The organism is Subtercola boreus (assembly GCF_003399625.1).
In the GTDB taxonomy this organism is placed as follows: Bacteria; Actinomycetota; Actinomycetes; order Actinomycetales; family Microbacteriaceae; genus Subtercola; species Subtercola boreus_C.
The window spans coordinates 1-55,971 of sequence record NZ_NBXA01000034.1 but is presented as its reverse complement, the minus strand read 5'-3'; the positions used below and the strand labels follow the sequence as shown (position 1 = coordinate 55,971).

The following is a 55,971-nucleotide window of genomic DNA, read 5'->3' as shown; positions in this document are numbered from 1 at the left end:
CTTCTGGCTCGGTGCGGTCGGCGACCACTACAGCGCCGCGCCGCTCTTCGAGTACTCCGACAGCTCCTTCGTCACCGCCGCGGCGCTCGGGCCCACAATCGACCCGCTCTGGGGGTCGCAGTTCGAGAGCCGGTACGGCTTCACCCCGGGAAGCGATCCGCTGGCCGCGGCCGTCGTGCACAACCAGTCCCGCTTCGGCGACAGGCTCACGACCCTCCTCTCCCAGACCACGCTCGACCGCACGCTCGCCGGCTACTCCGCTGGGCTCGACGACGGCTACTACACGCCGCAGGCGGGCGCCGACTGGAACTACGCGATGAAGTCGACGTTCCGCTCGCTCGTCCCGGTCGGGGTCGGCGCGTACGTCTACGTCACCGATACAGGTGCCGACTCGAACGGGGAGACGCGGCACGTTCTCTCGACCGTGGATGCCTTCCAGACCGACCGGCAGAACGGCATCACCGTGGAGGAGTGGCTGTCTGCCGCGGTGCAGGGCGGTCATCCGGAATCTGTGGGCGAAGAGCTCCTGCGCCAGTAGGGCGGCGGGCGATGTCATCGGCCAGGTGGTTGACTGGACGAATGGATGCCGCCCCCGAACCCTCCGGACACGCCGACCCCTCCGGATACATCGACGACTTCGCCCGCTTCATCAGCGCGTCGCCCTCGTCATACCACGCCGCGGCGGAGGCCGGCCGGCAGCTCGAACGGGCCGGATTCACCCGCCTGGTCGAGACGGAGCCGTGGTTCGGCGACCAGGACGGTTCGGCGGGCCGCTTCTTCGTGATCCGCGACGGAGCGATCGTGGCGTGGTTCACGCCAGAGGGGGCCGGGCCGTCGAGCCCGTTCCGCATCCTCGGCGCCCATACCGACTCGCCCGGTTTCAAGCTGAAGCCCAAGCCGACGACCGCCTCGAATGGCTGGCTGCAGGCGGGAGTCGAGATCTATGGTGGCCCGCTGCTGAACTCGTGGCTCGACCGCGAGCTCGAGCTCGCGGGCCGGCTGGTGACCCGGGATGGCCGGGAGCACCTGGTGCGCACCGGGCCGTTCCTGCGCATCCCGCAGCTGGCCATCCACCTCGACCGGGACGCGAACTCGGGGCTGACGCTTGACCGTCAGCGGCACACCAACCCGGTCTTCGGGGTGGGCGACCTCAGCCGGGCCGACCTGGTCGGCCACCTCGCCGCCCTGGCCGGGGAGGGCCTCGCCGGCGACGACGTGCTCGGTTACGACATCCTGACGGCCGACACGGCGGCTCCCGCACGGTTCGGGCTGGGCGGTGAACTCTTCGCGGCCGGGCGCATGGACAACCTGAGCTCGGTGTACGCCGGGCTCCGCGCGCTGCTGGATGTCGCGGCCACCGGGCCCGACGCGCCAGCAGGCCGGGGCAGCGCTTCTTCCGCCACGCACACCAGCGTGCTCGCCGCCTTCGACCACGAGGAGCTCGGCTCGGAGTCGCGGTCGGGGGCGAGCGGTCCGCTGCTCGACGACATCCTCACGCGCATCTCTGTCGCCCTCGGGGGCACCGGCGAGCAGCGCCTGCGCGCCTACGCCGGCTCGTGGTGCCTCTCGGCCGATGCCGGGCACTCCGTGCATCCGAACTACCCGGAGAAGCACGACCCCGTGAACCGGCCGGTCGCTGGCCGCGGCCCCCTCCTGAAGATCAACGGCAACCAGCGGTACGCGACCGATGCCCACGGCGCCGCGCTCTGGACGAACGCCTGTGCCGAGGCCGGTGTGGCCTATCAGGAGTTCGTCTCGAACAACACCGTGCCGTGCGGTTCGACCATCGGCCCGCTCACCGCGACGCGCCTCGGCATCCGGGTGGTGGATGTCGGCGTGCCCCTGCTCTCGATGCACTCGGCCCGCGAACTCGCCCACGTCGACGACCTGGCGGCCCTCTCCCGGGCGGTCACCGCCTTCTTCGCACCCGCCTCGGCTGTCACTCCCGCTCCTGCGGCCGAGAGCCTGAAGGTCTAGGCTGCCGCCATGGGTTCGGCGAAGGCGTCCCGGGTGCTGGTGAACGTGCTCACCGCTCTCAACGTCGGGTTCGCGGTCGCGGTCATCATCGCAGGAATCGTCCAACTCGTGCAGGGCAACAGCATCGGGTGGCTGCTCATCCTGTTCGCGCCCGTTGTCCTGCTGCTGGGGTATGTGCGCGTGTCGCAGTTGCGCGAGAGGCAGGAGCGGCGCTCGAGGTCGGAGTAGCGACGGTCAGTCCCCCCCTTTCGGCCGATTGCTTCCGCTGGCCGGGGTGAGTACGTATGGTGGGACCGGCGCCGTCGGGGAGACGGCGCTGTGGTCACGGGGGAGCGCATCATGGGGAACAGTTCGGTTCGACGCGGCGCTCGGGGAGTTGTCGGCAGGATGCTGCTGGGCGGAGCGGTGACAGCGAGCGTTGTCCTCGGGCTCGCGGGCTGCGGTGCCGGTTCCTCCCCGGTCGGCGAGTCGCAGGTCGCTGCAGGCATCGGGTCGGTCGGAGTGACACCCGGCCCGACTGCGGCATCCCCGTCCTCTGCTCCAGCTGCTCCGCCCTCGGCGGCGGTGATCCCGAAGGTCACGCACCAGAGCATCGAGACGGCGGCCGGGATATCGTTCGACGCGACGACGACCGATGATCCCGACCGGCCGGTCGGCGAGACTGCGGTGGTCACGGCGGGGAGCAACGGAACCAAGACGTCGACGTGGGATGTTATCTTCTCCGACGGGGTCAAGACCGGTCGCACGCTGGTCTCGGAGGTCACGACCACAGCGCCCGTCACCGAGGTGACCGCGGTGGGCTCGAAGCAGCCGGAAGCGCCTGCCGCAGCACCGGCCCCAGAGGCGGCTACTGCCGGCTCGGGTTGCGACCCGAACTACGAGGGCGCCTGCGTGCCGATCGACAGCGACGTCGACTGCGCCGGTGGGAGCGGGAACGGCCCGTCTTACGTGCGCGGACCGGTCACCGTGGTGGGCGACGACATCTATGGCCTCGACCGAGACGGCGACGGGGTCGGCTGCGAATAGCCGTCACAACGGGGAAGTGCCCCGGGACCTGGGTCCTGGGGCACTTCTCGACGACCTGCAGAGGGGAAGCGGGGCAGATCAGCCCTTGAAGACGTCCTTGACGTTCTCGCCGGCCTTCTTCGCGCTGGCCGAGGCCTGGTCGGCCTTGCCCTCGGCGACCTTGGAGTCGTCGTTCGTGATGTTGCCGACCGCTTCCTTCGCCTTGCCGGCGAGGTCCTGGGCGGCGTTCTGGATCTTGTCTGATGCACTCATGGGAGTCATCCTTTCCTGTTGGTGTTTCTGAGGGGACGAGGGTCAGCGGGGCTCAGGCGAGCCGCGTCGCCCCCGCCGTTCGGACCCGGAACCCGCCGCTGATCTGGATCAGCGTGGGAACGGAGGTTCCGAGCAGGGCGTCGAGGGCAAGGAGCTGCTCCTCGACGAGGTCTTTCGCATCGGCGGGGGAGACTCCGCGTCGGCAGGACACCGAGACCTTCAGCACCGACGTGCCTTTCACGGCGTAGGTCGAGACGTGCGAGCCCACAAGTTCGGGCCGGGAGCTGAGGGCGTCCTGCAGGAGCTGCTCCGCCACGGAGGAGTCGACCACCGTTCGGCCGTGCTCGGTGGGCGCCTGGGCCAGAAGTTCGCGGGTGTGACCGCGCCCCTGCCGGACGATGAAGACGACGAAGAGCACGATGAAGACGGCGGCAATGGCCGCGGCCGCGATCCAGAGCCAGCTGTGGCCGGTTGCGGCCAGCGGCGTCGCCTTGAGAGCGTCGGTGACCGTTCCGAGAACGCCGGGAGCCTGGTCGGCGAAGCCCGTGCGCACGGTGGGTAGTGCCCCCACCGCGAGACCGGCGAGACCGACGGCGAGCAGCAGCAGGCCGGCAAGCAGGATGACCGCGCGGTTGGCCCCGCGATTGGTGCTGTTCATGCTCCGACCTTCCCGTTCGTCTCGATCACGACGCGTGACCGGATGGCCGGCTGAAGCGCATACGCCGCGAGCTGTTCCTCCACCGCACCGGTCACCGCTGCCTTGTCGACAGTGCTCCCGGAGGCGGGCGTGACGCGCACGAGAGCCGTTCGATGGGTGACGGTGACACTGGTGTTGTCGGGGCTGGTGTTGGCGGCACGGGCGGCGTGGCGGGCGAGCGCCGACGCGATCACTTCGTTGTCGATGACGGTCGCCGACCGCTCCGACGTGAGGGTGTGCCGTGCCCGGCGTGCACCCGAGAAGGCGGTGATCACGAGGATCAGCCCGACCAGGGCGACGAGGATGCCGCCGGCGATGAGGGTCCAGGCCGGGTAGCTGGGCGCATCCGTCACGCCCTGTGCAAGGCTGGCCGGAGCCGCGAGGAGCGGTGCGGCTCCGAGCAGGCGCAGAACAGACTCGACTCCGAGATACGCCAACACGAGGATCGCGATGACCGCGAGCACGATGGCGAGACCGGACAGCGGGGAGTGCGTCTCCCGCCGGTTCAGCCGACGATAGAGCGACGCGGTGCTCATGAGGTGCGCCCCTCCGGCTGGATGTCGATACCCGTGAGCCGCACGGTGACGGTGGAGATGTCCGAACCGGAGAGCGATGCTCCGAGCGACCGGATCCGCTGCTGGGCGGCAGTCGCTCGGTCGAGGAGTGTTCCGCCGGTGCGGGCGACGATCCCCGGCTCCCGGGTGACCTGAGCGAGCGAGACCACGCGGAGCGGCGAGCGGACGGTCACGGCGAGTCTCCCCGCGTCATCCGCCAGATCGACGGAGACCGAGCGGGCCGCTACTCCGAGCGCTTCGGCCGCGACCGCCTCCATGAGACGGTTGAGAGCCCGCGCGGTGATGCGGGTGTGCCCTGCAGCGCTGTGCCCCAGAGTGCCTGAGGCGGACGTCGACGCGTGCCCGGAGGTTGTCGGGCGAACACCGGCATCCGGCTTCGGGGCCACGGGCCGCGACGGCGTCACCGTACTCATGACGACGAGCGCTTCCCTTGGAACGCGCCGATCACGGCCGAGAGGTCGAGCTTGCCCTCGATGACCCGGCCGATGATCGCACCGATCGCCATGGCGACAGCCACGAAGACGAAGGCCCAGAACCCGAACGCGATCCCGGTGAGCGCGAGAACAGCACCGATGACGATGCCCGCGCGCGTTGCTGAGGAGGACATGACTACTGGACCCGGGCTTCGGCTTCGGAAGCGTTGTCGTCAGCCGACGGGATGAAGACATCGTCGACCGTCACGTTGACCTCGGTGACCTGAAGGCCCACGAGGTTCTCGATGGCGTCGATGATCGACGAACGGACGTCGTTGGCGACATCCTGCAGCGCAACCGGGTACTCGGCGACGATGATCACGTCGACGGCGACCTGGGTCTCGCCGACCTCGACGCTGATGCCCTGCGAGAGGTCGGTGTTGTTGACCGCGTTGCGGATGGAACCGATGACGCGGGCGGCTCCGCCGCCGAGGGCGTGCACTCCGCTGACCTCGCGGGCGGCGATTCCGGCCACCTTGGCAACGACGCTGTCGTTGATGGTGGTCTTGCCGATGGCGGTCTCGGCAATGGGCATGGTGTTCGACCGAGCGACCGAACCGACGGTTGCCGGGGCGACGGGCGTTGCGGGGGTGGTGGTGTTGGCCATGGAATGCTCCTGTGGTGTGTGCAGACCCCCGGGGTTCCGGAGGTGGTGTGAGATAGTCACTACTAGGACGGTGGCAGTGACAGAATCGTCACGCCACCACTTGAACTTTTTTTCCGATGTGTGCAAGTGGTCGGATGGTGGATGCTCGTGAGTGGAGGCGTAATCGGATGGAAGCACGATCCGTGCCCTCGCTCACCGACGCCGACGACCGCACCCTCGCGGGCCGCGCGGCCGACGGTGACGTGCGGGCGTTCGAGGTGCTGGTGCGCCGGTACAGCCCGCTGATGCGGGCCTACGCGACCCGGGTGCTCGGTTCGAACGACGAGACCGACGATGTGGTGCAGGAATCCTTCATCACGGCCTGGCAGCAGCTGTCGACGCTCACCGACCCGAGCGTTGTGAAGAGCTGGCTGATGCGGATCGTGAGCCGCAAGAGCATCGACCGCATCCGTGTGCGCAAGCTCCACGTCGACATCGACGACCACGAGCAGGAGGCGCCGCACTCGAGCACGCCGCCGCAGGTCGCTGAGGCCCACTCCCGGGAGGCGGCCCTCAGCCGCGCCCTGAATGACATGCCGGCCGAGCAGCGCCAGTGCTGGGTCCTCAAGGAGATCGCCGGGTACAGTTACGACGACATCGCCCGGGAACTCGACCTGCCCGTCTCGACTGTTCGTGGCGTGCTGGCGCGGGCCCGCAAGAACCTGATCCGAGAGATGGAGGCGTGGCGATGACCGACGACATCGAACTCGAAGGCTTCGAACCGGCCGACCTCGACGGCCACACCATCGACGAGCTGAGCGACTACCTCGCGGCAGGCCGCCAGCCCCTCGACCCCAGCATCGAGTCGTCGCCCGGCTGCCAGATCGCGCTGGCTGCCATGCTGCGGCTCCGCACCATCTCGCTGGCGCTGCTGGAATCGGATGTCGCGGAGCAACCGGCAACAGACGAGAGCTTCATCGCGGGCATCCTGAACAGCATCGGCTTCGAGGCGCAGGCCGGGCGGAGCATCCCCGTGCAGCATCCGTCGGCCCAGGCCTCGCTCATTCTCACGGAGGGAGCCGTTCGCGGGCTCATCCGGGCGGCTGGCGACACGGTCTCGGGCGTGCTGATCGGCCGCTGCACCCTGCAGGGCGAAGTGGGAGTGCCGGGCGAGCCCGTCTCGGTGCTCGTCGACGCCAGCGTCTTCTGGGGAGAGTCGATCCCGCTGGCTGCGGCGCGCATCCGCGAGGCGATCTATGCGGAACTGCTGAAGCACACGGAGCTGAACATCGTGGCGATCGACGTGACGGTGCACGATGTGCATCTGTCGCGGAGCCTCGGTGAGGCGTCTGTCGAAGAGATCGAGTGAGAGGCCCGAGATGGATGACCGAACCGCTGTGACCCTCGCGCTGACCGAGACGGTGCGGAACGTGCCCGGAGTCACCGAGGTCTACTCGTCGGCGCCGGTGGTCGTCGCCACGGCGTCGAAGGTGACGCAGCTCGTCACCCGCGGAGTCGTGGAGCCCGACCTGGTGGCGGTGTCGGAGGTGGACGGCGAGCTCGTCGTCGCCGTGACGATCGGTGTGAGCGAAGCGGTGCCCGCCACGCAGGTGTGCCGCGACGTCTACGACGCGATCGCCGAACAGCTCGCTCCGGCCCTCACCGATCCTCTGCAGCAGCTCAGCATCGCGGTGAAGGTCGCCCGCATCGGCTGAGGCGCGGTGGGGGGCCGGCCCTCCGACCGCCCCCCTCCCACCGCCCACCGCAACGCGCTATGACACCGAGGCGAACTGCGGGTAGAGCGCGCCGATCGGCCCGGCGAGCCCGGCCTTGACGCTGGCGCTCAGCTCGTCGGCGAGCACTTCGAGTTCGCCGGCCTCGAGTCCGTCGTAGGCTGCCCGCACGACGTCGGCCGGATCGTTCATCGGGGCATCGATCCCGGCTGTCATCGGCGTGTCTGTGTAGCCGAGGTGGAGGCCGACGACCTGGGTGCCCTGCGGGGCGAGTTCGATGCGAAGGGAGTTCGTCGCCGACCAGAACGCCGCCTTCGATGCGCTGTACGTTCCGGCGAGACCGATCCAGCTGAGCACGGAATGCACGTCGAGGAGGGCTCCGCCGCCGTTCCGGGCGAGCACGGGCGCGAACTTCTGCGCCACGGCGAGGGCGCCGAAGAAGTTGGTGTCGAAGACCCTGCGGACCTCGGCCAGGCTTTCTGTCACCAGCGCCCCGCTTCCCGGGATGCCCGCGTTGTTGACCACGATCGTGACGTCGCCGGCGAGCTCGGCTGCGGCGGCGACGGATGCCTCGTCGGTCACGTCGAGCGCGAGCGGCACGACGCGGGGGTCGTCCCAGAGGCGCGGCGTGCGCGCGCTGGCGTACACCTTCGCAGCTCCTCGGGCGAGGGCCTGCGTGACGAACTGCACGCCGAGGCCTCCGTTCGCTCCGGTGATCAGAACGGTTGATCCGCTGAGGGATGTCGACATGGTGTGCTCCTGGTCCGAGGGACGGTCGTCGCTCGACGACCGGTCTCTACGCCAACGCAGAACTGGGTTGGTAATTCCCATTCAGCAGATCTGCGTCAGCCGGCCTCTCATTGCGGCCGCGGATTCCGCTGGGAGCGTCAGGCGGCTGGGGGGCAGTAGAGCTGCGTGCGCTCGCCGGAGCGATCGATCTCGTGGTCGGACATCAGGTTCCCGCAGAGCGGGCACGACCCCGCTTGCGCCCGGGCGGCCTTCGACTCGGCGGATTCGGTGTCGATCGGACCGAGGGGCGGCGGCCCGAGGTAGGGGAAGAGGCGTGCGTTCAGCCAGTTGCCCAGCCCGCCGGCCTCCTTCAGCGTCGGCTTGTGCGGATCGTTCGTTCCCATATCATTAGTGTACTAACTGATTGGACGGGAAATGCCACATTCGACGACATCGACCGAGGATCCACTCGCCCTCGAGAACCAGGTCTGTTACGCCCTGGCCGTCGCGGCCCGGAATGTGATCGGGCTCTACCGGCCGATCCTCGACCCCCTCGGGCTCACCCACCCGCAGTACCTCGTGATGCTCGCGCTCTGGGAGCAGAGCCCGCGCTCCCTCCGGGGCCTCGCCTCGGCGCTCAGCCTCGAACCCGCGACCCTCTCGCCGCTGCTGCGGAGGCTCGAGGCGGCCGGGCACCTCCGCCGCGAGCGGAACGCTGCAGACGAACGGATGCTCGACATCACCCTCACCGAGACCGGCCAGGCCCTCCGGGCCGCGGCTGAGACGATCCCGCCACGGGTCGCAGCGGCGCTGGACATGTCGGTCGCCGAACTCGAGGAGCTCCGCGAAGTGCTCCACCGCGTGATCTCGGCCTCGGCCCGCTCGAGCTCAGTCGGTTCGACCTCGAGCAGCTCCGCCTCGGTTTCGGAGCCGGCGGTGCGGTAGCTTCGGGAGGTGATCTGGCTGCCACGGTTCCGCACCGCGATGATTCCCGCGGGCATCCTGCTCCTCTACCTCACCGCCGCGCTCACCACCCTGCTCGCGTGGCAGAACGCCGGCTTCACCCTCACCGGGGATGAACCGCACTACCTGGTGATCGCCCGGGGCATCCTCGTCGACCACACGCTCGAGCAGACCGTTCCCTACCGGGAGGCATTCGAGCAGGGGCTGTTCTTCGGGGGGACCATCGCCGAAGCGCCGACACCGGCCAACACCCACGCCTACCTCGGCCCGCACGGTCTCTTCAACATCCACAGCTTCGGGCTTCCCCTCCTGATCGCCGTGCCGTACGCCCTTCAGGGGGTGCTCGGCGTCAAGGTGTTCCTGGTTCTGGTGGGAGGCGCCGCGCTCCTGCTGTTCTGGAAGATCAGCGGCGTCTTCATGGCGTCGACGACGGTTCGCGCGGTCTCGGTCGCGGCCGTCGGCCTCGGCATGCCCCTGCTGCCGGGGGCGAACCAGATCTTTCCCGACATCCCCGCGGGCGTGCTGTGTCTCGTGGGTCTCTACTGGCTGCTGACGGCGACCCGGAGCCGGCCGGTCTGGCGCGAGGCGCTGATGGGTGTGGCGGTGGGCTACCTACCGCTGCTGCAGATCAAGTTCGCTCTGCCGGCCCTCATTCTCGCGGCCGCGCTCGCCGTGGCGATCGTTCGGCGCGAACACGTGACCCGAGGCTCCGGGCGCTCTCGCCGCTGGGGTCGCGCCGCTGTCATCGTGATGCCCGTCGCCCTGCTGCTCGGCCTCCTGTTCGCCGTCAACCTGTACGCGTTCTCGAACCTCACGGGGCCCTATGAGCCGGGGGCCTTCGACGTGGGGCCTGCCGCACTGATGGCTTTCGCCGGGCTGGCGATCGATCAGAACCAGGGCATCGTGTTCCAGAGTCCGATCGCCTTCGCCGGCCTCGTCGGAGTGGGCCTCCTCGTTGCGGCGAGGAGGCGCTTCGCGCTCGTCTGGGCGCTGGTTCTCCTCGCCCTGATCGTGCCCAACGCCCTCCTGGCGAATGAGTACGGCGGGTACTCGCTGAACGGTCGGTTCCAGTACGCGGGTGCGCTGGTGTTCGGTATCGCAACCCTGTTCGCCCTCGGCCTCCTCGCCGAACGACGCCGGGTGGTCTGGATGATCGTCTGCGCCATCGGCGTCGCCCTCTCTGCGGCGTTCTGGGCCGTGCTGACCTTCTCACCGACGTTCCTCGAGTTCGGGGGACGACTTCTCTACCGGCAGGATCCCCTGCCGTGGCTCCTGAATTACAGCGTGTTCTTCTTTCCCCTGCAGAACGCCCTGCCGGCCCTCTACGACGAATCGTGGGCCTCCGCCTTCCTGCCGAACTACGTCTGGGCGGCCGTGGTGCTCATGCTGCTCCTCACCGGATTCGCGGCAGGCCGGGGGCGTCTGGGGCGCCTGGCGCGCCCTGCGGTCTGGATGCCCGTTGCTGCCGGCCTCTCTGCCGCAGTGCTGCTCGCGGGCCTCACCGCCGACAGCCCGGCTCCGACGCGGCACTACCGGGCCTCCGAGCTCGTCGTGCTCCAGGGCGAGGCGGAGCCCGGCGGGGTCTCGGCCTCGGCGGCCACTGGCCAGACGGCCGGCCCCTTCACGGAGGGGCCGATCACCCTGATGCGGGCCGGCAGCTACACGCTCACCCTCACCTACACGAGCACGGCTCCGACCTCGGTCGTCGTCGGGAGCTGGCAGCCTGTGCCGGCGCATGCCACGGCTCCGCCGGAGGAGGCGCTGACAGGTACCGCCGGGGCCGAGGTGACGGTGAGCCGCGTCGTCGAGCTGGAGAACATCGTGCCGGCCACGCTGCAACTCCGCACGAACTGGAACGGAACCGGCCAGCTCACGGTGCAGGGCGCGACCTACGCGGTGAACGCCGACGGGTGACGGGGGAGCGCGGCCGCGAGGGGAGAGATCAGGCCAGGCGCGCGCAGGTGATGCAGAGCGCGGCCGAGGGCCGGGCATCCAGACGCCCGAAGCCGATCTGCCGCCCGCACCGGATGCACGTTCCGAAGGTGCCCGCCGCGAGGCGTTCGAGCGCGGCGCCGGTCGCGGCCACCGAACGTTCGAGTTCATCTGTCACGCCGGCGATGCGCGACCACTCCGACGAGAGCGTCGGGCCCTCCGGGTCGTGCTCGTCGTCGGCCGAGGCGTCGCTCCGAGCCTCGCGCACGTCGGCGAGCGACCCCGTCATGCGCCGGAGCTCCGTGCGGAGAGCGCTCTGTTGCCGGTGCAGTTCGTGTCGGAGGTGGTCGAGCTGGGCATCCGTCAGCGGCAGCGCGTCTGCACCCGCCGCCCCGCCGCCCGGCTCGTTCACCTCGCCACCGGCGCCCCTACTCGGCCGACTTCGCGGCCCGGAGCTCCGGGATCAGCTTCCCGAGGTAGGCGGCCGTGTCGTGCCAGCCCTCGACGGCCACGCACTCGACGCCCAGAACCTTCACCGGGTAGTCGTTGCCGCTCTCGTCGAGCCGGTCGCCCACGAACAGCATGTCGTCGAGGGGGATGCCCGTGAGATCCGCGAGCTTCGTCATGCCGTAGGCCTTGTCGATGCCCCGGCGGGTGATGTCGACGCTCGTCGATCCGCCGGCCCGCACCTCGAGGTCGGGGAGCTCGGCCTGCGCCGCTTCGCGGAGGGTGTTCTTCTTCTCACCCGTCGGGTCCCACGCCGTCTTCGCGGCAACGGGCGCTGCCTGGCCGAGCGCCGAGAACGTGATCTGCGACCCCCTGTCCTCGAGGATCGGGCCCCACGTCTCCGTCTCCCAATAGCCGAGCTTCCGGGCGACGCGTTCGACGGCGTCGAGGGCGCGCGCCTTCTCGTCGTCGGTCAGGTTCTGGGCGTAGATCTGGTTCCACTCGCCGTTCTGGTGCAGGTAGTACTGCGTGCCGCAGGTCGGCATCAGGTGCAGGTGCTCGAGTTGCGTGTCGCTGGCGCTGGTGAGGTTGTCGATGACCTGCATCCGGAACTGGGCGATCTGGCCACCTGAGATGATGCACACCTCGGTGACGTCGAGCAGCTCGATCAGCAGTGCCGCCATCGCCGGGTCGAGCGGCGATTTCGAGGGGGCGAGAGTGTCGTCGAGGTCGAATGCCACCAGCCGGGGGAGTGTCGTCACGTGTGTTTCCTTCTGCGTCGGTGCGCGCCGAGCAGGATCGGAGCGCCGCGTCAATGGTACGGGTTCCGCCGGCTTCCCCGTTTGTGCCGCCTTCTCGCGGTCTTCGTGCGCAGACGGGAAAGCGATCGGGTGCGCGGGTCGTCAGCGCGCTGACGCTTTGGCAGAGTGGGGTGCATGGACGAGAAAGAGACCCTGCACGGCTACCTCCGCATCCGCCGGGCCGACCTGCTCGGCACGCTCGACGGGCTGAGCGAGTACGACATGCGGCGCCCGCTGACACCCTCCGGAACCAACCTGCTCGGCCTCGTGAAGCATGTGGCGAGCGTGCAGCTCGGCTACTTCGGCGAGGTCTTCGAGCGCCCCGCGACGCATCCCGTGGCGGAGCAGATCACGGCTCTGGATGCCGCTGGCGCGGCGGCGGCCACCGCTCCGGCGGAAGGCGAGCCAGCCCCGCCGCCCGCGGATGCTGAATCACTCGCTGACGCCTTCGAAGACGCCGACCTCTGGGTTCCCGCCACTCAGTCGAGCGCCGACATCCTCGACTTCCACCACTTCTCGGCCGCTCACGCCGACGCCACCATCGAGGTGCTCGACCTCGCTTCCACGGGGTCGGTCCCGTGGTGGCAGCCGGAGCGCCGAACCGTGACCCTCCACCAGATCCTCGTGCACATGATCGCCGAGACGGCCCGTCACGCCGGCCACGCCGACATCGTGCGGGAGCTGATCGACGGGCGGCTCGGCAACGGCCCCGCCGATCCGAACATCCCCACTCGGAGCGCCGCCTCGTGGGCCGCCTACCGGTCGCGCATCGAGGAGGCCGCTCGCGCCGCTTCCTCGGACTGACAGGCAGCGGAACGGACACGGAGATCCGGGCATCCTTGCCCACGGCCCCGACCCGAGACCCGGGCGCTCACGGGCGGTTGGTTCGCAGCATCCGGGCCAGCCGTTCGCTGAGCGACGACTTCGGGGGAGCCCCAGGCTCTGGCAGAGCGACGCACTCGAAGATCGTGGCCGCGCAGGCGGCGCAGGGCTTTTCGGGGCTGCGTGCGATGGTGCCGCAGCGCAGGCACTGCCAGCCGAATGGTGCCCCGTCGCCCCTCGCCACACTGCCTCCTTGAGAGGACTCTGATGGTGCATGGTACTGATGGAGCGGATGACGGGAATCGAACCCGCGCTATCAGCTTGGGAAGCTGAAGTTCTGCCACTGAACTACATCCGCAAGTGGCGCCCGACCAGAATAGCAGTGTGGTCGGGCGCTGCGCGTGAAGGCTTGATGTAGCGCGCGTTCATCACTGAGGCTGACGAGTATCCCAGCTGTTCGCATTCTTGCTGGTCCGAAGTGCATGACGGATGACATCGACTTCGCCGCCCTCGGCCGCGTGGCGGAGGCAGTCGAGCGCTCTCCAGGGACGCGATTGATTCTCTTGTCCGTTCTGCCTGAAGCGTGGCGTGAGCGATCACTGAGTGACGACGAGGAACACTACTTTGCAGTCAAGAAGAGAGCGGAAGTGCGCCTGGCCCGTCAGCATATCGACTGGGTGATCCTCCGTCCCTCCCTCTTGACGGATGACTCCGGATCGGATCTGGTCTCGCTGGGGCCCGCCGAAGAACACGGTCGAATATCTCGTGATGACGTGGCCGCTGTCCTCGAGGCGGTGTTGCTCGAAGCATCCATCAGCCAGCAGATCCTGGAGCTGAATGAGGGGCAGACAGGGATCACGGAAGCTGTCCGCGCGCTCGGGCGCGACATGCCGAGAGCCCACCGCCCGTCTTGCTGCTAGCGCAAGCCGACGAGGTCGGCTCCCCCGCCCCGACTAACGCGTAGAGGTGACGGTTGACCCCTGCTGCGGATCGTCCTCGGAGTGACGCCGACGAACGCCACCCTCGCCGGGAGTTACACGACAGTCTTGGCTGTCTAATGCCTGTGAGGGCTGCCGTGGACCTGCCTCGCGGGATTCTCGGACAACCACTGCACGACCTCGGAAACGTGTTCTTCGACGGGAAAGACAGGAAAGAACGTGTGCGTGATGTGGCCTCTGTCAATGCATCGAGGTTGTCCCGGAAGCTGCAGGCCTCCGCGGTGCATCCCTTCGCCCCGGGAATCTCCGACCAGTTGTCGGGCTCGGCCTGTCCCGGCACGCCCGTGCGGGGGTAGACGAAGAGAACCCACCGCCCCTCCTCGTAGGACCGCAACCGGACGTCGCGGCCGTCCGTCGCGGCCAAGGAGGCGTCCGGGAGTCGTCTGCCCGCCAGATGCGAGGCGCCTGCGTCTTTCCGTGGTGGCAACATCAGGTTCAGCTCCGTGCCCGGCGTGCGTGCGTGCGTGCCTTCATCCTGTTGCCGCAGGCTGCCATGGAGCACCACTTCGCGGTGCCGGGGCGACTGTGATCGACGAGAAACAGGCGGCATTCATCATTGGCGCAAGCGCGGAGGCGACCCGGGAACTCGGCGATCACGCTCGACCACGCCAGCACAGCCCCTGCTGCGAGCCGGTGGTCGTCGGGAATGAGAAGTTCCCAGACCACGCCATCCGGGGTCACGCGTGGCGTGCGCACGGCGGTGTCGAGGATGCCCGCGAGCTCTGCGACCGTTCCTCGATCACCCTCGCGGACGATGGTCTGGAGTGCCTGCCGCGCACGTCGGATGCGCACGAGTTCGTCCGCGGATCCTGTCCCGCCCCAGCTGCGCGCAACGTCTCGCCCGGCCGCTCCCTCGAGACCGTCCGTCGCCACGCCCTCGACGACAGGCGCACTGTTCAACAGGGCCAGCAGCAGCTCCTCATCCTGAAGCATCGTTCTCCGTTCTCTCGTCATTCGGGCGATGGGTCCATGCTACCGTCGTGCTAACCAGTAAATCAAACTTAAGAGGTTAGTAATGACGACCGTCCACCACCGCACCGTCTCTGTCGACGGGCTCGATGTCTTCTACCGCGAAGCCGGCCCTGCCGACGCCCCGGTGCTCCTGCTCCTGCACGGGTACCCGACCAGCTCCCACATGTTCCGGCACCTCATCCCGGCGCTGGCCGACCACTACCGCGTCATCGCCCCGGACCACATCGGCTTCGGGCGCTCCTCCGCCCCCTCGGTCGACGATTTCGAGTACACCTTCGAAGCTCTTGCCCGCGTGACCGCACAGTTCCTCAGGGCCATCGGGGTGGCAAAGTACACGATCTACGTCCAGGACTACGGCGCTCCAATCGGTTGGCGCCTCGCCCTCGGCGACCCCGCCGCCATCGTGGGGGTCATCTCCCAGAACGGCAACGCCTACGAAGAGGGCTTCGTACCGAGCTTCTGGAACCCGATCTGGGCCGACGCCGCCGAACGCACCACCGAGACGCGTGACGCGCTCCGACCAGCCCTTGGCCGGGAAGCGGTCGAATGGCAGTACACCCACGGCGTCCCAGACCCGACGACTGTCGACCCCGACGCCTGGGAGCACGACCTCGCGCTCCTCGCGCGAGCCGGACAGAACGATGTGCAGCTTGCGCTGTTCCGCGACTACACCACGAACCGGGACCTCTACCCGGCAGTGCACGCCTGGCTCCGCACCTCCCACGTACCGGTCCTTGCGATCTGGGGACGCAACGACGAGATCTTCGACGCTGCCGGCGCACGGGCGTTCACCCGTGACGCCCCCGACGCTCGCATCGAGCTCATCGACGGCGGACACTTCCTGCTCGAATCCGACCTCGGCCTCGTGGCCGCCACGATCAGGGACTGGCTCGGGTAGCGATGAAGGCGTCGGCCTGCAGCTCGGCAGGGCGGTCGGCGTCAGGTGCCATGGCGTCTGGCTGACACCGCTTTGCACTACCTGGGGTTCGCGGCCGATCGAAGGCTTTCGACGGTCTCGGCCGCGAGGCGCCGTCCGACGCGGATGGCGCCGTCGACGTGCTGGTAACCTGCTGCCGCCACGTCGCTCGAACCGAAGCGGAGGGGGCCGACGGGTTCGAGCTGGAGAGCTCCGTACCGGGCGAGTCCGCCGAGGTCGAAGCTCGTCGCGTAGGCGCCCTGGGTCCATTCCTCGGCCGCCCAGTCGCTCTCGAAGTAGACGACGGGGTCAAGGGCTTTCGGGCCGTAGTAGCGTGCGAGCGATTCGAGGATGGCGCGCTTTCGTTCGTCGGCCGGGAGGGTGAGAACGGCGTCGGCCTTCTCGCTGGCGATGAATCCGACGAGGGTGCCCCGGGTCTCGCCGAAGTTGGAGTTGTCGTAGGCCTCGTGCACGAGCTGGTAGGGGCTGAACGCTGTCGCCGAGAGTCCGTCTTCGCGCCAGAAGGGTGACTCGTAGCTCGCATGGACCTTGATCACGAGGCCCATGGACTGGTGCTGGTTCGACTGTTGGCGAAGGCGGGGGAGGTTGGGTGCGTACTCGATCCGGTTCTGGAGTGTGGGCGGCAGAGCCACAATCACCCTGCGTGCCCGAACGACGAGATCATCCGTGCTCACTTCGACCACTTCGTCTGCGTCAGCGTCAGCCGGCAGGGCAGCTGCAGACCAGCGGATGCGCCGGACGGGCTGCTCCAGGCGGAGATCGTCGGGCGACAGCTCGGCCGCGAATGCCAGCGGCACCTGCTGCAACCCGCCGACCACGCGCTTGTCGAGGATGAAGTCGGCGTCGACCAGATTGCTGAAGCTGCCCGCGCTCGACGCCATCAGGAGTGCCTGCAGGAGGGAGAATGCGTGCGCCGGCTTCGTGAGCATGGCATCGGCGATGAAGAGGGCGATGTTGTCCCTCGCCTCACCGTCCCCGGTCTGCTGTTCGAGCCAGCCTCGGAAGGACACCTGGTCGAGTTCGACGGCATCGGGGTGCTGCCACGGGGCGGCAGGGTCGATCTCCGCCGTCATCTCATCGAGCCGACCGATGAGGCGTTCGATTTCGACCTTCGTCGATTCCGCGGCCGGGAAGATGTCGCCGGTGAAACGCCGGGGCACGTCGTCAGCGCCGATGTAGACGCTCTCGCCCCCGCGATACCGCGAATACGTCTCGAGGTCGAGTTCGGCGAGGGTCTCCAGGAGAGCGGTCTGGTCGGGTGAGACCCACTGGCCGCCGATTTCGTAGAGCTGACCCTCCCTGTGGTCTGTCCACAGCCGGCCTCCGACACGATCTCGGGCTTCCAGCACGATGACCGACAGTCCCTCTCGCTGCAACTGACGCGCGGCGGTGAGCCCCGTCACTCCAGCACCGATGACGACAACATCCCGTTCCAGGGGGTTCATTCCACTCATTCCGTCGAAAAGAGCCCGTTCTGATAACGGATCCGCAGCAATCATGCCACATGGCAGTTGTTTTGAGGAGCATCAAAATAGAAGATTGTCTAAATAAACATTAGTATTTTGCGCATTTAACTGAATATTATGGAATGATTGCGCCTTGACGGGTGGGAATACTCACGCCGCACTCAGATCGGCTGGAACCCATCAGATGACGAACTACGACTTCTTCTCCGCACCCTCCCTTCCTCGGCCGTCTGTGACGGAACACGACGCGACAGTCGTTGCCAGGGATCTGTTTCGTGTGTCCGGGCGGACGAGCGAACTGGGGAGTCAGCAGGATCGCAACTTCCTCATCGACGACGGTGAGTCCCGGTGGCTCCTGAAGTTCTCCAATCCGGCCTTCTCCACCCAGGAGCTCGACGCGCAGGACGCCGCAGCCAGGCGGGTGAACGAGGCCGGCATCGACGTTCCCCTAAGCATTCCGTCGATCGATGGATCTGCCATCCGTGCCGTGCACGTCGGCGGCGTCGACCTCGACGTGCGACTTCTCACCTTCGTCCCGGGAGAACCGCTGACCGATCGTGGCGTCTTCTCCGTCGAACAGGCCCGCTCCCTGGGGGACACCGCCGGTCGTCTCGCGGCGGCACTGGACGGCTTCGTGCATCCCGGTACGGAGCGGGTGACCCAGTGGAACCTCCGGATCGCGGCCGACGTCGTGCAGATGTACCTGCCCCACGTGCCCGACCCCGTGCGCCGCGAGCACATCCGTTCGGCCGTGGCGACAGCCCAGGCGGCGCTGCAACTGTTGACGGTCAAGCTCAGGTCGCAGCCCATCCACGGTGACATCACCGATGACAACGTCGTGATGAAACACGGTGCCGGGCTCGGTGTCATCGACTTCGGCGACGTTGCCGACAGTTGGGTCGTCGCCGAACTCGCCGTGACGTGCGCCTCCATCCTCCATCACAACCCGCGGACACCGCTGATCATCCTCGAGACGATCGACGCCTTCGTCAGGCACACACCGCTGACCGACGATGAACTCGCCGCTCTGTGGGACCTGATTGTGCTCAGAGCCGCTGTACTCGTCGTCAGCGGAGAGCAGCAGGTCGCCGTCGATGATGCGAACCACTACGCCTCGGAGAACCGCGACCACGAATGGATCGCCTTCGACGTCGCTGCGGCGCAGGACTCCGGGGTGATGCGCGCGCTGATCCAGGCTCGCGTCCGCCTCGCCAGTCGCGCCGCCATCGACCGCCCTGCCGCGCTTCTGCTAGCGGCCGCGCCGCTCTCCGTTCTCGACCTCTCCGTCGTCAACCCGGAACTCCGGGACGGGATCTGGCTGGAGCACGATGCTGAGGCCGTTCTCGCAGCGCGCACCTCCGCGACATCCGGAACCGCAGTCATGCGCTACGGCGAGTACCGGCTGACGCGAGCGACGCCTCACCAGACCGAGGAGACGGCGACGCTCGCGTTGGGCGTGGAACTCGTGCCGGCACCCGGAACGGTCTTCACCGCGCCGGTGGACGGCGCCAGCCGGATGGAGGGGGATGCGCTGGTTCTGGAGGCGGCCGGATACGAGATCTGGTTCACCGGACTCGACCCCGCTGCAGCGGGCCACCTCGCCGCGGGCGATCGCCTCGGGGTGGCGCGGCGGGATCCGGCTCGGCCCGATGCCCGCGTGCATGTCACGGTCCAGGTGACGCGCATCGCCGGAGTGCGCCCGAAGTTCTTCGCCACGCCGTCAGAGGCCGAGATCTGGCTGCGTGTCTGCCCAGACCCCTCTCCGCTCTTCGGCATCGAGCTCTCCGCCCCCGAACTGCGGAGCGAAGACGTGCTGCACCGGCGACTCGCCACGTTCGCCGAGGTTCAGGAGCACTACTACCGAGAACCTCCGGAGATGGAACGCGGGTGGCGGGAACACCTCATCGACGTTCACGCACAGTGCTACGTCGACCTGGTGAACAACGTCGCTCTGACGGGCCACGCTCATCCGCGGCTGGTCGAAGCCGTCAGCAACCAGTGGTCGCTGTTGAACACCAACTCCCGTTTCAACTACGGCGTGCTGCCGCGCTTCACCGAACGGCTCGTCGCCCTGGCGCCAGACGGGCTGGACACCGTCTTCCTGGTCAACAGCGGGAGCGAGGCTGTCGATCTGGCGTTGCGGTTGGCCAAGGCATACACCGGGAACGACGCTGTGCTCGCGTTCAAAGAGGCGTACCACGGGTGGACGGTGGGAGCCGACGCGGTCTCGTCGTCGATCGGGGACAATCCCCGCGCGCTGGAGACCCGGCCCGACTGGGTGCAGGTGATGGATGCGCCCCATCCCTTCCGCGGAAAGTATCGCGGTGCCGATGCTGTGGTCCACCATCTCGCGGATCTCGATGCCCAACTCGATGCTCTCGACAGAGACGGCGTGGGCCTGGCGGCCTTCATCGGCGAACCTGTCTTCGGCAACGCCGGCGGCGTGCTGCTGCCGGACGGGTATCTGGCGAGCGTCTTCGACAGGGTGAGAGCCCGCGGTGCGCTCACGATCTCCGACGAAGTGCAGGTCGGGTACGGCCGCCTCGGCGAGTTCTTCTGGGGCGCCGAACAGCAGGGCGTGACACCGGACATCATCACCATCGCGAAGGGGATGGGCAACGGGCAGCCGCTCGGCGCCGTCATCACCCGACGGGACATCGCTGAGAAGTTCGCCGAAGAGGGCAGTATGTTCTCCTCCGCCGGAGGCAGCCCGGTCAGTTGCATCGTCGGACTTGCCGTGCTCGACATCCTGCAGGAGGAAGGCCTGCAGGAGAATGCGCGGATCGTCGGCGGTGACCTGAAGGCGAAACTCGTCGCGCTCCAGGAACGCCACGACATCATCGGCGCCGTCCATGGCCTGGGCCTGTACCTGGGTGTCGAGCTCGTGCGGGACCGCGTCCTGTTGGAGCCGGCGACTCTCGAGGCGTCGGAGATCTGCGAGGAGCTGCTCCGGGCGGGCTGCATCGTGCAGCCGACCGGTGACTACAAGAACGTGCTCAAGATCAAGCCGCCCCTGAACATCACGATCGAGAGCGTCGACTTCTTCGTCGAGGCGCTCGACCGGATCCTCACCGCGCGAAGCGGGCGGTGATGCAGCACCGGGAGGAGCCTGCCGCCGGGGGAGTACTGGCCGGGCAGACGGCGATCGTGACCGGAGCGGGGAGCGCGCACGGGATCGGTTTCGCCTCGGCTGTGGCGCTGGGTCTGGCGGGTGCGGCCGTCGTCGTCGCAGGTCACGGAACCCGAGTGCTCGATCGTCAGGCGGAGCTGGAGAGCCGCGGCATCCGGAGCGGAGCATTCGTGGGCGACCTCACCGACCCTCTGCAGGCCGAGTTGCTGGTGCAGGAGACGGTCCGCCGGTTCGGCGGGGTGGACATCCTCGTCAACAACGCAGGGATGACCGCTTCGAACAGCCCCCAGGAGCAAGCCGGCATTCTCGACATCACCGTGGAGCAGTGGGTCAGTGGCATCGAACGGAACCTCACGACGGCGTTCCTGGTCTCGCGCGCAGCTGCCGCCGACATGACCCGCAGGGGATACGGGCGCGTCGTCACCGTCTCCTCCGTCTCGGGCCCGGTGGCCGCCTTCGCGGGCGACGTCGCCTACCACGCGGCCAAGGCAGGCCTTGTGGGCCTGACCAGAGCGCTCGCCCTCGAGTTGGCGCCGCACGGCATCGTCGCCAACGCCGTCGCCCCCGGCTGGATCGCCACAGAGTCCGCCACAGACGAGGAGATCGGATTCGGCACGAACACGCCGGTCGGCCGTTCCGGGCGACCCGACGAGATCGCCGGCGTCGTGGCGTTCCTCGCCAGCCCGGCCTGCTCGTACCTCACCGGCCAGCTCATCGTCGTCGACGGGGGCAACACGATCCAGGAAGCACGAACGACATGACCGGACCGCGACAGGGAGACAACTCGGTGAAGAATTCGGACGATGCACCCACGCCTCGACTCAGACGCGCACTGGGGCCCGGTGCCCTTCTTCTCTTCGGGCTGACCTACCTCGCGCCCGTCACCGTCTTCACGACCTACGGAATCGTGACCGCCTCGACCGACAACCACCTGCCGGCGGCCTACATCGTCGCGTTGGTCGCCATGCTCTTCACGGCCGTCAGTTACGGATTCATGTCCCGGGCGTTCCCGTCGGCCGGATCGGCGTACACCTACACGCAGCGGAGCTTCGGGCGGCACGTCGGATTCCTCACCGGCTGGACGCTGATGCTCGACTACCTCTTCCTGCCGATGATCAACTTCCTCCTGATCGGCATCTACCTCAACACCCAGTTCCCTGCGATCCCCGGATGGGTCTTCGCGCTCGCGGCTCTGCTGCTGGTGCTCCTGTTCAACGTGCTCGGCATCGCCCTCGTGGCCAAGCTCAACGTCGCGATCGTCGCTCTGTCCGTTCTGCTTGTCGTCGTGTTCGTCGCCCTCGGGATCAAGGAACTCCTCAGCAACCCCTCGGCGGAGACCCCCGGTCTGCTGGCCCCGCTCCTGCCCGGTTCCGGTGGTCTGGGGGTCATCTTCTCGGGGGCGGCCGTGCTTGCCCTCTCGTTCCTCGGTTTCGACGCGGTCTCGACCCTGTCCGAGGAGGCGAAGAACCCTCGCCGCGACATCCCGCGTGCCATCGTCCTCACCACGCTGATCGGCGGCGCCCTCTTCATCGTCGTCTCGTGGATCGGCGCGCTGGTGGCTCCCGACTACCAGGCGTTCGTCGACCTCGACTCAGCCGGGGTGGACCTGATGGCGAAGGTCGGCGGCACGCTCCTCACGTCGTTCTTCGTCGCGGTCTATGTGGTGGGCGCTTTCGGCTCGGGACTCACCACGCAGGTCAGTGTGTCCAGGATCATCTACTCGATGGCGCGGGACGGAGTGTTCCCTCGCTTCTTCGCGCGGTTGCACAAGCGGTTCCGCACGCCGCTTGGAGCGGCGATCGCCGTCTCGACCGTCTCGCTGCTGGCGTTGTTCATCACACTCGATGTCGCCGCCTCGATGATCTCGTTCGGGGCGCTCGTCGCCTTCTCGATGGTCAACCTCTCGGTGATCCGCCACCATCTCTTCCCGAAGGGCGGACGAGCGGAGGCGGCGACGGCACGCGACTGGGTCGTCTACGGGATCGTGCCGCTGGTCGGATTCGGGCTCACCGTGTGGTTGTGGACGTCCCTGACTCAGACGACCTTCATCGTCGGGCTGAGCTGGATGGCTGTCGGTATCGTCTACCTGGCCGTGCTGACCCGGGGATTCCGCCGGCAACCCCCGGCGCTGAGCTTCACCGACGTCGTCGACGACCGGGCTACCGCGGACCCCAGGTGAACCGGTGCGTGTGGATGTTGTAGTACGAGAAGGTCTCGCAGCGCGAGACGCCGGGGATCGTGCGGATGCGCCCGTTGATCAGTTCGAGCAGAGCTTCGGCGTTCACGGCGATGACCTCGACGAGCAGGTCGTATGAGCCGGCGCCGACGACGAGGTAGATGACTCCTTCGAGCGCGCCGATCTCGTCGGCGACCCTCTGGACGTCGCCCTCGACCGACAGGTGGAGCATCGCCATGCGCTCGTAACCCAGCTTGAGGGGGTCGGTGACTCCGACGACCTGCACGATTCCACGCTCCTCGAGCCGGCGGACGCGAAGTCGAGCGCCGCCCGCGGAGAGCCCGACTTCCGCGCCGAGTTCGGCGTAGGTCAGGCGCCCATCTGCCTGCAGAGCCACGATCAGCGAGCGGTCTATCGCATCGAGCCCATCGTCGGGCTGCACTGCTTCAGGGTCGGTGCCGGCCATGGATCCCCTCTCGCCTGGACGTCGAATGCGTAGGTCTCGTACGACCGTAGCGCAGGTCTGCCCGCGGGCGGCGTCAGGGTGCCAGGCGGAGCTCACCTGCCAGACAGGTCGCGACTATGCGATTGGTTGCCTGGGCCTCGGGGGACAGGCTGAACGGGTGGGATTCGAAGATCGTGAAGTCCGCGTCGAAGCCGGGCAGGATACGGCCCTGGCGATTCTCGTGACCGGCTGCCAGCGCCGCATGGGTCGTATAGCCTTCGTACGCCATCCGGACGGTGAGTGCCTGTTCCGGCTGCACCGGATCGATCTCGGGTGAGGCGACAGGTCGCCGGAGCTGGGCATCGGCCATCATGGCCCGAGGGTCGACCGGTGTGACAGGCCAGTCCGAGCCGAGAGCCAGCGGGATGCCGCGGTCCCGCAGGTCTCGGCACCTCCACCCGTGGGCTGCGCGCTCGGGCCCCACCCGCACCGACCAGTTGTCGCTGCGGTCTGCACGCGTGTGGTGGGTGCCGTGGATGGGCTGCATGCTCGCGATGGCCCCGACGGCCGCGAAGAGGTCCACCACGTCGTCGGGCACGGTTTCGATGTGCTCGATGCGATGCGGTACGCCTGACGACGACGCCCCCGCGTCGCGGAGAGTCTCGAGCGCGAACCGCACGCCTGCTTCGCCGATGGCGTGGGTGGCGGTGGGGATGCCCTTGGAGATGAAGTACCTGATCGCCTCTCTGTAGAGGTCGGTGTCGGTCCAGATCGAGCTGGTGCTCTCGCCGAAAGCATCTGGGGTGTCGAGCCACGCGGTCCCGCCGTCCACAGTGCCATCGATCATGAACTTGACCCCCTCGATGTGCCACCGCCGCCCGCCTGTACCCTGCTGTTCGGCGATCTCCTCCCAGACTCTGCGGGGCGAGTCGGGCGGGCACATCGGTGAGCAGCGCAGGCGGATCGGCAGCTCGCGGGTCTGTTCGATTCGTGTCAGCACAGCGAGGGCCGGGTCGAAGAAGTCCATCATGTGGCCTCCCGTGAGACCCCGGGAGGCCATCTCCTCGAAGACCGAGAAGACGTTGTCGGCCTGCGTCTCTGTCGATTGCAGGGGAATGGCCGCCTCCAGGAGAGCCATCGCGCTCAGCTCGAGGAGGTGTCCGGTCGGCCGGCCCTCGACGCCTGTCGGTATCGACGATCGGTCGTCGAACGTCTCGGTTCCGGTGATGCCAGCCGCGCGGATCGCCTCGGCGTTCGCCACAACGGAATGCACATCTCTCATCCGCAGCATCACCGGCCGGTGCTCCAATTCGCCCATCGACAGGGATTCGCCGCCGATGTGGCCCGTGAAGACATTGGGATCGAGCCCATATCCCAGCACCCATTCCGCCGGACCGAGGGTGGCAGCGTAGCGCTCGACAGTGTCCACGACCCGGGAGAGGGGGCCGACATCGGTCAGATCGACGCCACGGGCGAGTCCGAGAGCACCCCAGACGGGGTGGATGTGGGCATCGGTGAGCCCGGGGAAGATGACGCCATCGAAACGCTGAACGACGGTGTCGGGGCCGACGAGTCCCGAGAGGGAGGCCTCATCGCCCACTGCCAACACGCGGCCGGCCACGATGGCGCACGCCGTCGGCAGCGCCGTGGGCCGGCTGTGTCCGTCGGAGCTGGGCGCATCGACGGCGGCGAAGGTCTCGATCGCGGTAGCCACCAGCAGGACGTCGGCCTTCTGTTTCGGGTCGACCGTGCTCGTCGGGCTCTCTGTTTTCACGCTGATCCCCTCACTGCACCGCGGCTAAAGCCAACAGTGTTTGTTATGTGAAACCAGATCGTAACATCCATGCTTGTTTCCGGAAAAACAAACACTGTATGTTATCCAATCAACACCCACACGAAACAGCCACGACACCAGGAGGAATCACTGTGAAATCCCGAAACCTGCTCCGAGCAGCAGCCGTCATCAGCGGCATCGTTCTGCTCGCCACGGGGTGCTCGAGCCAAGCAGGCAGCACCGCGACCACCACCGACGCCAGCGTCGGCTCCGGTAAGGGCGCGGTCGCCATGAGCTTCGGTGGCCTCGACATCCAGATCTGGAACGACATGCTCACCTTCATGAAGCCGATGGTGGAGACCGCGGGCTACCAGTTCCTGGTCGACGACCCGGCGTGGAAGATCCAGACCCAAGTCAGTGACTGGGAATCCTGGGTCGCCCGTGGCGACGTCAAGGCCATCATGGGTTACCCCGTGCAGTCCGACTCCACCGTCGCCGTCACCGGTCAGGCCGACGCCGCCGGCATCCCCGTGCTCGGCTACGCCAGCGCCTGGGAGGGCACCACTGCCAGCGTGCTCATCGACAACCACGCCGATGGTCTCCGGCTCGGCACTGATGCGGGCAAGTGGATCGTCGAGAAGTACGGCTCCGGCACCCCTGTTCCGGTCGCTCTGCTCGGCTACCGCGACACCGACCTCGGCCGCGAGCGAACCGAGGGCATCGTGGAGGGACTCCAGGCTGCTGGAGCGAATGTCTCCCTCAATGAGAGCTCGGTGATCAGCCTCGACGACGGTTACGCAGCGGTGCAGAACCAGCTCACCGCCCAGCCCAACACCAAGGTCTGGTTGTCGATGGGCAACGATCCGGCTCTCGGTGCGTACCAGGCGCTCATCGATTCGGGCGTCGACCCTCACGCCTCTGACGTGCTCCTCGGCAACGTCGATGCAACCGACGACATCCTCAACATCGTTAAGGACCCGCAGTCGTTCTGGCGGCTGGTCTACATTCTTCCCGCGCGTCAGCTCGGTGAGGCGAATGCCCAGATGCTCATCGACGCGGCGGACGGCAAGCCGCTGAAAGATGTGACGATCAGTTCCACTCAGGTGACCCCGGAGAACGCGGAGTCATTCCTTCTGGCCAACCAGTGAGTCCTTCTTCAGCCCTGGCCGACACCGCCCGTGTCGGCCAGGGCGCTCCGCCCCGGCTCGAACTCATCGGCCTGACCGTGGAGTTCGGAGCCACGACGGCGCTCGCAGACGTCGACATCGCCATCGCTCCGGGGGAGATCGTCGGTCTGCTCGGCCACAACGGCGCCGGCAAGACGACCCTCTTCAACGTGGTCTCCGGCGTCATCCCCGCCAGCAGCGGATCGGTGCTGCTCGACGGCGCGGTACTCGGCCCGGTCATCACGCCCGCCGGGGCGGCCGCCCGGGGGATCACCGTCATCCACCAGGAACCGGCACTCGTGCCGAACCTGACGGTGTTCGACAATCTGTTCCTCGCGCGCCCGGGGGGCACCCGCAGAGAATTGCGGATTCGCGCTCAGGAGGCGCTCGATCGGGTCGGTTCGAGCGCCGACCTCGACCTGCCCGTGGCCGCCCTGAGCCTCGGCCAGCGCCAGCTCGTCGACCTCGCCCGTGGCATGCTGGGCAGCGACATGCGCCTGCTGCTCCTGGATGAGCCGACCGCAGCGCTCGGCAAGAGGGAGACCGTAGCGTTGCACGGTCTGATCAGGCGCCTGGCGGCTGAGGGCGTTGCGGTGGTGTACGTCTCGCATCGGCTGCCGGACATCCTGGACATCTGCACCCGTGCGATCGTGCTTCGCGGGGGGAGGCTGGCCGTCGACCGGCCCACCTCGGAGTTCACTCCCGCGACGATCGCCGAGGCGCTCGTGCCGGACCTCCGGGAAGTGAATCTCGCCTACAGCAAGCCGGGTGCCGAACGCATTGCCGTCCCCTCCTACGGAGTCAGCGCACGAGCGGGGGAGGTGGTGGGCGTGTTCGGCATGGCGGGAGGGGAGCAGTTCGACCTCGCGGCCCGTCTCGGTGGCGCGGACACTCCGATCCTGTGTGTGCTCGACGGAACGGAGGTCGAGATCGATTCGCCCCGGACGGCGCTGCGGCGCCGTGTGCACAGCGTGCCGCCGGATCGGGACACGGACGGGCTGCTCGGTGGCCAGAGCGCCATCGACAACGTCCTGTTGCCGTGGTTCGGTCACGGCGTCGGTTCCTCCTGGTGGGTCACCCCGAGAACGGGCGGGGAGATCTACGATCGCGCCAGGCGCGAACTGAACATCCTCGGCCCGGACGCGCGTGCCGAGATCTCGCAGTACAGCGGCGGGAACCGGCAGAAGCATCTGCTGGCGCGATGGATGTACCCGAGTCCCCCAGACGTTCTGGTGATGGCCCAGCCCACCCAGGGAGTCGACGTGGGTGCGCGTCTCGACATCGTCGATGCTGTGCGAGCCGCGGCCGCTGCGGGTGCCGCTGTGCTGGTCTGTTCGGCCGAATCAGACGAGATCGCCAGTATGTGCGACCGCAGCTACGTGGTGGTCGGCGAGCGCACCACCTCAGTGCCCCGCACTCCTGAGTTCAACGAAGACCTCCTCAGCGCCCTGCTCGCGCTTGCAGCCCCGACAGAACCCACACCGAAAGCAGCGAACGAATGAACCTCGGAAACGTCAAGATCTTCCTTGCGCGCAATGGCATATTCATTGCTCTGCTTGCGCTGATCATCCTCTTCACCGTGCTGAACCCTAACTTCCTCTCCCTGAACAACGGCCAGAACATCCTGACGCAGGCTTCTGAGCTGGGTCTGGTGGCTCTCGCGCTGGGCTTCCTGGTGATGTCGGGCACGATCGACCTGTCGGTCGGCTCGGTCGCTTCTGCGTCTGCTGTGACCGCCGGCCTCGTCATGTCGTCGACAGGATCGACTGTGCTCGGCATCGCCGCCGGGCTGTTCGTCGGGCTTGTGGCGGGCTGTCTCAATGGTTTCCTGGTCTCGTATCTCGGCCTCAACTCGTTCGTCGTCACCCTGGGTGCGCTGAGTGTCTGGGGCGGTCTGGCCATGCTCGTCTCCGGTGGCAAGACCGTGCCGCGGAGCGAACTCCCCGATTCCTTCCGAGAGATCGGAACCGCCGCCGTCGGCCCGGTGCCCGTGCAGATCGTCATCCTCGTCGTGGCGATCGTCGCTGCCTGGTACCTGTTGAACCGGACCACGTTCGGCAAGCAGATCCTCGCGGTCGGCGGCAGCCAGCGTGCCTCGCGGCTGATGGGAGTGAATGTCCCCCGCACCCGGTTCATCCTCTTCGTCATGTCGGGTGTCGTGGCCGCCTTCGCCGGCATCATGCTGGCCGCCAAGGTGCAGTCCGCCAGCCCGACGATCGGCGTCGGGATGGAACTCGACGCTCTGACCGTCGTTCTGCTCGGTGGTGTGGCGTTCGAGGGTGGAGTCGGGCGGATCAGTGGGATCGTCGCGGGGCTGCTGTTCTTCCGCGTGCTGCGAACCGGGCTCGTCTTCCTCCAGGCGTCGCCGTTCCTCCAGACGGTGCTTGTCGGAGCAACGCTCATCCTCGCCGTCGCCCTGGACTCGTCGATCCAGCGGGTGATCCGGTCGTCGTGGGCGAAACTCGGAAAGCGGGCAGTGGAAAAGGTGGAAGATGTAGAGCGGAGCGAAGGCTCTCCGGCGCTTCCGCAGCGACGGTGACAGCCGTGTAGTCGTGCGGCGCCGAAGGGAATCGACCAGTGGGAAGACCGAGCGAACCGCTGCTCTCCCGTGCGCTCATCGTGGAGACGGCGCTGCGGCTCGTCGACCGCGAGGGGCCGGATGCCCTGGTGATGCGCCGGATCGCCCGAGATCTCGACGTCAACCCCTCGTCGCTCTACAACCACGTGGAGAGTCGTGTCGACGTGATCGAGGAGATCCGGGGCATCATTTCTGCCAGCATCGACGGGGAGGCCTTCGTCACAGAGCCCTGGGCAGATGCAGTCATCTCGTGGGCGCACTCCTACCGGTCGGCGTTCGCCGCCCATCCCCGGGTCATCCCTCTGCTGACATCACAGGTCTCCACCTCGCCTGTCATCCTGAGGGTGTACGAACAGTTCACCCTTGCGGCGAACCGAGCGGGTTGGGCTGATTCTGACATCCTTCCCGTTCTCACTGCCCTCGAATCGTTCATCCTCGGATCGGTCCTCGACATGTCCGGCCCGACCGTCCTGTTCAACCCACGGGGCCAGGAGGCCGAGTTCCCTGCCTTCTTCCGTGCGTTCAGTGCCCTGAAGGCAGTCGATCAGAACGACCCGGTCGCCGGACCGGCGTTCGAGCTCGGACTGCGAGGGCTCGTGCGGGGGCTTCTGGAACTCAGGGCGCTCTAGCGGGGCGACTCTCCATTCGGGGTTTCCTTCTGTGAGGCGGCCCTAAAATAAACAAACACCGTATGTTTTACGGCACCCCGAACTCGAGGAGGCAACATGAGTGCTGTGTTGTTCTACGGCGGAACGATCCGCTTGGACAGTACGACCGACACTGCAGATGAACTGCTCGTGGTCGACGGAGTGGTCGCTGAGGCGGGTACGCACGTCCCGGCAGAAGCTGTCACCATCGATCTCGAAGGCGGTCTTCTTCTCCCTGCGTTCGGCGACGGCCACGTTCATCCGCTTCTCGCAGGCCGGGAACTGGCGGGGCCACAGCTGCGTGATGCGGCCAGTGTGAACGAGATCGTGCGCCGGGTCGCGGACTGGTCGGAGAACTCTTGGCAGCCCTGGCTGATCGGTGGAAGCTACGATGCCACCATCGTCGACGGCGGCCTGTTCGATGCGCGATGGCTCGACGCGGCAGACCGGGACCGGCCCATCGTCCTCCACTCGTGGGACTACCACACGGTCTGGGTCAACACCGCTGCCCTGGAGGCGGCGGGAATCACGTCGGCCACCGCAGATCCCGCTTCCGGTCGGATCGCTCGCCGGCCGGATGGTTCGCCGCTGGGTACTCTCATCGAGCGCCCCGCCATCGATCTGGTTCTCGGTCGCGCTCCGCAGCCGAGAATCGAAGACGACGTGGAGTCGATCGTGTGGGCCAGTGAACGCCTCGCCGAACGCGGGATCGCCTGGGCGCAGGAAGCGTGGACGGAGCTCGACCAGATTCCGGCCTGGATCGCCGCCGGCCGGTCGGAGAGACTGTCCGTCGATTTCGACCTCGCCCTTCGAGCCGACCCGGGTCTCTGGCCCGGCCAGCTGGGCGCCATCGTCGCGGCCGCCCGTTCGTTCGACGACGTGGAGGGCCTCACCGCACGGACGATCAAGTTCTTCGTCGACGGAATCATTGAGACCCACACGGCCCAGATGCTCGAGTGCTACCACGATGCCTCGCACAGGGGCATCGCCAACTGGCCTCCGGAACGGCTCGTCGACGCCGTCGTCGAGTGCGATCGTGCCGGGTTCGATGTGCACCTCCACGCCATCGGGGACGCTGCGGTCCGCAGCGCCATCGACGCTGCGGAGGCCATCCGCGAGAGCCTCCGCCGAGGGAGACGACTCACCATCGCGCATGCCCAGGTGATCGATCCCGAGGACCTTGCCCGTCTTGCGTCTCTCGACGTGACGATCTGTTTCCAGCCGCAGTGGGCGGCCCTCGACGATGTGATGGCGAAACTGACCCTGCCTCGACTGGGTGCAGAAAGAGAACTCCAGTACCGCATCCGGTCAGCCCTGCAGGCCGGAGCGCGAATCAGCTTCGGCAGCGACTGGCCTGTGGCCGCTCCCGACGTCATCTCCGGCATCCAGACAGCGGTGACGCGCCAGAACGCGGAGGGACAGCCGTCGGAGGGGTGGTATCCCGCAGAGCGCATCAGTGTGCACCACGCGCTGGATGCCGCCACAGCCGGCGTCGCCTATCAGGCAGGAGACGAGAAGACACGAGGTGCCTTGGGGGCAGGCTTCCGCGCCGACCTGGTCTGGCTGGACCGGGACATCCGGGAGGTCGCGCCCGAGCGCATCACGGAGGCGCGGGTGCGAGGGACCTGGCGCCGGGGAGAGCGAACGTACTCGGCTCCCGAGTGACGGGGCGGTCTTAGTCGACCCGGTAGGCGACGTACCGCACGGCGTCTCGCGTTCGAAGACACGAACCGATGAAGAGTCGTCTCTCCAGTTCCGGGTCGTGAGCGCATTCGAGCGTGATCTGGGTGCGGAAGTAGTACGAGTCCGGGGCGACCTCCGATCCGTCGAGGAGGGCCTGGAGTGTCTTCGGCGTGCCGGTTCGAACGCCGGCAGCGTGGATGAGGACCAACCCTCCACCTCGCGTTCTGGCAGAGTAGCGCGCATCCAGTTCGACGGTGCCGTCGGGGCGCACCACCTGCCAGTCGGCGCCCCCGGGAAGCACTGTCGCCTCGATGTCGCCGGTGATCTCACCGCCGGAGATCGGCACCACACGTCGATGACCGACCCGCGTCGGGCCGTGATCCTCGATCGGGCCCAGGTGCACCACCACGTCGAAGCACCGGGTGAGCGACGGCACGGGCGGAACGGTCATCGACGTGGGGGTCATGTGTGGTCGACCACGATCTCTCCGTCGATCATCGTGAGCAGGACGGCCGCCTCGGCGAAGGCATCGGCGTCGCCGAGAGGATCCCGATCGAAGGCTGCGAGATCGGCGCGAGCGCCCTCGACGATCTGACCACCCGGCTCGCCCACCGATTGCCAGTACTGTGACGTGTACCCCTCCAGCGCCCGCGCCGCGGAGATCGTCTGGTCGGCTCCGACCGGCTCGGCTTCCGGACTGCCGGCAACCCGGCGGAGCCGCGCTGAGACCATGATCGCTTTCGGGTCGTAGGGGGCGATCGGCCAGTCGGAACCGAGGGCGACGGTGATGCCGTTGTCGCGCAGGTCCCGGATGCGCCATCCTCGCGCTGCCCGTTCGGGCCCGAGACGCTCCGACCAGTTGTCGGTGCCGTCAGCGCGCACGAAGTGTGTGCAGTGGGTCGGTTGCATGCTCGTCGAGGCGTGGGATTCCGCGATCTCGGCCAGAACGTCGTCGGGGAGAGTCTCGATGTGTTCGATGCGGTGGGTGAGCACGCCGGCGGTGTTGTCGCGGATCGCCCTGGCCACGAACGATACGCCTTTGTCTCCGATGGCATGCGTGGTCGTCGGTACTCCGTGGGAGTCGAAGTACGAGAGCGCCCGGACGTACTCGTCGGGGTGGAGCCAGAGCGACGAGGTCGAGCGGCCCTGGCTGTCGGGTTCGAACAGCCAGGCCGTGCTGTTGTCGATCGTTCCGTCGATGATCAGCTTCACCCCGCGCACGTGCCATCGTCGGCCGTGCCGTCCCTGCATCTGAAGCAGTTCCTCGAGCCGTGCCTGGCCGGCGCCCGGCTGCAGCCACGGCGAGACTCGCAGCCGGATCGACAGGTCGCTGCTGTTCTCCAGGTCGTCGAGGATGTCCAGACTGTCGGGCAAGGCGAAGTCCAGCATCTGGCCGGAGGTCAGGCCGGTTTCTGCCATGCCGTCGAACAGGGTGCGCAGGGCCTCCACGCGATCCTCGCGCGACACCTCGGGGATGAACGAATGCACCAGTCCCTGGGCCGAGTTCTCGTACAACACCCCGCTCGGTTTCCCCGACGGCCGGAGTCCGACCGAACCGGCGTCGGCGAACGTCTCGGCACCTGTGATGCCGACGAGGTCCAGAACGGGCTGCGACACGAGCGAGGCGTGCGCATCGAAGAACGTGAACTGCAGCAGTCGATCATCCGCGATACCGTCGAGGATGTCATTCGACCAGGCGCGTCCCTCGAATGCCGTCGGGTCGAAGCCCCAGCCGGCCACCCAGCCGTCCGGGTGTTCGGCCACCTCCGCGCGGAGAGCGTCGCGCACCCCGTCCCAGGTGCGGATTCCGGTGAGATCGACACCACGCGTCATTTCGTAGCCGGCAATGGGGTGGATGTGGGCATCCACCAGACCGGAGGTCACGGAAGCGGATCCGAGGTCGATCACCCGCCTGGCGGATGCTGCGGGGGCGGCGCCCATCGAGCGCTCGCCGACTCCGACGATGATTCCGTCACGTACCGCGACGTAGCCGGCCCGCGCACCGCCAGCAAGGGTTTCGGGCGTGATGATCGAGCCGAAGATGACGATGTCGGCCGGTGCGAATGTTGTCATGAAGCGATCTCCTCAGTGCCGCCGATGCGGGCGTAGACGGACGGACGGGTTCGCCGCCACACCGACGCGAGCACGGCGCCGATGATGAACGAAGCGGTGACGGCGGAGATGAGGATGGTGTTGACGACCGGCCCCGCTGCCGTGAGCAGGTCGAGTGTTCCGATGAGGGCCGTCAGCAGAGCGAGCATCGCGAGGGCACTGAGGACGGCTGCGGGAAGGACGTACCAGGCACGCGCTATGTTGCGATGGCGGACGAAGAACACGACGACCGCGACCGAGGTCAGGGCCTGCAGAGCAACGATGCCGATGGCGCCCGGCCCATTCACCCACAGCACGAGCTGCAGGTAGGGGTCTGCCCCCACCGCGGCGAAGAGCCCGACCACGACCGCGGCGAGCACGGTCTGCACGAGCCCGGCCGGCCAGGGAGCTCCTGTCGTCGCACCGGTGCGGAAGAGCGCCCGGGGGAACACGCCATCGCGTGCCAGAGCGAAGGAGTAGCGATTGATGGCGTTGTGAAACGCGAGCTGGGCTGCGAAGACGCTCGTCACGACCAACACGTACATGGTGATCTCAGCCCAGGGGCCGAGATACTGGGCGGCCAGCCGGAAGACGAGGGTCGCGGAGTCATCGGCGGCACCGGCGACGGCGTTCGCTTCACCCAGCGCGATGATGATCGCCCAGATGATGAAAGCGTAGAACAGTCCCATGAAGATGACGGAGATGTACGTGGCGCGGGGAATGGTGATGTCGGGTCGGCGAGCCTCGGCGCGGTAGAGAACGGTCGATTCGAAGCCCATGAAGGCGGCGAAGGCGAACCCGAGGATGGCGAGCATCCCTGGGTTCATCAGCGTGGCGGGGTCGAACGAACCGAAGGTGATGCCGGCTGCGCCGTGCTGCGCGAAGACCGCGACGGCGAAGATGAGCAGAATCAGCGTCTCGGCCGAAAGGAGGACCGCGAGCAGTCGCGCGCCCACGTCGACTCCCCGGGAGGCGACGACATAGACGGCCGCGATGCAGAGCGCGGCGAGCAGCCACCAGGGCACATCGACGCCCGACACGATCTTGATCAGCCCATTGGCCTGTACACCGAAGAGCCCGTAGAGCCCGATCTGGAGCGCGTTGTACGAGAACCAGGCGAGGGTCGAGGCTCCGAGACCCAGAACCTTGCCGAGCGATTCAGCGATGTACGTGTAGAACCCGCCGAGGGCTCTGATGTGCCGGGTCATCGCCATGAAGGCAACGGCGAAGATCGCGAGGACGAGCCCGGCGATCAGGTACGCCAACGGTGCACCGATGCCGCCGATCAGGATGGCCAGGGGGCCGATGCCGGCGATGACCGTGAGGGGGGCGGCGGCCGAGATGACGATGAAGACGAGGGAACTGACTCCGAGAGCGTTGCTGCGGAGTGCTGTGCGTGCGGTGGTGCTGTCGGGAATCGCCGTGGTCGGGGATTCCGCGGAGGTGGTCGGCATGTCTTGCTCCTTTGCAAACGCGGACGCCAGCCGGAGAAGGGCTGAGGCACAGGGCGCAGTGCGCCGATGCAAAATCGATTATGCATGTGTTCGGCTGGAAACACCAGCACCACTTTTCCCCGGATTCACCTGCCGGTCAGTCGGCGGGTCGAATCCCGCAGCACCAGCTCGTAGGGAACGTGGATGGTTCTCGTCGAGGTGGGCGCGTTCGCGGAGGTGTTGGCGGCCTCCTCTATCGCCTCGATCAACGCCTCGACGCAGGCCGCCCCGATGGCGCGTGCTCTCAGATCGATGGATGAGACCGACGGAATGGTGGCAGAGAGGGCGAGGCTGTCGGGCCAGCTCGCCAGCAAAATATCGACTCCGACCCGTCTGCCCATCTTCGTGAGGGTCTGCAGGGCGATCAGAGCGGTCCCCTCGGCCGCGCAGAGAACAGCATCCACATCGTCTGTCACGGCTGCTGCGATCTGTTCGCTGATCTGCTCAGGACCGACGTCGGGGCCGAGGATGATCGTCGTACTCCGGATGCCGGAGTCTTCGACGGCGAGGTGGAAGCCCGCGGCGACCTCCCGCGACCACGCGGCAACCGGCGGGGCGATGACGCCGAGAACGGATCGCGCACCCCGGTCGACGAGATGCCGCACCAGTTCGGTCGCCCCAGCGTGGTTGTCCGACGTCACGATGGCGGCGGGCGCGGGAACATCGGCCGGCGGCGCCTCGCCGCTCACGACCGGTCGCCGACCCCGGAGCAGTCGGGCTGCCATCTCGTCGCCGTCGTGCGGGTCGATGACGATGAAGCCGTCGAGGTGATCCTCGAAGCGTGTGTCGTTGCTGATGGACTTCGGTACGACGGTGACCAGGATCCCCTCCTCCTGCGCCCTGGTCACCACTCCGTACACGACGGCCATGTAGAACGGGTAGCTGAGGGGGTCGTCGGGCACGTGCAGACCGATGGATCCCGAACGGGACACGCGGAGGTTCCGGGCGACCGTATTCGCCACGTACCCGAGCTCCTCGGCCGTCGCGCGGATGCGGTCTCTGGTCTCGGCCGATATGCGGCCCTTCCCGCTGAGGGCCGAAGACACGGTGCCGCGAGCGACGCCGACCCGGTCGGCAATGTCCTGAAGCGTCACCGGTTCTTGCACGACTCCAGACTAGGCCGGGTGGGGAGCCCGCTCGTCCAGCCCGTGCAGGAGGAGTTCGGCTGTCCGGACAGAACCACGCATGCGGGCGGCGGCATACGCGGCCCGAGACGAGCCGAGTCGCGAACTCCAGACGGCGGCGTTCGCGGTGAGTCGCGCAGCGGCCAGCGGAAGAACGACCGTGGACTCGGCTGCCGTGACGGGCACGGACTCCGACCATCCGGTGAGCACCTCCCTCACTGCGGCAAGGGGTTCTCGGCTGTTGCGGGCTGCGTACGCTGCCGCGATGATCGGCTCCGAGATCCGTACGCTCTCGAGCATGTCCCCGAAGTCGAGTATCCCCACCACTCTGGCTGGGTCCTGAAGCGAGCCGACGAGCAGGTTCGAATCGTGCAGGTCATGGTGCACCACGGCCCTGGGGAGGGTTGCCAAGAGAGGTTCGACGCAGTCTCGGAGGAGGCGGCACACGTCGTCGGCGACGGCAAGCAGGCGTTCGACCGAAGGGAATCCCTCGGCGGTCGGGAAGCGATGCTCGGAGGCGTACCGGATTTCTCTCACTGCCGCATCGATAGTGGAGCGCGAGCGCGTGATCTCCCAATCGTGCACGGGGAGCCCGGCCGGCGCTTTCTCTCTCAACAGGGCGCCGTGCAGCCGAGCGGCCGTTCGCCCGACCTCGCGCAGGAGGGGGGTGGTGGGTGGAGCGTCTTCGAGAGGGGTTCCGACCAGCCATTCCGAGGCCTGGAGCAGGACAGGGCGTCCATCGACCTCCCCCACTGCGGTGAGCGCACCGTCCACGGCTCGAATCGGTCGAGCCACCGGCAATCCGGACTCCGCCAGTCTCGAGACGACCTCATGTTGCCAGCGGATCGTCTCTGCCGAGTCGGCGCGATCCCAGAAGATCTTCACGGCCATCACGGAGCCGTCGATGGCCTGCGCCCGGCAGACGGTGGAGCTCTCGGCGCCGAGAAGGGTCAGCTCCCCGATGGCAGATCCGTAGTGGGTTGCGACAAGCGCCGCCACCGCTTCGGTCGACAGATCCACTGCATCGGAAGCGGACCCGTCGCTGGCGTCTCTGCTGGTCATGAATTTCCTCTCGACCGCGCACAGCAAGAAGTGCGCGGATTGGTCACCAATATATAGTATTGAATAGCAATCTAGGAGGATGCCATGGATTCTGCCGACACGATGCATATGGTCAACAGCTTCGATCCGGCGGCCGGGGTCGAGCTCGAACCGCGCGCGGCGGCGCTCATCGCCCGCCGTCAGAAGGTTCTCGGAGCTCCCTATCGCCTGTTCTACGAACGCCCCGTCGCGGTGAGTCGAGGGTATGGCGCACTCCTTTTCGACGCTGATGACCTCGACTACCTGGATGCCTACAACAACGTGCCGGCGGTCGGTCACTCGAATGAACGGGTGCAGGCGGCCGTGGCCGGACAACTGGGTCGGTTGAACACACACACCAGATACCTCACGGATTCCGTCGTCGATTACAGTGAGCGCCTGCTCCACCTCTTCCCGCCGCACCTCAGCCAGATCATCTACGCGTGTACGGGCAGTGAGGCCGTCGACCTCGCACTTCGTATCGCTTCGCACGCCACCGGTGCCACCGGACTCGTCATCACGGCGAACGCCTACCACGGGACGACTCAGTCTGCCGCAGCCATCTCGCCGAGCCTCGGCCCCAACAATCTTCTTCCGCACCATGTCGTCACCGTCCCGGCGCCCGATCCGCTTCGCGAGGCACCCGGCGAGCTGGCGACCCTGTTTGCCGACCGCGTCGAGAAGGCGATAGCCGAATTGCGGCGACGCGGTGTGGGCTTCTCTGCCCTCATCGTCGACTCGGTTCTGTCCAGTGACGGGCTGGTGACGTCGCCGAGTGACTTCTTGCGGGATGCGGTCGACGTGGCACACCGCGAGGGAGGCCTGTACATTGCCGACGAGGTTCAGCCGGGATTCGGGCGACTCGGCTCGGAGTGGTGGGGCTTTCTCCGGCTCGCTGTCGAACCGGATCTGGTCGTGCTCGGAAAGCCGATGGGCAACGGAATTCCGATCTCGGCCGTCGTCGGACGAGAGTCCCTGTTCGACGCGTTCGGCCGTGATGTCCGCTACTTCAATACCTTCGGTGGAAACCCGGTCAGCATCGCTGCGGCCGGTGCAGTTCTCGACGAGATCGAAGAACGGGGCCTGCTCGCGCAGGCAACCGCTGTCGGATCGCTGCTGAAGCAGGGACTGGAGACGCTGGCCTCAGAAGAGCAGCGGATCGGACAGGTGCGGGGGGAAGGGCTGTTTCTGGCCGTCGAGTTCGTCGATCCCTCGCGGGATGACCGGCACAGACGGCCGGCAAACGCCGGTTCCACGGCCCCTGATCCGGTGCTGGCTTCACAGGTCGTGAACGGCCTGCGCGAGCGCAGGGTCCTTGTCAGCGCATCAGGCCGTTACGGCAACGTCCTGAAGATCCGGCCGCCACTCGTCTTCGACGTTTCGCATGCCGAGCGGTTGCTCGATGCGCTGGGCGCTGTGCTGGAGGCCGGTCGATGGTGACACCGACGGCGATCGCCGATCACCTCCGGTCGGACATCCTGGACCTCCGATTCGGCCAGGGCGAGTCGCTCCGGGAGGTTCCGCTGGCGGAGCGATTCGGTGCCTCGCGCCGCTCGGTCAGGGAGGCGTTGATCGAGCTCTCCCGCGAGGGGGTTGTGACGCACGAGCGCAACCGAGGTGCCCGGGTACGCCAGTTCTCCCTGGCTGACATCGATGATCTCTACGCCGCGCGGTCCGTGCTCGAGTCCGAGGGTGCCCGCCGCTCTGTGGATGCCGACGAGGCTGCTGTCGACAGCGTTCAGACAGCACTCTTCGAGCTGCGGCGGGCTGCGGCAGACGGACAGGACACTACGCGTCACGCTCGTGCTGATGTTGCCTTCCACGCGGCTGTCGTCGCACTCTCCGGCAGCGCTCGGATCGACGACTTCTTCGAGCGTATCCGGGGCGAGATGACGTACGCGATCCGTCTCCTGCAGCGGCAGGAGGTCGTGCACGGACAGAACGATTCAGAGGTGTTGGGCGATCACGAGCGAATTGCGGCTGCCGTTCTCCGTCGGGACCCCATCGCCGCAGAGGCTGCCGTCCGTGAGCACATCCGAGTGAACAACCAGCTGCTGAAGGTGATCGCTTCCAGTGCCGATTCACCGCGGGCGTCCAGCGCCGCGTCGTCGCCTTAGCGATACTGTGAGCCATGACATATTGGCAGAATTCCGAACCGAACGTGCCGAATCGGCGGATGCGGACGGGGGCCCCGTGGTGGACCATCGGGTCATGAACGTCAGTCGGTTGGTGGGCCACGCGCCACTGGGGATCACGCCGCTGACCGAGCTCTACACCGACACCCCCATCGGCTGGGTGCATTCATCCGACCTCGACGACCCGAGCCCCTTCCTCGAGGCGGGCCAGATGCTGTTGACCACCGGGCGTCAGTTCGGTTCGTTCACCTCGGCTGAAGACTACGAACGCTACGTCGGCCGTCTGCAGAACGTCGGCGTGGTGGCCCTCGGCTTCGGAACCGAGGTCGTGCGATCGGGCACCCCTGCCGAACTCCACCGCGCGTGCACCGACGCTCACCTGACGCTCGTGCAGGTGCCCTACGCGACCCCGTTCATCGCGGTGAGCAAGTTCGTCGCCGACGGTATCGCCGCGGCGGCCCGCGAACAGCTCGAGTGGGCACTGTCGACCCAGGACAGCATCTCGAAGGCCGTTCTCGGCTCGGGAGGGCTGGTGGCAGCAGTTCGGGCATCAGCCCTCGCGATCGGTTGCGACCTCGCAATTCTCGACCCCGACGGCCGCATCGTGCACGGTTCCGTCTCCGGTGGTGTGGATGCCCACGCCCTCCGACTGCTCACCCGGGGGGTGCGGGCGAGGGATCGTGGAGAAGGGCCGGCAGGCTTCTGGGCGGCCCACACCCTGGGGGCGTCGGGTCGCCTGCTCGGCGCTCTCGTCGTCACGCGGCCCGCGCCGCTCAGCGAGCCGGAATGCTCCGTTCTCACCATGTTGAGCGCCCTCACCGAACTGTCGCTCGAACATGCAGCCGACGAGCGACTGGGTTTCCGGTCCGTCGCCCAGCGGCTCTTCGAACTCCTGGTCGACGGTCGCACCGAGGTTGTGCGTGGTGCTCTGGCGCCGCACCGCGTGCGACTGCCGGAGGAGCCGTTCGATGTGGTCGTCCTGCCCCTTCGCGGACTGCCGCCCCAGGTGCGGGATTCCATCGAACGGTTGGCGGTCAGGGGCGAGCGGCTCTTCACCCTGGAATACCGCTCCGACCTGGTCGTTCTGGTGGACCGGCGCCACACCGAAATGGTGACGACCCGCCTCAGGCAGGCACGCCTCGGCGCTGGACTGGCCGGCGCCGAACGGTGGACGCAGTTGTCCGATGCCCTGGGGCAGGCCGCTGTCGCGTCGGCGGAAGCGTCACCGGAGAGCATCCTGACGTTCACCGAACTCACCTCGAAGTCGATCCTGGGTCTGCTCGCCGAATCCCGGGTGTCGGAGATCGCGCGGCTGTCTCTCGCGAGCACCCTCCGTTCGCCGGAGGGAGACGACCTGCTCCGCGAAGCGGCCGTCTGGCTCCACCACAACGGTGCGTGGGAGCCTGCGGCACGCGCGCTCACCCTGCACCGCCACACGCTGAAACAACACATGGCAGCTCTCTCCGAGCTGTCCGGTCTCGATCTCGAGACGTTCCACGGACGGGCCGTGCTCTGGGCGCTGCTCGGTTCGACGGGCAACACCGCACTGACCGACAAGAAAGAGACCGAATGACCCTCTACACCGTCACCGACCCGGCATCGGGCAACATCGTCGCCGAGTACCCCACCATCACCGACGCTGAGCTGCAGGAGGCCATCCGGGCGGCCTCGCATGCACAGACCACCTGGTCACGTCGTGTGCCGGTCAGTGAGCGTGCGGCGCTCATCAGGCGGGTGGCCGAGCTGCACCTCGAGCAGCGCGAATCCCTCGCCCGGATCGCCGTGCGGGAGATGGGCAAGCCGCTCGACCAGGCACTGGGCGAGGTCGACTTCGCCGCCGCGATCTACGAGTACTACGCCGACCACGGGGAGGAATTCCTCGCCGACGAACCGATCGCTCTCGCCTCCGGAACGGGTTCGGCGTTCGTTCGACGGGTGGGCCTGGGTGCGCTCCTCGGAATCATGCCCTGGAACTTCCCCCTCTACCAGGTCGCACGGTTCGCCGGCCCCAACATCGTGGCGGGCAACTCGATTCTGTTGAAGCCGGCACCGCAGTGCCCCGAATCGTCGATCGCGATCGCGCAGATCTTCGCCGACGCCGCCGCCCAGCAGGGCGCGGACCGACACGTCTACGTCAACATCCTCGCCTCCAACGAGCAGGTCGAGACCGTGATCAGTGATGCGCGCGTGCAGGGTGTCTCGGTCACCGGATCGGAGCGCGCCGGCGCGGCCGTCGCCGAGATCGCGGGAAGACACCTGAAGAAGGTGGTGCTCGAGCTCGGCGGGTCGGACCCGTTCATCCTGTTGTCGACCGATGATCTGGATGCCGCGGTGAACGACGCGGTGAGCGCGCGGCTCGACAACAATGGCCAGTCCTGCAACGGCGCGAAGCGGTTCATCGTCATCGACGATCTCTTCGAGGAGTTCGTCTCGAAGTTCACCGCGGGGCTGGCCGCCGCCCAGCCGGCAGACCCCCTCGCTGAGGGCACCCTGCTCGGCCCGCTGTCATCGGAGGCGGCGACACGGCGGCTCACCGAACAGCTCGGCCGGGCCGAACAGCAGGGTGCCACCCTGCGTCTCGCCGGGGAGCCGCGCGGTAACTTCTTCCCGCCCGCCGTGCTCACCGATGTCACCTCCGGGATGGATGCCTACCGGGAGGAGTTCTTCGGCCCGGTCGCGGCGCTCTACCGCGTCTCGACGGAACAGGAGGCCGTCGAACTCGCCAACGACACGCCGTTCGGTCTGGGCTCCTACGTGTACACGACCGACGCCGAGCAGGCGCTTCGGGTCGCGGACTCGATCGACGCCGGGATGGTCTGGATCAACCTCGTTCTCGGCGACGCGGCCGAACTTCCGTTCGGCGGGGTGAAGCGGTCGGGATCCGGTCGCGAACTGGGTCGCTACGCGATGGAGGAGTTCATCAACAAGAAACTGGTGCGGATCGCATGATCGCCTCCGGGCCGAGAGGAAGCAGTCGACGATGAACTGGCAGATGCCCGCTGAGAGTGTGCGCCATGACAGAACCTGGATGGCGTTCCCGAGGGAGGGCCAGACGCTCGGTGACACGGTCGCCGAGCGGGAGGCCGGCTATGAGGCCTGGGCGGCGGTGGCGAACACCGTCGCCCAGTTCGAGTCGGTCTCGATCCTTGTCGACCCGACCGAGAGCAGCCGGGCCCGTCGGCTGCTCGACGGAGCGATCACGCAGCACGAGGCCCCGATCGACGAATTCTGGCTGCGGGACTCCGGGCCGACGTTCGTGACGGACTCCGCGCGCCCGGGTGTTCTCGGCGCGGTCGACTGGATCTTCAACGGGTGGGGCGACCCCGAGTGGTCGGACTGGGAGAAGGCCGCCCAGCATGCACGACTGGTCGCCGACCTGACAGGGGCGGAGGTCGTCAGCTCGCTGATGGTGAACGAGGGCGGCGGTATCCACGTCGACGGGGAGGGGACTGTGCTCGCCACGCAGACGGTGCAGCTCGACCCCCGGAGGAACCCTTACGCAGACCGCCGACGGATCGAGGACGAACTCGAACGCACCATCGGCGCGACCCGCACGGTCTGGCTTCCTCGGGGGCTGACGCGCGACTACGACGACTTCGGCACCAAGGGCCACGTCGACATCGTCGCCGCGATCCCCACCCCCGGCACGATGCTTTTGCACGCCCAGCCCGACTCAGCGCATCCGGACCATGAGGTGATGAAGGGCATCCGCGAAGCCATTTCCCAGCAGAGCGATGCGGCCGGTCGGCAGTTCACGGTCGTCGAGGTGCCCGCACCGGCCGTTCTCCGCGATGCCCATGGATATGTCGACTACAGCTACATCAACCATCTGGTGGTCAACGGGGGCGTCATCGCCTGCGGTTTCGGTGATGAGACGGCCGATACGCGGGCGGCCCGCATTCTGCAGGACGCCTACCCGGGCAGGGAGGTCGTGACGGTGGATGCCCGTGAGCTCTTCGCCCGCGGCGGAGGCATCCACTGCATCACCCAGCAGCAGCCCGCTGTGGGGCCGAGATGAGCATCGACGTCACAGAGGCCCCCATCGCTGCGCTGAGGCATGCCCTCGAATCGGGGGATGCGACCAGCGTCGGTCTCGTCGAGGCGTACCTCGCGCGCATCGCCGCCTACGATCGTGGCGGTCCGCGCCTGAACAGTATCGTCGTGCCGAATCCCGACGCTCTCGACGAAGCACGGGCCGCTGATGCGCGGCGGCGCGGCGGCTCCGTTCTCGGGCCGCTCGACGGCATCCCCTACACAGCGAAGGACAGCTACCTGGTCACGGGTCTGACCGCGGCCGCCGGGAGCCCTGCGTTCGCAGGACTCACAGCCACCCGCGACGCCTTCGCCATCGAACGGCTCCGGGATGCGGGGGCGATCTGCCTCGGGCTCACCAATATGCCGCCGATGGCCGCCGGTGGGATGCAGCGCGGACTGTACGGCCGTGCCGAGAGCCCCTACAACCCGGAGTTCCTGACGGCCGCGTTCGCGTCGGGCTCGTCCAACGGCTCGGGTACGGCTACCGCGGCGAGTTTCGCCTCCTTCGGTCTGGGGGAGGAGACCTGGTCAAGCGGCAGGGCCCCGGCGTCGAACAACGCGCTGTGCGCCTACACGCCGTCCCGTGGACTGATCTCGTTGCGGGGGAACTGGCCGCTGGTGCCGACGATGGATGTCGTCGTGCCGCACACCCGGACGCTGGCGGATCTGTTCGAGGTGCTCGATGTGATCGTCGTCGACGACGACGAGGTGCGCGGCGACTTCTGGCGGGCACAACCGTGGGTCGCGCTGCCGTCGGCCTCGAGCATCCGCCCGGCGTCGTTCCGGGCGCTGGAGCCGGCCGGGCCCGACGAGGCGCGTGCCGTGCTCGCCGGGCTGCGGTTCGGGGTGCCCCGGATGTACCTCGGCACCGACTCAGAGGCAGGCTCGGGCGGAACGATCGGCGGGCCCACCGGGAGCCGGATCGAGCCCCGGCCGAGCAGCCTGCGCCTGTTCGAACAGGCTCGTGCCGCGCTCGAAGAGGCCGGTGCGACGGTCGTCGAGGTGGACTTCCCGGCGGTCACGAACTACGAGGGCGACCGCGCGGGCGCGCCGACGATCGGCACGCGGGGGCTCGTGACCGAAGCCTTTCTGGCACGGGAGATCCTCGACCTCTCCGCCTGGGCGTGGGAGGACTTCCTGAACGCGAACGGGGATCCCGCCCTCCACTCCCTCGCCGCGGTGGATGGTCGGCAGATCTTCCCCCCGCCGCCCGGTGCCCTGCCGGACCGGTACGAGGGCTTCGACGACGACCTGCCGGCGTATCCCGACTTCGTGCGGACGCACCCGCACGGCGACTTCACCGACATCCCCGAGATCGAGAACGGAGCACGGGGGCTGGAGGAGACCCGGCGACTCGACGTCGACCAGTGGCTCGAGAGCCTCGATCTGGCCGCAGTGATCTTTCCTGCGGTGGCGGATGTCGGCAGAGCGGACATGGATGTGAACGCCGACTCTGCCGCCGCCGGGTGGCGGAACGGTGTCTGGGTGGCCAACGGCAACCTCGCGATTCGGCACCTCGGCATCCCGACCGTCACCGTTCCGATGGGGCTGATGAGCGACATCCGGATGCCCGTCGGGCTCACCTTCGCGGGTGCGGCCTACTCCGATGTCGAGTTGCTCCGGGTCGCGGCGGCATTCGAGCAGCTGTGTCCGTTGCGTCACTCACCGCCCCTCACGCCCCCGCTCGCGCCGCAGGGACCGCCGGCGGCGTGAGCGGCGGCGGTTCAGTCAGGCCGAAGTTGTAGCCGAGGCCGACGCCGAACCGTCGGAACGGGGATCGCTGCCCGCATCGAAGTCGCCGTTCGGGGCCACCAGGATGAGGTTGGCGTGCCCGACGACCTCGCTTCTGGCGTGCGTCGGCCGCACGTCGAGACCGGTCGTCGTGAGGGAGCGTTCTGCCTCGTCCGACAGGTCGGCTTCGAGGTACACCGTCGTCGACGAGTCGCCGTCCTGTTGGGCTCCGACGATCGCCCGGGGCGCGGAGACCGCTTCGGCTGCAGATGCGCCCGCTGCGGCACGCAGAAGCACCTGGGCATGGATCTGGGGCTGCCCCTGCCCGCCCATGGTCGCCGAGACGGCTCGCAACCGTTCGCCTTCGGTGACGATGACCGGCATCAGGGTGTGCGGGGGCCGCCTCCCGGGTGCGAGAAGGTTCGCAGAACCCGGTCGCAGCGAGAAACTCGTGCCGCGGTTGTGCAGCAGGATCCCCGTGGCCGGCTCGAGTACTCCCGAACCGAACGCGTGGTAGACGCTCTGGATGAGCGACACCGACCAGCCCTCGGCATCTGCCGCGGCGATTCCCACCGTGTCACCCCGCGGGCGTTCGAAGCCTGCGCCGACGACGGTCGGAGCGCCGCTGCCAGACGCCGGCGACGTCTGGAGGTCGAGTTCTCCTGATCGGGGGTCGCCGAGTTGCTCGTCGCGGATGTCGTTCGCCGCCTTGAAGAGCAGCATCAGCTGGCCGAGACCGGCGCCGAGCGGGTCTTCGACCGGTAGCGCCTGCACCTGTTCCAGCACCCGGAGGAGCGCGAAGCCCTGCGAATTCGGGGGGCTCGTGTGCACCCGCCACGAGCCGAAGGCGGTGGAGATCGCTTCGACGATCTCCGGGCGGAACAGCAGCAGATCCGGTGCGGTGATCGCCGACCCGAGTGCGGCCAGTCCGGTGAGGAAGTCGTCGCTCACCGAGCCTTCGTAGAAGGCGTCGGCGCCTTCGGCCTGCAGAGTGGCCAGAGTCCTGGCGAGTGCGGGCTGCACAAGGGTCTCTCCCTCGGTGGGGAACCGGCCGCCGCGCTGGAAGACATCGGTGAACCCGGAGTCGGACACGATCGACTCGGCCTCCGTGACGAAGGCGTCGGCGAGCGACCGGGAGACCGGGAACCCTTCGGCTGCGGCGATCGCCTGATCGAAGATCTCCGACCAGGGCCTGTTCGACGCCATCCGGTGAAGGGTGTCCCATCCCCGCAGGGCACCGGGTACAGTGACCGTGCTGATCCCCCGGTAGGGGAGCTCTCCGCCGTGCTGCCGTCTCAGATCCTCGGCGTCGACGAGGTGCGGAGCGGGCCCGGAGGCGTTGATGCACCGCACGACGCCGTCAGGGCTTCGGACGAGCGCGATGAGATCTCCGCCGATGCTGACGTTCTGGGGGTAGACGACGCAGAGCACGGCGGCGGCGGCCAGGGCCGCATCGATGGCGGACCCACCGCGTTCGTAGGCCTGCTCACCCGCTCGGGTGGCCAGGGAATGGGGAGTGGCGATGGCACCGCCGCCGGGGCGGGATGGTTCTGTCATGGTGGTGTGGTGCTTTCTGGGCCGGTGCGCTGAAGGGCATCCGGGTGACCCCATTGTCAGTTCAGAGGATTTTGGAGAGGAACGCCTGGGTGCGGACATGCTGCGGATTGGCGAAGAGGGCGGCGGGAGGCGCGATCTCGACGACCTTGCCCGCATCCATGACGACCACTCGGTCGGCGACCTCGCGGGCGAAACCCATTTCGTGGGTGACGACGACCATCGTCATGTGGTCCGCGGCGAGTTCCCGCATCACGTCGAGCACTTCGCCCACCATCTCGGGGTCGAGCGCACTGGTCGGTTCGTCGAAGAGCATGAGCTGAGGCTTCATGGCCAGCGCACGGGCGATGGCCACCCTCTGCTGTTGGCCTCCCGAGAGCTTGTTCGGGCGCGAATCGGCTTTGTCGGCCAGCCCGACCCGGGCCAGCAGTGCCTCGGCCTGCGGGATGGCGATGCTCCGTGGGGTCTTTCTGACGCGCACGGGGGCATGCCAGACGTTCTCGAGAGCCGTCATGTGCGGAAAGAGGTTGAAGTGCTGGAAGACGAAACCGATCTCCTGACGACGTTTCGTCAGGATCCGGCGCGGCAGATCCCTTCGGGCTCCCGTGCTGTCGACGCGGTAGCCCATGGGCTCCCCGGCGACCAGGAGGTCTCCACCGTCGATGGTCTCGAGCCCGTTCATGGTTCGCAGGAGCGTCGTCTTGCCGGCGCCCGACGGGCCGACGAGAACGACGACCTCGCCCGGTGCCACGTCGAGGGACACGCCATCCAGGACCCGGCGACCTCCGAGGGTGCAGGTGAGGTCTCTGGCAGTCACGATGGCCGGCGCGGCGGTCATACGAGGTCTCCGATCGGTGAGGAGGTGGGCTGCAGGGTTGCTCCGCGCCGGCCGCCGAACAGGCGCTGCCAGGAGGAGACTTTTGCGTCGATCCCGACGGCCGCGTTCAGGCGGCGCTCGATCATCGCCTGGATGATCGTCCAGATCGTCGTCAGCGCGAGATAGTAGAGCGCCACGGCAGCGAAGATCTCGAAGGTCTTGAAGCTCGCCGCGCTGATGCTCTGAGCGACGAGGAACATCTCCGACACCCCGATGATGCTGAGGATGGAGGTGCTCTTCATGAGCCCGTTGAACGAGTTCCCGAGAGGAGGGACCATCAGGCGGAGAGCCTGCGGCAGGATGATCCACCGCATTGCCGAGAGACCGGACATGCCGAGCGTGGCGGCCGCCTCGTGCTGACCGACAGGCACGGAATCCAGACCGGCCCGGATGATCTCGGAGATGTAGGCGCTCTCGTTGATGATCAGACCGACGATCGCCGCCTGCACGGCGGCTTTGATCAGGATGCCCCCGATCTCTCCGTCCTGGAAGCGGACGACGTTCGCTGCGGCCAACCCGGTGTAGATGATCACCAACTGCACGAGGAGGGGCGTGCCGCGGATCAGCCAGATGTAGAAGCTCGCCACGACTCGGAGCGGGGTGATCTCCGACCGCCGCATCAGCGCGATCAGCAGTCCGACGACCAGCGCTCCGGCCATCGCGACGATCGAGACGATCACGGTGAGGGCCAGTCCCTGCAGGAAGGGCCCCGACGGGGTGAAGAGGTTCTTGAAGAAGAACGACCAGTCGAAGCTCATGATCAGCCCTGGGTCTTCAGGGCCACCGACGACTGGCCCCAGGTGTCGAGGATCTTCGCGTAGTCGCCGCTTGCGACCATGTCGGTGAAGGCGAGCTGGATCCCGTCGTGGAGTGCCTTGTCGTCTTTGCGCGTCGCGGCACCGATCGTGGCCGGGGAGGTCGGTTCGCCGACGATCGAGATTCCGGCCGTGCCCTGCTTCTGGTAGTAGCCGATCAGTTCGGCTGCATCGATGTAGGCGTCGATCTGGCCGTTGGCGAGCTGCTGGAAGCCGATCGTCGCCTGGTTGTTCGTCGAGATGTCGACGGTCTGCTTGCCTTCACCCGAGCACTTGGTCGACTGGTCTTCGGCGAGCGACTGGGCCGTCGTGCCGACGGTCACCATGACCTTCTTGCCGCAGAGCGAGTCGTCGAGCCCGGTCACGCCCGTGTTCGATCCGTCTTTGACGGCGACGCCGACGGCCGAGGTCAGGTACGGAACGAAGTCGACGACCTCCTCGCGTGCGGGCTTGATGTACAGCGTGGCCATGATGGCGTCGCACTGTGAAGCCTGCAGGCTCGGGATGAGCGCGGCGAAGTCGACCGTGACGAAATCGGGTTTGAGGCCGAGGCGCTCGGCTATGCCCTTTGCCATGTCGATCTCGCTGCCGACGAGTGCTCCACTTGCGTCGGTGGAGATGTTGGGCGGGGAACCGAGGTTCGTGGTGCAGTAGGTGAGGGTTCCAGGGGATCGAAGGGCAGAGGGTTCGACGGTGGCGACCGGTGCCACAGTCGAAGCGGTTGTCGGAGCGCTGTCGGTGGCGCACCCCGACAGGGTGAGGGCGACGGCGGCCGAAAGGGTGGCCGCAGCGAGAACGTGCAGTTTTATGGGCATGAAAATCTCCGTTGATACTCGGTGCTCACGGCCGGGAGGGCCGGAAAGCAGTCTATCGATGGATAGGGAACGTGTCTATCAATTGATAGAGGATCCGTGTATCGGTCGTGTTTCGCCGTGATTTCGGCGCGGAGTCATTTCGTCGGGCGGAGCCCCGCGTCAGCGCTCCGACTGCTCCCCGAGGAGTTCGGCGGCCGTTCGCCGAACATCTGCCAGCGTCGAGGGGTCGACGAGGATGGCACGGAGGATGAAGTCCGCCACCTGGAGTGGCCACTTCGACACCGGAGCATCCCGGTTGATCTCCCGCTTGCGCATCCCTTCGAACTGCAGGCCGTTCACCGCTCCCTGCACGAAGTCGACATCGATCGCCTGGAACTCGTGAGCTTCGATCCCCCGCTCGACCAGGTGGCGGATGTTCGCGTGCTGCTGTTCGATCGCCTGGCGCTGAGGCGCGAATTCCGGCTCGCTGAAGACGGCGTCACCGTAGTAGCCCCGGGCGTCGTAGGGCAGTGTGAGATAGTCCCTCGACGTGACCGCGAGGAAGAAGTGAAAACGCTCGGCGTGACCGACATCCAATGCCATCGCCTCGTCGAAGCGCTCCGCATCCTGGGCGAGGTCGGCGTCGATGAGTTCACTCAGGATGAGGTGTTTCGAGCCGAAATGGTAGAACAGCGACGGCTGGCGGATGCCGACGGACTCCGCGATGTCCCGGGTGGAAGTGCCGTGGTAGCCCCGTTGTCCGAACAGCCTGGCAGCGTGAAGGAGAATCTGCCCTTTCGTGCCGATGTCTGCCATTCGTCCACTGTATCGCCCCCGATACTCGGGAGCAGGGGGGTGCGAATTCCGGCGTCCTGGCCGGCTGGTGGCCTCTCCTCCCGACAGGTGCCACAGTGGCGCCGGCATCCGGAAGCGAAGCCACTCCGGCACTGGCTGGGGCACTGGATGCCCGTCAGGCTGGAGGCAGTCCCGCACCCCTAGCCGATTGGACAACGATGACCTCGCCTGCACCCGTAGCCCCGCCCGTTCCCGTGGGAGGCCCCACGCTCCGGCAGGAACGCCGTCTCGTGACAGCGATCCCCGGTCCCCGGTCGGTCGAACTGCACGCCCGAAAGTCTGCGGCTGTCGCCCGTGGTGTCGGTATCACCCTGCCCGTCTACGTGCAGGCCGCAGGCGGGGGAGTCGTGCTCGACGTCGACGGGAACACCCTGATCGACTTCGGTTCCGGAATCGCCGTGACAGGCGTCGGCAATGCAGCGCCCGACGTGGTCGAAGCCGTCACCGCGCAGGTCGCGCAGTTCACGCACACCTGCTTCACGATCACGGGGTACGAAGGCTACGTCGAGGTCGCCGAGCTGCTCAATGACCTCACCCCGGGAGAGCACGAGAAGCGGACCGCCCTGTTCAACTCCGGCGCTGAGGCGGTGGAGAACGCCGTCAAGATCGCCCGGCACTACACAGGGCGACAGGCCGTCGTCGCCTTCGACCACGCCTACCACGGCCGGACCAACCTGACGATGGCCCTCACGGCGAAGTCCATGCCCTACAAGAGCGGATTCGGCCCGTTCGCCCCCGAGGTGTACCGCTCGGCGCTCTCGTACCCGTTCAGAGACGGAGGCCTCCCCGGCCCCGAAGCCGCGCGCCGCGCGATCAGCCAGATCGAGAAGCAGATCGGCGCGTCGAACGTCGCCGCACTCGTCATCGAACCCATCCAGGGCGAGGGCGGGTTCATCGTGCCGGCGCCGGGTTTCCTCGAGGCGCTCGCGGACTGGTCGCGCGCCCAGGGTGTGGTGTTCATCGTCGACGAGGTGCAGACCGGTTTCGCGCGGACGGGTGCACTGTTCGCCTCGGAGCACGAGGGAGTGGTGCCCGACCTGATCGTGACCGCCAAGGGCATCGCCGGAGGGCTCCCTCTCTCTGCCGTCACCGGACGGGCGGAGATCATGGACTCGGCGCACGTCGGCGGGCTCGGCGGCACCTACGGAGGAAACCCGATCGCCTGCGCGGCGGCCGTCGCGACGATCCGCAGCTACCAGAACGACGGCCTCATCGAGCGCGCCCGGCAGATCGAGACCGTCCTGCGACGAGGACTCGAGAGCCTGCAGGCATCCGACGCCCGGATCGGCGACGTGCGGGGCAGAGGCGCCATGATGGCGATCGAGCTCGTCGATCCGTCGACCGCCGAACCCGATCCGGCGCTCACGGCACGGGTCAGCGCTCTGGCGCATGCGCAGGGGGTCATCCTGCTGACCTGCGGTACCTACGGCAACGTGATCCGGTTCCTGCCTCCCCTGACCATCTCTGACGACCTCCTGCTCGATGGCCTGGCCGTCGTGCGCGACGCTCTGGCCGCCTCATGAGTTCGATCCCCGGCGCTGTCGCCGTGCTGCCCGAGCGCACCTCGGTGCTCGAAGACGCGCACGCCCAGCTCGCCGTCGCCGTGGCGGATCTCGGTTACGACTCCGGCACCCACGCCATGTTGAAACAGTCGCGCCGGGAACTGACCGTGAGCATCCCGCTCCGCCGGGACGACGGCAGCACCGAGGTGCTCACCGGCTATCGGGTGCAGCACAACATCTCGCGGGGTCCTGCGAAGGGCGGCCTGCGGTACAGCCCGCACGTCACTCTCGACGAAGTTCGGGCGCTGGCGATGTGGATGACCTGGAAGTGCGCGCTGCTCGACGTGCCCTACGGCGGCGCGAAGGGTGGTGTCACCGTCGATCCGCGCACGTACAGCACCCTCGAACTGGAACGGATCACCCGTCGCTACACCAGCGAGATCCTTCCGATCATCGGGCCCCACCAGGACATCCCCGCGCCCGATGTCGGCACCGACGAACAGACCATGGCCTGGATGATGGACACCTATTCGGTCAGCCAGGGCCACACCGTTCCCGGGGTCGTCACCGGGAAGCCGCTCAGCCTCGGCGGGTCGCTCGGCCGAGCCAGCGCGACGTCACGCGGGGTGGTTCACATCGCGAGGGCAGCTCTTTTGTCTGTGGGTATCGATATGCCGGGATCGACAGCTGCGGTGCAGGGCTTCGGCAAAGTGGGCCGTGACGCGGCGCACTTCCTGGCCGATGACGGTTCACAGGTCATCGCCGTCAGCGACCAATTCGGTGCGATCCACAATCCGTCGGGAATCGACATCCGTGCCCTCGGTCACCATGTCGACCGCACGGGTTCCGTCGTCGGGTTCGACGGGGCTGACGAGTTCGACTCCGACGGTCTTCTCGAACTCGAGGTCGACGTGCTCGTTCCCGCGGCGATCGAAGGGGTCATCCACTCCGGCAACGCAGAACGGCTTCGCGCCCGGGTCGTGGTCGAGGGGGCGAACGGGCCCACGTCCCGGGATGCTGACACGATTCTGCGATCGAACGGTGTCCTCGTCGCTCCCGACATCCTGGCCAACGCCGGGGGAGTGATTGTGTCGTACTTCGAGTGGGCGCAGGCCAACCAGTCCTACCGTTGGGAGGCTCGCGACGTCGAGGCTCGACTCGAGGAGCGGATGCTCGCTGCCTGGAGGTCGGTGAGCGATCACGCCCACACCCACGACATCACCCTTCGCGCAGCCGCGACACGCTTGGCCGTGGCCCGGGTGACCGAGGCCCACCGGCTGCGCGGACTCTACCCGTGACAGCCGCCCGCACTGACCCTGAGGAGACCCCTGTGACCCACATCACCGAATCCGCCCTGCTCGACGCCGTTCCTTCGACGCTCTTCATCGGCGGACGGTGGGAGGCGGCCGAATCGGGCAGAACTCTGGCCGTGTTCGACCCGGCCACCGGGGCGGTACTGAAACACGTGGCAGACGCTGGACCCGGCGACGGTCTTCGAGCCCTCGCCGCGGCCGCTTCTGCAGCCGATGACTGGGCTGCCACCGCGCCTCGGGTGCGCGGTGAACTGCTCCGCGGCGTGTTCGAGCTGGTTCAGAAGCGCACAGACGATATGGCCCTGCTCATGACACTCGAGATGGGCAAACCGCTCAGCGAGGCCCGGGGTGAGGTGGCGTACGGCGGCGAATTCCTGCGCTGGTTCAGCGAAGAAGCGGTGCGCATCACGGGGCGCTATGGCAGCAATCCCGAGGGAACCGGCCAGATGGTGGTCTCCCAGCGACCGGTCGGGCCGGCCTTCCTCATCACGCCGTGGAACTTCCCCCTCGCGATGGCGACCCGCAAGATCGCCCCGGCCCTCGCTGCCGGCTGCACGGTCGTCGTCAAGCCGGCCGAGCTCACCCCGCTGACGACGCTGTACCTCGCGAAGCTGTTCGAGGAGGTCGGACTGCCGGCCGGCGTCCTGAATGTGGTCACCACCTCGGCATCTGCAGCGCTCGCCGAACCGATCATCGCCGACCCGCGGCTCCGGAAGCTCAGTTTCACCGGCTCGACACCGGTGGGTCGAACCCTCATCCGACAAGCCGCTCAGAACGTGCTTCGCACCTCGATGGAACTGGGTGGGAACGCGCCGTTCATCGTCTTCGCCGACGCGGATCTCGACAAAGCCGTCGACGGGGCCGTCGCCGCGAAGTTCCGGAACATCGGCCAGGCCTGCACTGCGGCGAACCGCTTCATCGTGCACCGGTCGGTCGCCCCGGAATTCGCCCGCCGCGTGGTCGAACGTGTCGCCGAGTTCACCGTCGGGCGGGGAACGGAGCCGGAGACGACGATCGGCCCGCTCATCACCGAGAGCGCTGTCGAGAAGGTCGACGCTCTGGTTCACGACGCGGTTGCACGCGGGGCCACCCTCCTCGTCGGCGGTCGGAGACGCGCGGGTGAGGGGAGCTTCTACGAGCCGACCGTGCTGACCGGCGTGCGTGCGGGTAGCGACATCCTGCGCGAAGAGATCTTCGGGCCGGTACTGGCGATCGTCGAGTTCGATGAGGAAGCCGAGGCGGTTGCGCTGGCGAACGACACGGAATACGGGCTCGTCAGCTACGTCTTCACCGAGAACCTCGCGCGCGGCCAGCGGATGATCGACCGACTGGACACCGGGATGATGGGGCTGAACGTGGGAGTCGTCTCCAATGCCGCTGCACCCTTCGGCGGAGTCAAACAGTCGGGCCTTGGTCGAGAGGGCGGCGCGGAAGGCATCCACGAATATCTCTCGACGAAGTACACCCTCATTCCGGGCTCGACAGGGCTGTGAGAGCGTTGTGCGAAACGCCGCCAGCCAGTGCAGCCTCATGGAGGGCGCGGGCGTTGCGAATGAGGTCCACTCCATCCGGCCCCCACAGCAGACGCATCAAGCGGGCCTCGTTCTCGGGATTCTGAATCTCGCGAATGCCGGCCTCGTGCTGAGCGATGATCTCACCAGCTGAGTCGATCTGTTCCCGGCTCAGGCCCGCTGCGGCTTGGAGCTTTTCCGGAAGAACCGCGAGCATGACGTCGTGCCACTGCTCGTAGACTTCGAAGAGCGTGTCGGTGGCAAGCTTGTGCGAAGGGTCCCAGTTCGACTGAGCGACGTTTTTGTATTGCGCGATCATGTTGACCCCGGTCTCAGGATCCGCGAAGACGCTCTCCTTGAGCCCGAAGTAGGGCCAGTACCTTTCATAGAGGGCATCCAGCTCCGCCATGTTCGTGGGGATCTCGGACTCTTCGGCACCGACGAGACGCAAGTAGGCCCCGATCTCCAGGACGAATTGATCTCGCTCGGCTGGTGTCAGCGGATGAGGGGCCTCGTCGCCGTTCCAAGCCAGTTTCTCGTAGGCGCAGAGAGTCGCGTGCAATTCGGTGAGAGCTGCCCACATCGCATCGCGGGGTTCGGCAGCTGCATATCCGCCAAGCGAAAGATCATCGGGATCAATGACCGGACCCGTCACGTGACCATGGATCCTGTGGAGGTGAGTGGCCATGTTTTCCGCCGTGGAGGTGTCGCCTAGCCACATCGGCGCGTGCATTCCGGAGTTGCGCTGGAAGCGCTCGAAGAAGTCGAACATCGTAAACCTCCCATTCCGCGCCTTCCGGGAGATCGGGTCCATGTCCCGGATCCCTGCGGTGATCGGCTCGTAGAGGAACTGAACCGCCGCCTGGGCTGCGGTCTCGAAAACGATTGTCGCGGGGTGCAGAAGCACTCGCCATGCGACCGACCCCGGTCCGAAGAGACCGTAGTCGGGGGTGCCGTCGCTGTTGAGTGATTGGCCAGCTGGGATGACCTCCCCGAACCTGCGCCAACGAGATGCATCTCCGAGCATCAGCTCTTCCGTCACAATCGGAATACCTGGTCGGCCAGCGTCAATGCGTACATCCATGGATAGACTCCCTCGTCATTCGTACGATATTCGTACGTAAATAAAAAGTAGACCTGCCCACCCGCTATTGCAAGTCACTCACGGTGCTTCCGAGGGCGACGCTCGATAATGGGGGACATGATGATTGAGCGGTGGCGGTGGTAGAGCAGGAGCAGAAGCGGGCTGGACGGCCCAGAGACCCGGAAATCCGGAAGAGAGTGCTCCTGGCCGCTCAACGTGTTTACGCGCGCTCTGGTTTCAGCGGTTTCACCTTCGAAGCCGTGGCCAGAGAGGCCGCCGTTGGTAAACCTGCGATCTACAGAAGGTGGGCTTCGACAAAAGCGCTCATGGATGACGTCCTGTCGTCCCACGTTCTGGTGCCCGACAGTTCATCGCACGGCGACATCACACGGGTGCTGCGGGCGATCGCCATGTCTACACTGCGCCTCACTCACTCCGAGGAGGGTGCGTTCATCCTGCGCGTGAGTTCTGAGCGCGGCTTGCACCCAGAATTGTTCGATCAGTATTTCGACAGACTTCGGAGCGTCATCCACTTCCAGAACCGGTCGCTCGTCGTCGAGGCCGTCAACCGCGGCGAGCTCGCGGAGCACTGCAACCCAGACCTCCTCATCCAGACGATCACGGGGGCGATTCTGGTGAGCACGCTGATGGGTTTCACCTCGGCACCAGAGGAGAATCAAGACGCCGCTGCGCGGTACTGCGACGATCTGATCCGTCAGATCCTGACCGGCGTAGCGAGCGATCCACCGCCTGGCGCCTCAATGCCCTAGCGCAGGCACACAAAGGCTGCCCGCTTCAGATCGTCGAGAGAAAATCCCTTCTGTTCCCTTCGCTAGTCACGCGCTCAACGCGTTCTTCATGCTGTTGGGTCTGCCCAGAGTTCGGTTGTCATCTGATCTGTGAGATTTGATTCTCGCTGGAAGGATGTCAGTTATGGCAAAGGCATATCCGAAAGAGTTCCGTGATGACGTCGTGGCGGTGGCCCGGAAGGGC

The 55,971-nt window shown here is 67.2% G+C and carries 55 protein-coding genes and 1 tRNA gene (1 of these 56 only partly in view); 30 read left to right on the top strand and 26 right to left on the bottom strand.

The genetic code is table 11. From position 1 onward, the window contains the following. The 4 genes from B7R21_RS17740 to B7R21_RS20780 all read left to right on the top strand — a co-directional run. Positions 1-538 carry the final stretch of a hypothetical protein gene (locus B7R21_RS17740; RefSeq protein WP_116284590.1) on the top strand. Its footprint begins 668 nt before the window's first position, so the window shows 538 of its 1,206 coding nt (coding positions 669-1,206); its start codon lies off the left edge, out of view; the stop codon is at positions 536-538. A gap of 41 nt (positions 539-579) precedes the next feature. Then, on the top strand, positions 580-1,977 hold the full coding sequence (locus B7R21_RS17735) for a M18 family aminopeptidase (protein ID WP_116284589.1): 1,398 nt from the start codon (positions 580-582) through the stop codon (positions 1,975-1,977). A gap of 9 nt (positions 1,978-1,986) precedes the next feature. Beyond that, positions 1,987-2,205, top strand: a complete 219-nt coding sequence (locus B7R21_RS17730; RefSeq protein WP_116284588.1) for a hypothetical protein — start codon at positions 1,987-1,989, stop codon at positions 2,203-2,205. A 111-nt stretch (positions 2,206-2,316) separates the two neighbouring features. Continuing rightward, positions 2,317-3,003 carry a G5 domain-containing protein gene (locus tag B7R21_RS20780; RefSeq protein WP_253259898.1) on the top strand — a complete coding sequence of 229 codons (687 nt, stop codon included), beginning with the start codon at positions 2,317-2,319 and terminating at the stop codon, positions 3,001-3,003. 78 nt (positions 3,004-3,081) lie between these two features. On the opposite strand, the gene B7R21_RS17720 is transcribed toward B7R21_RS20780, so the two are convergent. From B7R21_RS17720 to B7R21_RS17695, 6 genes are read right to left on the bottom strand one after another with little or no spacing between them, the layout of a single operon-like run. Then, a complete protein-coding gene (locus B7R21_RS17720) occupies positions 3,082-3,255 on the bottom strand; it encodes a CsbD family protein (protein ID WP_116284587.1) in 174 nt (57 codons plus the stop codon). A gap of 52 nt (positions 3,256-3,307) precedes the next feature. Beyond that, positions 3,308-3,913 carry a hypothetical protein gene (locus tag B7R21_RS17715; protein ID WP_116284586.1) on the bottom strand — a complete coding sequence of 202 codons (606 nt, stop codon included), beginning with the start codon at positions 3,911-3,913 and terminating at the stop codon, positions 3,308-3,310. Continuing rightward, positions 3,910-4,488, bottom strand: a complete 579-nt coding sequence (locus B7R21_RS17710; protein ID WP_116284585.1) for a hypothetical protein — start codon at positions 4,486-4,488, stop codon at positions 3,910-3,912. The genes B7R21_RS17715 and B7R21_RS17710 overlap by 4 nt, the downstream gene beginning before the upstream one ends. Continuing rightward, positions 4,485-4,940, bottom strand: coding sequence for a hypothetical protein (locus B7R21_RS17705; RefSeq protein ID WP_116284584.1), 456 nt, complete (start codon positions 4,938-4,940; stop codon positions 4,485-4,487). Before B7R21_RS17705 ends, B7R21_RS17710 begins: the two co-directional genes overlap by 4 nt. Then, on the bottom strand, positions 4,937-5,134 hold the full coding sequence (locus B7R21_RS17700) for a DUF2273 domain-containing protein (RefSeq protein ID WP_116284583.1): 198 nt from the start codon (positions 5,132-5,134) through the stop codon (positions 4,937-4,939). Before B7R21_RS17700 ends, B7R21_RS17705 begins: the two co-directional genes overlap by 4 nt. Before the next feature lie 2 nt (positions 5,135-5,136). Next, positions 5,137-5,607: an Asp23/Gls24 family envelope stress response protein gene (locus tag B7R21_RS17695; RefSeq protein WP_116284582.1), complete on the bottom strand. Its 471-nt coding sequence runs from the start codon at positions 5,605-5,607 to the stop codon at positions 5,137-5,139. A 182-nt stretch (positions 5,608-5,789) separates the two neighbouring features. Between B7R21_RS17695 and B7R21_RS17690 the strand changes: the two genes are divergently transcribed. Genes B7R21_RS17690 through B7R21_RS17680 form a run of 3 tightly spaced genes read left to right on the top strand, consistent with a single transcriptional unit; the run spans position 5,790 to position 7,301 of the window. Continuing rightward, a complete protein-coding gene (locus B7R21_RS17690; RefSeq protein WP_437184196.1) occupies positions 5,790-6,338 on the top strand; it encodes an RNA polymerase sigma factor in 549 nt (182 codons plus the stop codon). Beyond that, complete coding sequence (locus B7R21_RS17685) at positions 6,335-6,955, top strand: Asp23/Gls24 family envelope stress response protein (protein ID WP_116284580.1); 621 nt, start codon at positions 6,335-6,337, stop codon at positions 6,953-6,955. Before B7R21_RS17690 ends, B7R21_RS17685 begins: the two co-directional genes overlap by 4 nt. 10 nt (positions 6,956-6,965) lie before the next feature. Continuing rightward, complete coding sequence (locus B7R21_RS17680) at positions 6,966-7,301, top strand: hypothetical protein (RefSeq protein ID WP_116284579.1); 336 nt, start codon at positions 6,966-6,968, stop codon at positions 7,299-7,301. 57 nt (positions 7,302-7,358) lie between these two features. On the opposite strand, the gene B7R21_RS17675 is transcribed toward B7R21_RS17680, so the two are convergent. After that, entirely contained in the window at positions 7,359-8,069 is a 711-nt protein-coding gene (locus B7R21_RS17675) for an SDR family oxidoreductase (RefSeq protein ID WP_116284578.1), read from the bottom strand. A gap of 137 nt (positions 8,070-8,206) precedes the next feature. Beyond that, positions 8,207-8,452 carry a hypothetical protein gene (locus B7R21_RS17670; RefSeq protein ID WP_116284577.1) on the bottom strand — a complete coding sequence of 82 codons (246 nt, stop codon included), beginning with the start codon at positions 8,450-8,452 and terminating at the stop codon, positions 8,207-8,209. Positions 8,453-8,483: 31 nt separating this feature from the next. On the opposite strand from B7R21_RS17670, the gene B7R21_RS17665 reads away from it, so the two are divergent. Further along, the gene (locus tag B7R21_RS17665; protein WP_116284576.1) at positions 8,484-8,993 is read left to right on the top strand and encodes a MarR family winged helix-turn-helix transcriptional regulator; all 510 of its coding nucleotides are present in this window, start codon (positions 8,484-8,486) and stop codon (positions 8,991-8,993) included. Between the two features lie 9 nt (positions 8,994-9,002). Continuing rightward, on the top strand, positions 9,003-10,925 hold the full coding sequence (locus tag B7R21_RS17660; RefSeq protein WP_116284575.1) for a hypothetical protein: 1,923 nt from the start codon (positions 9,003-9,005) through the stop codon (positions 10,923-10,925). Positions 10,926-10,953: 28 nt separating this feature from the next. Here B7R21_RS17660 and B7R21_RS17655 read toward each other — a convergent pair whose 3' ends face one another. Together B7R21_RS17655 and B7R21_RS17650 are read right to left on the bottom strand one after the other, a co-directional pair. Continuing rightward, complete coding sequence (locus tag B7R21_RS17655; RefSeq protein WP_253259897.1) at positions 10,954-11,355, bottom strand: TraR/DksA family transcriptional regulator; 402 nt, start codon at positions 11,353-11,355, stop codon at positions 10,954-10,956. Between the two features lie 16 nt (positions 11,356-11,371). Next, the gene (locus tag B7R21_RS17650) at positions 11,372-12,151 is read right to left on the bottom strand and encodes an HAD-IIB family hydrolase (RefSeq protein ID WP_116284574.1); all 780 of its coding nucleotides are present in this window, start codon (positions 12,149-12,151) and stop codon (positions 11,372-11,374) included. A 174-nt stretch (positions 12,152-12,325) separates the two neighbouring features. Here B7R21_RS17650 and B7R21_RS17645 point away from each other — a divergent pair, with 174 nt between their 5' ends. Then, positions 12,326-12,994, top strand: coding sequence for a DinB family protein (locus tag B7R21_RS17645; RefSeq protein WP_116284573.1), 669 nt, complete (start codon positions 12,326-12,328; stop codon positions 12,992-12,994). A gap of 302 nt (positions 12,995-13,296) precedes the next feature. Here the strand turns inward: B7R21_RS17645 and B7R21_RS17640 are convergent. Beyond that, a tRNA-Gly gene (locus B7R21_RS17640) sits at positions 13,297-13,370 on the bottom strand. 124 nt (positions 13,371-13,494) lie between these two features. On the opposite strand from B7R21_RS17640, the gene B7R21_RS17635 reads away from it, so the two are divergent. Further along, complete coding sequence (locus B7R21_RS17635) at positions 13,495-13,932, top strand: NAD(P)H-binding protein (RefSeq protein ID WP_116284572.1); 438 nt, start codon at positions 13,495-13,497, stop codon at positions 13,930-13,932. A 513-nt stretch (positions 13,933-14,445) separates the two neighbouring features. On the opposite strand, the gene B7R21_RS17625 is transcribed toward B7R21_RS17635, so the two are convergent. Next, positions 14,446-14,964, bottom strand: a complete 519-nt coding sequence (locus tag B7R21_RS17625) for a CGNR zinc finger domain-containing protein (protein ID WP_253259896.1) — start codon at positions 14,962-14,964, stop codon at positions 14,446-14,448. Positions 14,965-15,025: 61 nt separating this feature from the next. Between B7R21_RS17625 and B7R21_RS17620 the strand changes: the two genes are divergently transcribed. Next, positions 15,026-15,880, top strand: a complete 855-nt coding sequence (locus B7R21_RS17620; protein WP_116284570.1) for an alpha/beta fold hydrolase — start codon at positions 15,026-15,028, stop codon at positions 15,878-15,880. 77 nt (positions 15,881-15,957) lie between these two features. Here the strand turns inward: B7R21_RS17620 and B7R21_RS17615 are convergent, their stop codons facing one another. Then, positions 15,958-17,364, bottom strand: coding sequence for a flavin monoamine oxidase family protein (locus B7R21_RS17615; protein ID WP_116284569.1), 1,407 nt, complete (start codon positions 17,362-17,364; stop codon positions 15,958-15,960). A gap of 205 nt (positions 17,365-17,569) precedes the next feature. On the opposite strand from B7R21_RS17615, the gene B7R21_RS17610 reads away from it, so the two are divergent. From B7R21_RS17610 to B7R21_RS17600, 3 genes are read left to right on the top strand one after another with little or no spacing between them, the layout of a single operon-like run. Further along, positions 17,570-20,476 carry an aminotransferase gene (locus B7R21_RS17610; RefSeq protein ID WP_116284568.1) on the top strand — a complete coding sequence of 969 codons (2,907 nt, stop codon included), beginning with the start codon at positions 17,570-17,572 and terminating at the stop codon, positions 20,474-20,476. After that, positions 20,476-21,276 carry an SDR family NAD(P)-dependent oxidoreductase gene (locus B7R21_RS17605; protein WP_116284567.1) on the top strand — a complete coding sequence of 267 codons (801 nt, stop codon included), beginning with the start codon at positions 20,476-20,478 and terminating at the stop codon, positions 21,274-21,276. Before B7R21_RS17610 ends, B7R21_RS17605 begins: the two co-directional genes overlap by 1 nt. Further along, positions 21,273-22,694 carry an APC family permease gene (locus B7R21_RS17600; RefSeq protein WP_116284566.1) on the top strand — a complete coding sequence of 474 codons (1,422 nt, stop codon included), beginning with the start codon at positions 21,273-21,275 and terminating at the stop codon, positions 22,692-22,694. Before B7R21_RS17605 ends, B7R21_RS17600 begins: the two co-directional genes overlap by 4 nt. On the opposite strand, the gene B7R21_RS17595 is transcribed toward B7R21_RS17600, so the two are convergent. Then, the gene (locus B7R21_RS17595; protein ID WP_116284565.1) at positions 22,675-23,157 is read right to left on the bottom strand and encodes an Lrp/AsnC family transcriptional regulator; all 483 of its coding nucleotides are present in this window, start codon (positions 23,155-23,157) and stop codon (positions 22,675-22,677) included. The two genes, B7R21_RS17600 and B7R21_RS17595, sit on opposite strands and share 20 nt — an antisense overlap. A gap of 73 nt (positions 23,158-23,230) precedes the next feature. Continuing rightward, the gene (locus B7R21_RS17590) at positions 23,231-24,910 is read right to left on the bottom strand and encodes an amidohydrolase (protein ID WP_116284564.1); all 1,680 of its coding nucleotides are present in this window, start codon (positions 24,908-24,910) and stop codon (positions 23,231-23,233) included. Between the two features lie 152 nt (positions 24,911-25,062). Here B7R21_RS17590 and B7R21_RS17585 point away from each other — a divergent pair, with 152 nt between their 5' ends. The 5 genes from B7R21_RS17585 to B7R21_RS17565 all read left to right on the top strand — a co-directional run bounded on the left by B7R21_RS17585 (position 25,063) and on the right by B7R21_RS17565 (position 30,966). Further along, complete coding sequence (locus B7R21_RS17585; protein ID WP_253259894.1) at positions 25,063-26,058, top strand: sugar ABC transporter substrate-binding protein; 996 nt, start codon at positions 25,063-25,065, stop codon at positions 26,056-26,058. Then, positions 26,055-27,578: an ATP-binding cassette domain-containing protein gene (locus tag B7R21_RS17580; protein ID WP_253259893.1), complete on the top strand. Its 1,524-nt coding sequence runs from the start codon at positions 26,055-26,057 to the stop codon at positions 27,576-27,578. Before B7R21_RS17585 ends, B7R21_RS17580 begins: the two co-directional genes overlap by 4 nt. Further along, positions 27,575-28,615, top strand: a complete 1,041-nt coding sequence (locus tag B7R21_RS17575; RefSeq protein ID WP_116284562.1) for an ABC transporter permease — start codon at positions 27,575-27,577, stop codon at positions 28,613-28,615. Before B7R21_RS17580 ends, B7R21_RS17575 begins: the two co-directional genes overlap by 4 nt. 38 nt (positions 28,616-28,653) lie before the next feature. Continuing rightward, a complete protein-coding gene (locus B7R21_RS17570) occupies positions 28,654-29,283 on the top strand; it encodes a TetR/AcrR family transcriptional regulator (protein ID WP_116284561.1) in 630 nt (209 codons plus the stop codon). Positions 29,284-29,379: 96 nt separating this feature from the next. Then, positions 29,380-30,966, top strand: coding sequence for an amidohydrolase (locus B7R21_RS17565; protein WP_116284560.1), 1,587 nt, complete (start codon positions 29,380-29,382; stop codon positions 30,964-30,966). 10 nt (positions 30,967-30,976) lie between these two features. On the opposite strand, the gene B7R21_RS17560 is transcribed toward B7R21_RS17565, so the two are convergent. From B7R21_RS17560 to B7R21_RS17540, 5 genes are all read right to left on the bottom strand, one after another. Beyond that, the gene (locus B7R21_RS17560; protein WP_253259892.1) at positions 30,977-31,450 is read right to left on the bottom strand and encodes a DUF3237 domain-containing protein; all 474 of its coding nucleotides are present in this window, start codon (positions 31,448-31,450) and stop codon (positions 30,977-30,979) included. Then, a complete protein-coding gene (locus B7R21_RS17555) occupies positions 31,447-33,057 on the bottom strand; it encodes an amidohydrolase (protein WP_116284559.1) in 1,611 nt (536 codons plus the stop codon). Before B7R21_RS17555 ends, B7R21_RS17560 begins: the two co-directional genes overlap by 4 nt. Then, positions 33,054-34,529, bottom strand: coding sequence for an APC family permease (locus B7R21_RS17550; protein WP_116284558.1), 1,476 nt, complete (start codon positions 34,527-34,529; stop codon positions 33,054-33,056). Before B7R21_RS17550 ends, B7R21_RS17555 begins: the two co-directional genes overlap by 4 nt. A gap of 125 nt (positions 34,530-34,654) precedes the next feature. Next, positions 34,655-35,674: a LacI family DNA-binding transcriptional regulator gene (locus B7R21_RS17545; protein ID WP_116284557.1), complete on the bottom strand. Its 1,020-nt coding sequence runs from the start codon at positions 35,672-35,674 to the stop codon at positions 34,655-34,657. Between the two features lie 9 nt (positions 35,675-35,683). Continuing rightward, entirely contained in the window at positions 35,684-36,754 is a 1,071-nt protein-coding gene (locus tag B7R21_RS17540) for a phosphotransferase enzyme family protein (protein ID WP_172592259.1), read from the bottom strand. 84 nt (positions 36,755-36,838) lie between these two features. On the opposite strand from B7R21_RS17540, the gene B7R21_RS17535 reads away from it, so the two are divergent. The 6 genes from B7R21_RS17535 to B7R21_RS17510 all read left to right on the top strand — a co-directional run bounded on the left by B7R21_RS17535 (position 36,839) and on the right by B7R21_RS17510 (position 44,655). Then, positions 36,839-38,212, top strand: a complete 1,374-nt coding sequence (locus tag B7R21_RS17535; RefSeq protein WP_253259891.1) for an aspartate aminotransferase family protein — start codon at positions 36,839-36,841, stop codon at positions 38,210-38,212. Then, the gene (locus tag B7R21_RS17530) at positions 38,206-38,889 is read left to right on the top strand and encodes a GntR family transcriptional regulator (RefSeq protein ID WP_116284554.1); all 684 of its coding nucleotides are present in this window, start codon (positions 38,206-38,208) and stop codon (positions 38,887-38,889) included. The genes B7R21_RS17535 and B7R21_RS17530 overlap by 7 nt, the downstream gene beginning before the upstream one ends. 94 nt (positions 38,890-38,983) lie before the next feature. Beyond that, positions 38,984-40,480 (top strand): PucR family transcriptional regulator, encoded by a 1,497-nt coding sequence (locus B7R21_RS17525; protein WP_147305944.1) that lies wholly within the window; start codon positions 38,984-38,986, stop codon positions 40,478-40,480. Continuing rightward, entirely contained in the window at positions 40,477-41,856 is a 1,380-nt protein-coding gene (locus B7R21_RS17520; protein WP_116284552.1) for an NAD-dependent succinate-semialdehyde dehydrogenase, read from the top strand. The genes B7R21_RS17525 and B7R21_RS17520 overlap by 4 nt, the downstream gene beginning before the upstream one ends. A gap of 31 nt (positions 41,857-41,887) precedes the next feature. Then, the gene (locus tag B7R21_RS17515) at positions 41,888-42,925 is read left to right on the top strand and encodes an agmatine deiminase family protein (protein WP_116284551.1); all 1,038 of its coding nucleotides are present in this window, start codon (positions 41,888-41,890) and stop codon (positions 42,923-42,925) included. After that, positions 42,922-44,655 carry an amidase gene (locus B7R21_RS17510; protein ID WP_116284550.1) on the top strand — a complete coding sequence of 578 codons (1,734 nt, stop codon included), beginning with the start codon at positions 42,922-42,924 and terminating at the stop codon, positions 44,653-44,655. Before B7R21_RS17515 ends, B7R21_RS17510 begins: the two co-directional genes overlap by 4 nt. A gap of 15 nt (positions 44,656-44,670) precedes the next feature. Here the strand turns inward: B7R21_RS17510 and B7R21_RS17505 are convergent, their stop codons facing one another. The 5 genes from B7R21_RS17505 to B7R21_RS17485 all read right to left on the bottom strand — a co-directional run bounded on the left by B7R21_RS17505 (position 44,671) and on the right by B7R21_RS17485 (position 49,529). Next, entirely contained in the window at positions 44,671-46,230 is a 1,560-nt protein-coding gene (locus B7R21_RS17505; RefSeq protein WP_116284549.1) for a gamma-glutamyltransferase family protein, read from the bottom strand. 61 nt (positions 46,231-46,291) lie between these two features. Then, positions 46,292-47,065, bottom strand: a complete 774-nt coding sequence (locus tag B7R21_RS17500; RefSeq protein ID WP_116284548.1) for an amino acid ABC transporter ATP-binding protein — start codon at positions 47,063-47,065, stop codon at positions 46,292-46,294. Continuing rightward, the gene (locus B7R21_RS17495) at positions 47,062-47,862 is read right to left on the bottom strand and encodes an amino acid ABC transporter permease (protein WP_116284547.1); all 801 of its coding nucleotides are present in this window, start codon (positions 47,860-47,862) and stop codon (positions 47,062-47,064) included. The genes B7R21_RS17500 and B7R21_RS17495 overlap by 4 nt, the downstream gene beginning before the upstream one ends. Positions 47,863-47,864: 2 nt before the next feature. Next, complete coding sequence (locus B7R21_RS17490; protein WP_116284546.1) at positions 47,865-48,734, bottom strand: ABC transporter substrate-binding protein; 870 nt, start codon at positions 48,732-48,734, stop codon at positions 47,865-47,867. A gap of 159 nt (positions 48,735-48,893) precedes the next feature. Beyond that, positions 48,894-49,529 carry a TetR/AcrR family transcriptional regulator gene (locus B7R21_RS17485; protein ID WP_216364298.1) on the bottom strand — a complete coding sequence of 212 codons (636 nt, stop codon included), beginning with the start codon at positions 49,527-49,529 and terminating at the stop codon, positions 48,894-48,896. Between the two features lie 197 nt (positions 49,530-49,726). Here B7R21_RS17485 and gabT point away from each other — a divergent pair, with 197 nt between their 5' ends. The 3 genes from gabT to B7R21_RS17470 are packed head-to-tail and all read left to right on the top strand — an operon-like array spanning position 49,727 to position 53,876. Beyond that, a complete protein-coding gene (gene gabT / locus B7R21_RS17480) occupies positions 49,727-51,091 on the top strand; it encodes a 4-aminobutyrate--2-oxoglutarate transaminase (RefSeq protein WP_116284544.1) in 1,365 nt (454 codons plus the stop codon). Next, a complete protein-coding gene (locus tag B7R21_RS17475; RefSeq protein ID WP_116284543.1) occupies positions 51,088-52,368 on the top strand; it encodes a Glu/Leu/Phe/Val family dehydrogenase in 1,281 nt (426 codons plus the stop codon). Before gabT ends, B7R21_RS17475 begins: the two co-directional genes overlap by 4 nt. 32 nt (positions 52,369-52,400) lie before the next feature. Further along, entirely contained in the window at positions 52,401-53,876 is a 1,476-nt protein-coding gene (locus B7R21_RS17470) for an NAD-dependent succinate-semialdehyde dehydrogenase (protein ID WP_116284542.1), read from the top strand. Here B7R21_RS17470 and B7R21_RS17465 read toward each other — a convergent pair. Then, positions 53,851-54,978, bottom strand: coding sequence for an oxygenase MpaB family protein (locus B7R21_RS17465; protein WP_116284541.1), 1,128 nt, complete (start codon positions 54,976-54,978; stop codon positions 53,851-53,853). The two genes, B7R21_RS17470 and B7R21_RS17465, sit on opposite strands and share 26 nt — an antisense overlap. Positions 54,979-55,109: 131 nt before the next feature. On the opposite strand from B7R21_RS17465, the gene B7R21_RS17460 reads away from it, so the two are divergent. Beyond that, on the top strand, positions 55,110-55,748 hold the full coding sequence (locus tag B7R21_RS17460) for a TetR/AcrR family transcriptional regulator (RefSeq protein WP_116284540.1): 639 nt from the start codon (positions 55,110-55,112) through the stop codon (positions 55,746-55,748). The last annotated feature ends 223 nt before the right edge of the window (positions 55,749-55,971 follow it).

Bases quoted from the DNA above. Each gene is read 5' to 3' on its own strand.
- B7R21_RS20780 (WP_253259898.1), top strand. From the start codon at position 2,317: ATGGGGAACAGTTCGGTTCGACGCGGCGCTCGGGGAGTTGTCGGCAGG.
- gabT (WP_116284544.1), top strand. From the start codon at position 49,727: ATGACCTCGCCTGCACCCGTAGCCCCGCCCGTTCCCGTGGGAGGCCCC.
- B7R21_RS17550 (WP_116284558.1), bottom strand. From the start codon at position 34,529: ATGCCGACCACCTCCGCGGAATCCCCGACCACGGCGATTCCCGACAGC.
- B7R21_RS17475 (WP_116284543.1), top strand. From the start codon at position 51,088: ATGAGTTCGATCCCCGGCGCTGTCGCCGTGCTGCCCGAGCGCACCTCG.
- B7R21_RS17515 (WP_116284551.1), top strand. From the start codon at position 41,888: ATGAACTGGCAGATGCCCGCTGAGAGTGTGCGCCATGACAGAACCTGG.
- B7R21_RS17610 (WP_116284568.1), top strand. From the start codon at position 17,570: ATGACGAACTACGACTTCTTCTCCGCACCCTCCCTTCCTCGGCCGTCT.
- B7R21_RS17700 (WP_116284583.1), bottom strand. From the start codon at position 5,134: ATGTCCTCCTCAGCAACGCGCGCGGGCATCGTCATCGGTGCTGTTCTC.
- B7R21_RS17695 (WP_116284582.1), bottom strand. From the start codon at position 5,607: ATGGCCAACACCACCACCCCCGCAACGCCCGTCGCCCCGGCAACCGTC.
- B7R21_RS17490 (WP_116284546.1), bottom strand. From the start codon at position 48,734: ATGCCCATAAAACTGCACGTTCTCGCTGCGGCCACCCTTTCGGCCGCC.
- B7R21_RS17645 (WP_116284573.1), top strand. From the start codon at position 12,326: ATGGACGAGAAAGAGACCCTGCACGGCTACCTCCGCATCCGCCGGGCC.
- B7R21_RS17560 (WP_253259892.1), bottom strand. From the start codon at position 31,450: ATGACCCCCACGTCGATGACCGTTCCGCCCGTGCCGTCGCTCACCCGG.
- B7R21_RS17715 (WP_116284586.1), bottom strand. From the start codon at position 3,913: ATGAACAGCACCAATCGCGGGGCCAACCGCGCGGTCATCCTGCTTGCC.
- B7R21_RS17620 (WP_116284570.1), top strand. From the start codon at position 15,026: ATGACGACCGTCCACCACCGCACCGTCTCTGTCGACGGGCTCGATGTC.
- B7R21_RS17465 (WP_116284541.1), bottom strand. From the start codon at position 54,978: ATGGATGTACGCATTGACGCTGGCCGACCAGGTATTCCGATTGTGACG.
- B7R21_RS17710 (WP_116284585.1), bottom strand. From the start codon at position 4,488: ATGAGCACCGCGTCGCTCTATCGTCGGCTGAACCGGCGGGAGACGCAC.
- B7R21_RS17505 (WP_116284549.1), bottom strand. From the start codon at position 46,230: ATGACAGAACCATCCCGCCCCGGCGGCGGTGCCATCGCCACTCCCCAT.
- B7R21_RS17500 (WP_116284548.1), bottom strand. From the start codon at position 47,065: ATGACCGCCGCGCCGGCCATCGTGACTGCCAGAGACCTCACCTGCACC.
- B7R21_RS17720 (WP_116284587.1), bottom strand. From the start codon at position 3,255: ATGAGTGCATCAGACAAGATCCAGAACGCCGCCCAGGACCTCGCCGGC.
- B7R21_RS17615 (WP_116284569.1), bottom strand. From the start codon at position 17,364: ATGAACCCCCTGGAACGGGATGTTGTCGTCATCGGTGCTGGAGTGACG.
- B7R21_RS17485 (WP_216364298.1), bottom strand. From the start codon at position 49,529: ATGGCAGACATCGGCACGAAAGGGCAGATTCTCCTTCACGCTGCCAGG.
- B7R21_RS17510 (WP_116284550.1), top strand. From the start codon at position 42,922: ATGAGCATCGACGTCACAGAGGCCCCCATCGCTGCGCTGAGGCATGCC.
- B7R21_RS17595 (WP_116284565.1), bottom strand. From the start codon at position 23,157: ATGGCCGGCACCGACCCTGAAGCAGTGCAGCCCGACGATGGGCTCGAT.
- B7R21_RS17600 (WP_116284566.1), top strand. From the start codon at position 21,273: ATGACCGGACCGCGACAGGGAGACAACTCGGTGAAGAATTCGGACGAT.
- B7R21_RS17705 (WP_116284584.1), bottom strand. From the start codon at position 4,940: ATGAGTACGGTGACGCCGTCGCGGCCCGTGGCCCCGAAGCCGGATGCC.
- B7R21_RS17495 (WP_116284547.1), bottom strand. From the start codon at position 47,862: ATGAGCTTCGACTGGTCGTTCTTCTTCAAGAACCTCTTCACCCCGTCG.
- B7R21_RS17735 (WP_116284589.1), top strand. From the start codon at position 580: ATGGATGCCGCCCCCGAACCCTCCGGACACGCCGACCCCTCCGGATAC.
- B7R21_RS17625 (WP_253259896.1), bottom strand. From the start codon at position 14,964: ATGACGAGAGAACGGAGAACGATGCTTCAGGATGAGGAGCTGCTGCTG.
- B7R21_RS17565 (WP_116284560.1), top strand. From the start codon at position 29,380: ATGAGTGCTGTGTTGTTCTACGGCGGAACGATCCGCTTGGACAGTACG.
- B7R21_RS17555 (WP_116284559.1), bottom strand. From the start codon at position 33,057: ATGACAACATTCGCACCGGCCGACATCGTCATCTTCGGCTCGATCATC.
- B7R21_RS17540 (WP_172592259.1), bottom strand. From the start codon at position 36,754: ATGACCAGCAGAGACGCCAGCGACGGGTCCGCTTCCGATGCAGTGGAT.
- B7R21_RS17575 (WP_116284562.1), top strand. From the start codon at position 27,575: ATGAACCTCGGAAACGTCAAGATCTTCCTTGCGCGCAATGGCATATTC.
- B7R21_RS17525 (WP_147305944.1), top strand. From the start codon at position 38,984: ATGAACGTCAGTCGGTTGGTGGGCCACGCGCCACTGGGGATCACGCCG.
- B7R21_RS17680 (WP_116284579.1), top strand. From the start codon at position 6,966: ATGGATGACCGAACCGCTGTGACCCTCGCGCTGACCGAGACGGTGCGG.
- B7R21_RS17635 (WP_116284572.1), top strand. From the start codon at position 13,495: ATGACGGATGACATCGACTTCGCCGCCCTCGGCCGCGTGGCGGAGGCA.
- B7R21_RS17685 (WP_116284580.1), top strand. From the start codon at position 6,335: ATGACCGACGACATCGAACTCGAAGGCTTCGAACCGGCCGACCTCGAC.
- B7R21_RS17670 (WP_116284577.1), bottom strand. From the start codon at position 8,452: ATGGGAACGAACGATCCGCACAAGCCGACGCTGAAGGAGGCCGGCGGG.
- B7R21_RS17535 (WP_253259891.1), top strand. From the start codon at position 36,839: ATGGATTCTGCCGACACGATGCATATGGTCAACAGCTTCGATCCGGCG.
- B7R21_RS17520 (WP_116284552.1), top strand. From the start codon at position 40,477: ATGACCCTCTACACCGTCACCGACCCGGCATCGGGCAACATCGTCGCC.
- B7R21_RS17730 (WP_116284588.1), top strand. From the start codon at position 1,987: ATGGGTTCGGCGAAGGCGTCCCGGGTGCTGGTGAACGTGCTCACCGCT.
- B7R21_RS17530 (WP_116284554.1), top strand. From the start codon at position 38,206: ATGGTGACACCGACGGCGATCGCCGATCACCTCCGGTCGGACATCCTG.
- B7R21_RS17665 (WP_116284576.1), top strand. From the start codon at position 8,484: ATGCCACATTCGACGACATCGACCGAGGATCCACTCGCCCTCGAGAAC.
- B7R21_RS17675 (WP_116284578.1), bottom strand. From the start codon at position 8,069: ATGTCGACATCCCTCAGCGGATCAACCGTTCTGATCACCGGAGCGAAC.
- B7R21_RS17605 (WP_116284567.1), top strand. From the start codon at position 20,476: ATGCAGCACCGGGAGGAGCCTGCCGCCGGGGGAGTACTGGCCGGGCAG.